The following is a 57671-nucleotide window of genomic DNA, read 5'->3' on the forward strand; positions in this document are numbered from 1 at the left end:
AATGATTAAAAAACAACACGAAAAAGCAATCGTGATTGAGGAGGTAAACAAAGTGTTACAAAACTCATTAAATAACTATTTAGCACAACAAAAATTAGACCTTTTAGGAAATCCGTTGCCTAAAATGAAGGACGAATTAAATTGGGATGCTGAAGAATTTTCTTTCGAATTTGAAATAGGATTAGCACCTAAATTTGAGGTAGATTTAGCTCCTGCTAAAAAAGTTGTTCAATATAATATTATTGCTACCGATGAATTATTAGATAAAGAAGTAGAAAATATTCAAGCTCGTTTTGGAAATCAATTGCCAGTAGAAACTGCTGATGATGATGCTAACATCACAGGAACTTTTGTAAATGAAGAAAAAGAAATCAACAAAAAAGCAACTATTTCTGTAAAAGAAATTTCAGGTGAAGAAAACTTGAAAAAATTTGTAGGCGCTAAAGTTGGTGATGTTTTATCTTTAGAAACAAAAGGATTATTTGCTGATGAACATAAATTACAAGAAGCTTTAGGCGTACCTCATGAAGCTGTTCATGGTTTAGCTGTACCTGTATCTTTTACCATTGATGCCGTTACAAAAACAGAACCAGCTCCTTTAGAAAAAGAATTATTCGATAAATTATTTGCTGATGGAAGTGTAACTTCAGTAGATGAATTAAAAGGTAAAATTAAAGAAGATGCTGAAAAACAATTCGAACAACAAGCAGATCAGCAATTGTTAAACGCAATTACTGAAAACTTAGTCGAAAATACAACGTTTGATTTACCAAAAGAATTTTTACAAAAATGGTTACAAACTGCTGGTCAAAAACAATTAACAATTGAAGAAGCAGCCGCAGAATATGAAAAATCAGAAAAAGGATTACGTTACCAATTAATCGAAGGAAAGATTATGAGAGATAACGATATCAAATTAGAATATGCCGAATTAGTTGATTACGCAAAAGGATTTATCCGTTCGCAAATGGCACAATTTGGAAACATGAATCCTGAAGAAAAAGAATTAAACGATATCGCTGCGAGAGTTCTTCAAAATCAAGAAGAAGCTCAAAAGTTACAAGCTCAATTAATTAGTCATAAATTATTAGCTTTCTATAAAGAAAAAATAACGTTTGATAGCAAAGAACTTTCTTATGAAGATTTCGTAAAAGAAGTATATAAATAACAGTTTTTTAATTGTTATCAACAAAAAACCTGAATGTAAATTCGGGTTTTTTTAGCCACAAAAACGACTAAAATACTAGTCAAATACTAAAAAAATAGTTCTTATATTTACAACATTATAACCCAAAAAACATTTTCAAAATGGATTACGGAAAAGAATTCGAAAAATACGCAACAAAAGAGCACGGAATAAATAGTACATATTTAGGGAAAATAACCAGTAGTTTAACGCCATATATTATGGAAGAACGTCAAATGAATATTACCCAAATGGATGTTTTTTCTCGTTTAATGATGGACAGAATTATCTTTTTAGGTACGGGTGTTAACGACCAAGTTGCCAATGTAATTCAGGCTCAATTATTATTCTTAGAAAGCGTAGATGCCAATAAAGATATTTCAATTTATATTAATTCTCCAGGTGGAGGTGTGTACGCAGGTTTAGGAATTTACGATACCATGCAATTTATCAAGCCAGATGTTGCTACAATTTGTACAGGAATGGCAGCCTCGATGGGAGCTGTATTAATGTGTGCAGGTGCAAAAGGAAAACGTTCTGCATTGCCACACTCTCGTATTATGATTCATCAACCAATGGGAGGCGCACAAGGACAAGCTTCTGATATGGAAATTACCGTAAAAGAAATCGGGAAATTAAAAACAGAATTATACGATATTATTGCCAATCATTCAGGGCAAACTTTTGAAAAAGTACAAGAAGATTCTGATAGAGATTATTGGATGAAAGCAGACGAAGCAAAAGCATACGGAATGGTAGATGAAATTTTAATAAGAAAATAATTTTTCTTGATTACAAAAAGAATCTTTAACAATCTCTAAGAATATTTTTGTAAAAAACTAAGAATAACAAGTTAGTAGCATGTCGAAAGAAGAAAACTTACAATGTTCCTTTTGTGGGCGTAAAAAACCAGAAACCGATTTATTAATCGCTGGGATGGACGCACATATTTGCGATAAATGTATAGAACAAGCGCACGGAATTGTAGCTGAAGAAGTATCCGAAGCAATAGCATCAAGTTTACCCAAAGATTTAACCCTTAAAAAACCCAAAGAAATTAAAGCATTCTTAGATGAATATATCATCGGACAAGATGCTACTAAAAGAGGGATGTCGGTAGCGGTTTATAATCATTATAAACGATTATTGCAAACCAAAGATGATGAAGATGAGGTAGAAATTGAGAAATCAAACATCATTTTAGTAGGAGAAACAGGAACAGGAAAAACCTTAATGGCACGTACTATTGCTAGAATGTTAAATGTCCCTTTTTCTATTGTTGATGCCACGGTTTTAACCCAAGCAGGATATGTTGGAGAAGATGTTGAAAGTATTTTAAGTCGTCTGTTGCAAGCAGCAGATTATGATGTAGAAAAAGCAGAACGAGGAATTGTTTTTATTGATGAAATTGATAAAATTGCTCGTAAAGGTGATAATCCATCAATTACACGTGATGTATCAGGAGAAGGAGTGCAACAAGCATTGCTAAAATTATTAGAAGGTTCGGTGGTAAATGTTGCTCCGAAAGGTGGAAGAAAACATCCCGATCAAAAATTTATTGAAGTAAATACCAAAGAAATTTTATTTATCGCAGGAGGTGCTTTTTCAGGAATTGAAAGAATTATCAGCAAGCGTTTAAATATGCAAGCGGTTGGATATAGTGCATCTATTGATGAAGATAAAGTTGATGAAACTAATTTATTACAATATATTATTCCTTCGGATTTAAAATCTTTTGGATTAATTCCTGAAATTATTGGACGTTTACCTGTATTAAGTTACATGAATCCGCTAGATGCAAAAACATTGCGTGCTATTTTAACAGAACCTAAAAATTCTATTATAAAGCAATACACGAAGTTATTTGCGATGGATGATGTAGCTTTTTCTTTAACCGAAGATGCAATGCAATACATTGTAGATAAGGCAATTGAATACAAACTAGGCGCTCGTGGATTACGTTCTTTATGTGAAGCAATTTTAACAGATGCGATGTTTGATATGCCAAGTTCTGATGAAAAAGAATTAAAGGTTACCAGAAAATATGCCGAATCGAAGGTTACAAAATCAGCATTAAAGAAATTAAGAGCAGGGTCTTAATTTTTTGATTATAAAGTAAGAATAACAAAAAAAACCAGCGATTATCGTTGGTTTTTTTTTGTGAATTATTCCCGTAAATCATATAATTTATTTAGAATAGTCAATTCGTTTGTTATATTTTTTTAGCCATTCTGATAATTCTTCAGATGTTATTGAATATTTTTTAAGTACTTTATTTTTGATTTTATTTAGATGTAGTTCATTTAAAACTTCGGCTTCAAATTCTGCAACAATTTGTTGTTTCATTTCGATTGTTTTTTCAGTATTATTTTTGATAATTGGAGCTGTTTTTTTATCCGCTTTAGCGATAATAACAGTTGAATTTGTCAATTTTGTAACTGGTTCTGTAACCGATTTTATAGTTGGTTTTGTAGCTGTTTTTGTCGTACTATAAATTGTTTTTTCATCTTTATACCATCCTTGAGGCGGTGTATTTAATTGAGTATTATTTACCCGAATCATATTTATACCATTGCCAGAAGTGTCCAAACTCTCTAACTTTGAACAGCCAGAAACATCTAAATAAGTCAATGTATTAAAGCTTGAATATAGGCTTTCAAGATTCGGATTATCTCCAAGAAGTAACGTATTTAATTGATTATTATCACAACTTATGTAGGCTAATTTGGTATTTTTACTAAGATCAAGTTTTGTTATTTTATTATCATTACAATTCAAAAAAGTAATAGACGTACTTTTTGATAAATCTAATTTTGTAAGATTATTATTAAAACAATCCAATCGTTTTAAATTTGGAAAACTTTCAAGTCCTGTTAAATCTTTAATTTTAGAATGTACGTTGGGTAATAATTTATTAGTTATCGGATTATTGATGTTTAAATTAATTACATATTTTGCATCACTAACTAAAATATTTCCATTTAAACCATTCGAATCAATATCTAAATCAATTAAACATTCTTCGAGTCCGATATCAGGAATTAGAATGGTTTCTTGAGCATTTATAGCGACATTAAAAAATACTATAAATAGTAAAAAAGAAGAAAATCGGATGTTCATAATTGGGGGATTTAGGATTTCTGCAAAAGTAAATATTTAAAAATATTGAGCAACTAAAAATCGTTTTTATAAGTATCTTTTGATACGCAAATTTAAAAGCTTGTATCTTTGCCATTGTATTTTAAAAATATGATAACCAAAGAAACCATAGAAAAAGTTTTTGAAGCCGCTCAAGTTGCCGAGGTAATTGGTGAATTTGTACAATTAAAAAAATCTGGAAGCAGTTTTAAAGGATTAAGTCCGTTTACTGATGAACGAACACCATCATTTATGGTATCGCCAGTAAAACAAATTTGGAAAGATTTTAGTACAGGAAAAGGCGGAAATGCCGTATCATTTTTAATGGAACATGAGCATTATTCCTATCCAGAGGCGATAAAATGGTTGGCAAAAAAGTACAATATCGAAGTTGAAGAAACCGAGCAATCAGATGCGCAAAAAGAGCAAATGAATGAACGCGAAAGTATGTTTTTGGTCTCTAAATTTGCCAAAGATTATTTTCATGACGTATTAATGAACAGCCAACAAGGACGTGCCATTGGATTATCCTACTTTAAAGAAAGAGGTTTTCGAGAAGATATTATCGAAAAATTCGACTTAGGATATTGTAAAGATCAATGGGATAATTTCACGAATAATGCCTTATCAAAAGGCTACGATTTAAAGTATTTAAAATCCACAGGATTAACGATTGTTAAAGAAGGCGGTTCAACCGATAGAAAATTTGACCGTTTTAAAGGACGTGTTATGTTTCCGATTCACAGTATGTCGGGGCGGATTTTAGGTTTCGGAGGACGAATACTTACCAATGATAAAAAAGCAGCAAAATACTTAAACTCACCCGAAAGTGATATTTACCATAAAAGTAAAGTTTTATACGGAATTTATCAAGCAAAAAAAGAAATTGCCAAGCAAGATAATTGCTATTTAGTTGAAGGATATACCGATGTTATTTCATTTTATCAATCAGGAATTGAAAATGTGGTGGCATCTTCAGGAACGGCACTTACGCCCGAACAAATTCGTTTGGTGAATCGTTTAACTAAAAATATTACCGTTTTATTTGATGGCGATGCCGCAGGAATTAGAGCGTCTATTCGAGGAATCGATTTGATTTTAGCACAAGGAATGAATGTAAAAGTAGTTTCTTTTCCAGAAGGAGAAGATCCTGATAGTTTTGCAAAATCGCATTCAACAGCCGAATTAAAACAGTTTTTAGAAGAAAAATCACAAGATTTTATTGAATTTAAAGTGTCTTTGTTGATGGAAGACGCAAAGAATGATCCTGTTAAAAAAGCAGGATTAATTCGAGATATTGTAACGAGTATTTCTAAAATTCCAGATGGAATTCAACGAGAAGTATATGTGCAAGAATGTGCGCGTATCATGGATATTTCCGAACAAGTTTTATTTAACGAATTAGCACAATTAATCAATAAAGATTTGATTAATACAACTAAAAAAAGTGCAAATCAAAGTAGAAATCAGCCATCGTTAGCAGGAGCAGAACAAGCATCGATGGGACTTGTTAAAACAAATCGGACGGGGATTCAGAAAATAAATCAATTAGAAATTCTTGAAAAAGAAATTATCAGAATTTTATTATTATACGGAAACGAAATTGTCGATTTTGTCAATTGGGTAGCGGGAGTTGATGATAAAGGACGTCCTATTTTAGAGAAAGAAGAATATCAAAATACAGTTTCAAATGAGTTGTATTTAAATCTGCAAGAAGATGAAATTGAGTTTGCAAATGAACTCTTTAAACAAACTTATTATCAGTTAGTACATCAATTAAATCAAGATGAAAAAATTTCGATAGACCAATTAATAATGCACGAAAATCAAGAAATTGCAAGCTTGGTTACTAATATTTTAATGGATGAAGAAAAATATTCGTTAAGCGATTGGGAACGCAAAGAAATTTTTGTAACACAAACCATCAAAATATTGCCTAAATTGGTATCAGATGCGATTTTAAATTTACGAAGAATTTTAATCGAACAAAAAATAAAAGAAATTATACACGAAGTACAAGCCCAAAAAGCGGTGCTTGATTTAGAAGAAATATCAAACTACACCGACTTAAAAAAACGCCTTTTTGACAAATTAAATCGGGTAGTTTAAGGATTTTTTTATTTTTCTGATAAGAATTTGGCTAGGATAAGAATTGGCTAGTGCGAGTATCTTGCTCGTACCGTTTATAAAATAAATAATATGTTTTTGTTTGACAGCACAAGCAAGATGCTTGCGCTAGCGTTTGAATTTGCTATTGCGAGTGTCACGCTCGTACCGTTTATAAAATAAATAATATGTTTTTGTTTGACGGCACAAGTAAGATGCTTGCGCTAGCATTTGCTGAATTTAATCGCAATTTATTTTAAATCGGCAGGAATTTCACAAACAGGAATCGGTATCATTTTATGTTGATTAATGCGATTCAATCTTGTATAAATTTTAAAAACTTCAAGTTCTCTGTTTGAAAAATCAGTTTCGGTTTTTCCTAAATCTAGCATTTTCATTGCCCATTCTAATTCGTCATAAGAAGCACCAATTTGATCTTCATCAGTTCTACTATCGCCAAAAAGTCCGTCGGTAGGTTGGGCATTTTGTATCGAACTTGGAACTTTTAAATGTGATGCTAACGCATATACTTCCGATTTTACTAAATCAGCAATAGGGCTCAAATCTACACCACCATCACCATATTTTGTGTAAAAACCAACGCCAAAATCTTCTACTTTATTTCCCGTTCCTGCCACTAATAACCCGTGTAAACCTGCAAAATAATACAGCGTAGTCATGCGTAAACGAGCGCGTGTATTTGCCAACGCTAAACGAGTTTTATCCGAAGGTTTAATTTTAGGAACAACAGCTTTAAAATCTTCAAAAGTACTGGTTAAATCAACTTCGACTTCACTAACATTTTTAAAGCGTTCTTTTAATTGTTTGATGTGTTCATTGGCTCTGTTTACTTGGCTTTCTGCTTGATGAATCGGCAATTCAACACATAAAACTTTTAAGCCAGTTTGGGCGCATAAAGTGGAAGTTACTGCACTGTCAATTCCGCCAGAAATACCCACGACAAAACCATTTACACCCGCTTTGGTTGCGTAATTTTTTAACCATTGTACAATATGTTCCGAAACTTTTGGCGTATTCATAATTAGAGATGTTTTTAGGAGTTTATATAAAATGATAGAAACTATTTTAGTAATTTTGAGGTTCTAATATTTAATTATACTTTGACTATTTTAAATGTAAATATACTATAAGTTCATGAGAAAATTTTTAGCACTTTTTATTTTAGTTTTTATTTTGATTTCGGTTTTAAGTTCATGTGATACACAAACCGATACTCGTTTGAAAATTAACGCATCTGATTTAGATAAAATAGCGGTAAAACCTGTTGTTATTGCGCGTTTTGATGTCGATTTTTATAAAACAACGCCAACGACTTTAATTAATACGAAAAATAAGTATCCTTTTTTATTTCCAAAACAACCTGATAGCGTTTGGATTAATAAAATCAACAATAAAGATGAACGAGAATTATATGCTGAAACGCAAAAAATATTCCCGAATCTTGACACGTTGAGTTCCGATTTAACATCCTTATTTAAGCACGTAAAATATTATCATCCGAAGTTTAAAACGCCTAAGGTAATTACGATGCTTACCAATATTGACTATGATAATCGCATCGTATATGCCGATAGTTTATTGCTGATTTCTTTAGATGCTTATCTTGGGAAAACACATCCTTTTTATAATGATTATCCCGCGTATATAAAGCAACATAATCAAAAAGAAAATATTAGTGTTGATGTTGCAAAAACGATTATAAATACGCAAAAATTTTCAGTAAAGCAACGTAATTTTATTGATAAAATGATTTATAAAGGTAAAAAAATGTATTTGTTAGATGCTTATTTACCAACAACTTCAGAGGCTCTTAAAATAGGATATTTACCTGAAAAAATGGCGTGGGCAAAAAATAATGAACAACAAATTTGGCGTTATTTTATTGAAAAAGAATTGTTGTATAGTACCAGTAAAGACCTCGATAAACGGTTTTTAGATATCGCACCTTTTTCAAAATTTTATATGGATAAAGATGCCGAATCACCAGGGAGAATAGGGGAGTTTATTGGTTGGCAAATCGTGCGTTCGTATATGCAAAAGAATGATGTATCTTTGCTAGAATTAGTACAAAAAAGTGAAGCAGAAATCTTCCAGAAATCAAAATATAAACCGAAAAAATCAAATTAATTAAAAAGAAATAAAAGAATATAATGGCGATAAAACACACTTCTAAAATCGAATTTACAGTAGGATTAGACGAAAATAAAATTCCTGAAGAAATTTCATGGAATGCAGAAGATGGAGGCATTGAAAATGAGTCTTCAAAAGCAATTATGTTATCTGTTTGGGATCCTAAGAAAAAAGATACTTTACGTATGGATTTATGGACCAAAGATATGCCTGTTGATGAAATGAAACAATTCTATCATCAAACATTAGTATCAATGGCAGGTTCGTTTGAAAGAGCTACGGATGATCAAAAAATGGGTGCTACCATGCGTGATTTTTGTGATTATTTTGCAGAAAAATTAGAATTGAAAAAATAGCATTTAAAATGCTTTGACAATAGCTTTCTGAAATATAAAAAAAGCCTAAAAAAAGTAATTCTTAAATCACTTTTTTAGGCTTTTATTTATTTATAATTTTTTTTAACGAATATGATTGTTTATTTGTTGAATAATAGCTTGATAATCTTCCGTATTATTTACAAAATCTAGATTAGAAACATCAATCATTAAAACATTTAAATTAAGCTCTTTTTCTATAAAATTACGATAACCATCATGTATTTTTTGTAGATACTCGGCTTCAATATTTTGCTCGTATATTCTTCCTCGATTTTTTATATTTTCTAATAATCGTTCGGTATTTTGATATAAATAGACATATAAATCAGGTTTTGTAACTTCTTTATAAAGTAAATAGAACATTTTTTGATATACTTCATATTCGTCTTTCGGCAGGGTAATTTCTGCAAAAATCAACGATTTAAATAAATAATAATCAGAAATAATACAATTTTCAAGCAATTCAAATTGTGCTAAATCATCGGTTAATTGCTGATGTCTATCGGCTAAAAAACTCATTTCTAAAGCAAAAGCATAGCGTTCTTTATCTTGATAAAATTTAGTTAAAAAAGGATTTTCAGTAAAGTTTTCTAGTACAACTTTAGTGTTAAATTGATTGGCTATTTTATAAGCTAACGATGTTTTTCCTGCACCAATATTTCCTTCAATAGCAATGTATTTATATTTTTCGGTAATAGAAATCGGGTTCATTAATTGCACTTTAATTTTCGAAATTTCAGAAGTATCCGTACAGTTTTTTAAACAATCACTTAACGGTTTTTTTACTGTTGGATGAAGTATATTTTCCGTAATTTCAACCAATGGAACTAACACAAATTTTCGTTGTAACATTCTAGGATGTGGTACAATTATATTTTCTGAAAAAATAATTTCATCATTATATAATAAAATATCTAAATCGATAATTCTATCGGTGTAGCCACTTTTATTTTTTCGAGTTCTACCTAATTCATCTTCTAAAGAAAGTAATTTTTTGATTAATTTTTCAGGAGATAAATAGGTTGTAATTTTAATACACGTATTGTAAAAGTCAGCTCCTTCAAAACCCAAAGAGGGCGTTTCGTATACCGAAGCAATTTGTTGAATAGCACCAATATTTGCAGCAATTAAATTAATTGCATTTTGAAGGTTTTCCAACCGACTTCCTTGATTTGTTCCTATTGATAAATAGGCAATTTGTTGTGTTTTCATGTAGTTTTCAAAGAGAAATAAAACGAAGTTTTTGTTTAAACCTGTAAATATAAATTTTATAATATCAAAAGAGTATGCCAAGGGGTTAAAACCCCTTGTTTTTAAAAAATAAAAACGTATCAAACCACATCTAAGGGATTTTATTTTCATTTTTCATCTTCATTTGCGAAAGTTTTTAGTTTTCTTATGATTTTTAGTTCCTTTTAAGAAGGAGGTTTCAACCCCTTGACTTGCTATTTTGCCGTTACATTTTTTTAGATGAAGTTTTAAGCCAAAAAAACCGCTAAAATAAATTAGCGGTTTCAAGATTATAAAAAAAATAAAGATTAATCTTCTTTTCTAGGTTCTCTTGGAGCTCTAGGTTTTCTGTCATCACGACTTCTGTTATCTCTAGGCTTGTTTTCTCTTGGTGGTCTTGCTACATAACCTTCTGGTTTTGGTAACAATGCTTTACGAGAAACTTTTTCTTTACGAGTTCTAGGGTCAAGTCCGAAATATTTTACATCAAATACATCACCCATTTTAACTACGTCAGAAACATTTTCTGTACGTTCCCAAGCTAATTCACTAACGTGTAATAAAACTTCGTTTCCTGGAGCTTCTGCATATTCTACAACAGCACCAAAATCTAACATTTTAATTACTTTTACTTCGTAAGAATTACCAACGGTAGGTTTAAATAACATAGACTCAATACGAGTAGTTACTTTTTCAATTCCTTCAGGATCAGTTCCTAAAATTTCAATAATTCCTTCTTCAGTTACAGCATCTTCAGTAATTACGATTGTAGTTCCTGTTTCTTTCTGTAATTCTTGAATATGTTTACCACCTGGTCCGATAAATGCACCAATCATATCATTAGGGATACGACGGTTAATCATTTTTGGAGCATGTTCCTTAACTTCTTCGTTAGATTGAGAAATAGTATCCGTTAATTTCCCTAAGATATGTAAACGACCTGCACGAGCTTGTTTTAGTGCATTCACTAAAATTTCGTATCCTAATCCTTTCACTTTAATATCCATCTGACAAGCAGTAATTCCTTCAGAAGTACCCGTTACTTTAAAGTCCATATCACCTAAATGATCTTCATCCCCTAAAATATCAGATAAAACTGCGTAACGATCTCCGTCAGAAATTAATCCCATAGCAATACCAGAAACTGGTCTTGTCATTTTAACACCTGCATCCATTAAAGCCATTGTACCAGCACAAACTGTAGCCATTGAAGAAGAACCATTAGATTCTAATACTTCAGATACAACTCTTACTGTATAAGGGCAATCAGCAGGAATCATTCCTTTTAAACCACGTTGAGCCAAGTTACCATGACCAACCTCTCTACGAGAAGTTCCTCTTAATGGTCTTGCTTCACCTGTACAAAAAGGAGGGAAGTTATAATGTAAATAGAAATTCTCTTCACCTTCGTAAGATGGCATATCTATTTTGTTAGCATCTCTAGATGTTCCTAAAGTAACGGTCGCTAATGCTTGCGTTTCTCCACGAGTAAAAATTGATGAACCATGTGTTGATGGTAAATAATCTACTTCACACCAAATTGGTCTAATTTCGTCAGTCTTACGACCGTCTAAACGTAAACCTTCCGCTAAAGTTAATTCTCTAACAGCACTTTTTTGAGATTTGTTGAAATATTTTCCAACTAAATCACCATAATCAGCTAATTCTTCTTCAGTAAATGAAGCTTTAACTTCTTCTTTTACTTCAGCAAAAGCTGTTGTACGTTCTACTTTTGATGTACCTTTTTTAGCGATAGCATAACACTTATCGTAAGCAAGTTCATTTATTTTTTTAGCTAATGCTTCGTCTTCTCTTTCTCCTTCGTAAACTCTTGTTTCTTTCTTTCCGAAAGCTTCCGCTAAACGAACTTGAGCAGCACATTGTATTTTAATAGATTCATGAGCAAATTTAATTGCTTCAGCCATTTCTTCTTCAGAAATTTCATCCATTTCACCTTCAACCATCATTACTGAATCAGCTGAAGCTCCAATCATCATATCGATGTCAGATTCTGCTAATTGAGCTCTGTTTGGGTTGATTACAAATTCACCATTTACTCTAGCAACACGTGCTTCAGAAATAGGACATTCGAAAGGGAAATCAGATAATTGAATCGCTGCAGAAGCTGCTAAACCTGCTAATGCATCTGGCATAACGTCTTCATCATGAGACATTAATTGAATCATTACCTGTACTTCCGAATGATAATCCTTTGGAAATAAAGGACGTAAAACACGATCTACTAAACGCATGGTTAATATTTCACCATCACTAGGTCTAGCTTCTCTTTTAAAGAAACCACCTGGATAACGACCTGCGGCAGCAAATTTTTCTCTATAATCTACCGTTAAAGGTAAAAAATCAACAGTTCCTGCTTTGTAGCTTGATACTACGGTACATAACAACATTGCTTTTCCCATTTGCACAACAACCGAACCATGGGCTTGTTTTGCTAATTTACCCGTTTCTAAAGAGATGGTTCTTCCATCTCCAAGGTCAATGACCTCTCTAAATACTTTTGGAATCATAAATTTTAATTCTAAATTTTTAAATTGTTTGTTGTTGTGTTGTTGTTTTGTTGCAATGGAAATTCAAAATTGTTGTTAAAAATTTTGAGTTTTTTATATAAATTTCTATTAGTTAGATAGAAATGAATTTTTAGGTATAAAAAAAAGAGGCACGTTTATAGCGCCTCTTTTTGGGAGAATTATTTTCTAATTCCTAATTCTACGATAATCGCACGATATCTGTTGATTTCAGTTTTCTTTAAGTAATCAAGTAAGCTTCTACGTTTTCCTACCATTTTCACTAATGAACGTTCTGTATTAAAATCTTTACGATTTTGCTTTAAGTGCTCCGTTAAGTGGTTAATTCTAAAAGTGAACAATGCAATTTGTCCTTCCGAAGTTCCAGTATCAGCTTTACTTTTACCGTGTTTTTCGAATAATCCTTCTTTTACTTCTTTCGTTAAATACATTCCAATATTATTTAAATGATTTTTATGTACATCAATGAGCTATTCATTGAAGCTACAAAGATACAAATAAAATTTTAGTTGAATTGTATGCTAAAAGTGTTTTTTATGTTGATAAAAACAAAAAAGCCAGCAGTTGCTGACTTTTAATTTTATGCTCTAATAGGTTGATTCTGTATCAAATCAATATATAAATTCACTTGTTTTTTTAATTGTTTACGTTCGTAAATGGCGTCCAAGAAACCGTGTTCTAGTACAAATTCTGAACGCTGAAAACCTTCAGGTAAATCTTTTCCTGTGGTATCTTTTACAATTCTAGGACCTGCAAAAGCAATTAAAGCGTTTGGTTCAGCGATATTAATATCGCCAAGCATTGCAAAAGAAGCGGTAATTCCTCCAGTTGTTGGATCGGTACATAATGAAATATATGGCAGTTTAGCTTCTGCTAATTGTGCTAATTTCACGGATGTTTTTACCATTTGCATTAATGATAAGGATGCTTCCATCATACGTGCGCCTCCTGATTTTGATACCATTAAGAAAGGGAGTTCATTTTTGATAGCATAATCAATTGCTCTTGCTATTTTCTCACCAACGACAGATCCCATTGAACCGCCAATAAATGCAAAATCCATAGAAGCGATTACAATATTTTTTCCGTTAGATTTTCCGACAGCTGTACGAACGGCATCTTTTAAGCCTGTTTTACTTTGTGCAGCTTTTAAGCGATCGGGATATTTTTTAGTATCTTCAAATTTCAAAGGATCTTTTGATGTTAATGTTGCATCTAATTCAACAAAGGTATTTTCATCAAAAAAAAGTTCAAAATATTCATGACTTCCAATACGAACATGATAGCCATCTTCGGGGCTTACATATAAGTTTTTCTTTAATTCGTCTGTATCAATAACCTTACCGCTTGGTGTTTTATACCACAAGCCTTTAGGAGTGTCTTTTTTTTCTTCGGTCGGGGTTTGAATCCCCTTGTCTTTACGTTTAAACCAAGCCATAGTTTAGTTTATATTTTGTTGTTTGTTTTTTGGGTTAACTCGTTTATTTTAAGAAATGAGCTGACGACAAATGTAAATTATTTTTTATGAACTTTACTTTTTATCGCTAAAAAAAGCATTTAGAGGGTTCTAAATGCTTTTTGATTTACTGTAATCAATATCTGTTTGAGTGATTTTTTTTTCAAAAAAGATATTGATTGATGTATTATAAGGTATTTACATTATTTAAATCTTCGAAAGCTTTTTTCAAACGAGTTTTAAATGTTAATTCTCCTTCACGTAGCCATTTACGAGGGTCGTAGTATTTTTTATTAGGTTTATCATCGCCATCAGGATTTCCAATCTGACTAGCTAAATATGCTTGATTTTTCAAAATATAATCACGAGTACCTTCGGTGAAAGCGTATTGTAAATCGGTATCAATATTCATTTTGATAGTACCGTAATCAATTGCTTCTCTAATTTCTTCTAAAGAAGATCCAGAACCTCCGTGAAAAACAAAATCGATAGTATTATGTGGCACGTTGTATTTTTTAGAAATATATTCTTGAGAATTTTTCAAGATTTTCGGTGTTAATTTCACGTTTCCGGGTCTGTAAACTCCGTGTACATTTCCAAAAGCGGCAGCAATGGTAAATTGGTCGCTTATTTTCATTAATTCTTCGTAAGCGTAGGCAACTTCTTCGGGTTGCGTGTAAAGTTTAGAAACATCTACATCAGAATTATCAACACCATCTTCTTCACCACCAGTGATTCCTAATTCAATTTCTAGTGTCATTCCTATTTTGCTCATACGAGCAAGATATTTTTTACAGATTTCGATATTTTCTTCTAATGGTTCTTCGGATAAATCAATCATATGAGAGCTGTATAAAGATTTTCCTGTTTCTTTATAAAATTGCTCACTAGCGTCTAATAATCCATCAATCCAAGGTAATAATTTTTTAGCGGCATGATCGGTATGTAAAATTACTGGAATACCGTAAGCTTCGGCTAATAAATGCACGTGTTTTGCACCTGCAACAGCACCTGCAATGGCTGCTTTTTCATGTTCGTTTGATAATCCTTTACCAGCATTAAATTGCGCACCACCATTAGAAAACTGAATAATTACGGGTGAATTTAATTCTTTTGCGGTTTCTAGAACAGTATTTACGGTACTAGAACCTACAACATTTACTGCAGGTAATGCAAATTTTTTATCTTTTGCTAATTGAAATATTGCTTGTACTTCTTTTCCTGTAGCAACTCCAGCTTTAATAGTATGCGCCATTTTATATGTTTTTTATGTGATTTTAGTTGTATTTAGCGTGTCAAAAATAAGAAATTTTAATGCATTGCTCGAAAATAACGGCTTTTGAATTTATAATTTTTAAAAAGGGTAATTAATTCCGATATTTAGTACAGATCTGGAGATATTAAAATTTCGAAACCATCGGTTATTATTTAAGTAAGGTTCGTGTACTTTGAAGCCTACATCTAGTCTTGCGATTAAAAAATTAAAATCATATCGAAGTCCAAATCCTGCGCCAACAGCGATATCTGTGAATGATTTAATGTTGTCAAATTTAGCGGCATCATCAATAAAATCAGAATTTGTGATGTCCCAAATATTTCCTGCATCTGTAAATAAAGCACCTTTTAACGCTCCTAGCATATTAAATCGATATTCAAAACTCGATAAAAATTTTAAACTTCCGATATTATATTCTAAGCCAGGTTTTCGGGTTCCTGCTCCTAAATCGTATGTTTTCCAAGCTCTTACGTCATTTGAACCTCCCGCAAAATAGCTACGAGAAAAAGGAATGCTCGATTGATTATAATTAATAATACTTCCTAAAAAAGTTCGATGTGCTAGCACGGTATTATTTCCTAAATTCCAATATTTTTTATATTCTAAATCCAATTTAAAATACTGTGCAATCGGGATTTTAAAAAATGTTTTTTGATTTTTTGTATTTTCTTTTTCTGATAAAATCCCCATTAAATTTCCTGCATTAGCGACTCTAAATTTTACAAAAGAAAAACTAGCATCTTTACTATTTTCTTGATTATTATAGGTGTAACTAAAAGCAATTTCTGGGATTAAAAAATCCGAAGTAATAATATTGTAGCGATTAAAAATATTCAAATTATTTTGAAAAGCGACTGCATTAGCAGTTTGAAAATTTTCATCTTGTGCAACATTTTTCATAAATGTTACAATACTTCCTGCGTTATTTGTTTGATTATCGGGTAATTTATATTTCGGAATTTCGTCTGCTACTTTTTTTAATTTCGAATATTCTGAGCCGTATATGGTAAAATAATTATTGATATTTAAGTTTCGAATATATTGGGTATTAAACAATTCTAATTGTAATGATTTTCGAGTATTATATTTCCATTTATAATCTAAAGCAACGGTAATATTTTGATTATCGAGTCCAATATTTTTTTGAATACCGCCTCCGATTAAAAATTTTGATTTAGGAAACATTCTTTTCGGAATCATTTTTTGCCATCCAAAGGGTGCGATAAAACGAGGAATTTCTAGAGAAATATCGGCTCCCATTTCCCAACCGAGTCCATTATTGGAGCTAAAATACGAGCCAAAAGTGGAGAATTTAAAGGTTTCTGCTCCTTTAAAGGTATTTCTATTGATAAGCGAAAAAGTTAGGGAAACATCAAAATTTCGAATATTAGAGCGTGATAATTCGGTATCAAAACCTACGGTATATTTTTCGATAGGTGTTAAAAAAACAGTCGCTTCTAAGTCATTTTCAGTGAGTTCGTTATAGCGAATCGAGGTAGATTTAAAATTCTTTAAACTTCTTAAATGCGTGCGTGTTAGGTTTTTAGATTCATCGCTATACACCATATTTGGTTTCATAAATAATGATTGCGATAATATTTTAGGATTGTATTTTATTTTTTCATGCGCATAAAAATGAATACCATTATAGATTGCCGAATCTTTATGAATTGAATCTTTTTTATTGTAGGAATAATCGGTAAAAACGCTTATTTTTTTTATTTTTTGAATTTTAAAGGGAATAATTCTATCTGAAATACTAATTTCTACGTTTGTTTTTTGATAATTTTTTAGGGTATCATTATCGAATGAAATATAGTTTTCATTAAAATGATAGATACCATTATTTCGAAATAATTCGACCAAACGATTTGCTTCTTTAATAAAATTGCCGTCTTTGTATTGACTTCCTTTGGAAAGAAAGCTTTTTTCTTTGGATATTTTATATAAAGAATCAAGAATAGGGGAGGCGATTTTAGTTTGAATCGTATCTAAAAACGAAGGATTTCCTTTGGTAATATGATATGAAATTTCTCCTTTTTTAGGAGTAATAGTATCTTTTTTTGATGTTATTTTGGCTCTAAAATAGCCTTGTGTTTGAAAGTATGCTTTTAAGTTTCCAATTGTTTTTTGAGTTTTTATCGGATTAATAATAACGGGTGCTTCGCCACTATTTAAAAACCAATGATTAAATCCGATAAATGTATTGGCAACAGAAATACTTTGTTTTTCAGAGAAACCTTTTTTAAAAAATCGATATATTTTAGGATTTTTATTTCCCCATTGCGATGGTGTTTTAGCTCCCTGAGGATTTCCTAAATTATAAAAATACAACGACAACGGAACTCCCAAGGCTTTGGCATTTGGGCGTTGCATCAGTAATTCTGCAATATTTTCGGTGGTATTTTTAGTGCTGTCAACGTAAACACTATTTTTAGCGAGTAACAATTCATTTTCTTTAACAAATTTTATCGTATTACAAGAATTGAATAAGAGTACTAATAAAAAGAAGAAAGAAAGTTTTTTCATTAACTTTACGGCACGTATTTTTAAGTATCAAAAATACTATTTTTTAGTGATTATAAAGTGTTAAAAAAATAATAATGAGTTTATCAAAAAACAACCTAAAATTAATTACAAGTTTACGACAAAAAAAGTATCGACAAAAAGAACAATTATTTGTTGCTGAAGGCGTAAAAGTGGTGCAAGAATTGATAGCTTCTTCCTTAGAAGTCGCTCATATTTTTACAACGGATAGTCATTTTGAAATTCCTGAAAATATAGTGTGTACACTTATTTCTGATACTGAATTAAAAAAAATTAGTACGTTAAAGAATCCGAATAAAGTTTTAGGATTGTTTAAAATCCCTGAACATAAAAGTTCTGAAACGACAACAATTCCTGATGCTACTTGTAATTTAATTGTTGCTTTGGATGCCATAAATGATCCAGGAAATTTAGGAACAATTATTCGTTTGTGTGATTGGTTTGGTGTTTCGGAATTGATTTGTTCAAAAAACACGGTAGATTGTTACAATCAAAAAGTGGTACAATCCACCATGGGTTCTTTGGCTCGGGTACGCATTTCTTATACCGATTTGCCTATTTTTTTATCAAACACGAGTTTGCCTGTTTTTACTGCTGATATGCACGGAACAAATGTTTATAAAACAACGCTTCCTCAAAAAGCGGTTTTGGTGATGGGCAATGAAGCTAACGGAATTTCTGCTGAAATAGCAGCGATTGTAAAGCATACAATAACGATTCCTCGTTTTGGCGATACTCAACAAACCGAAAGTTTAAATGTCGCTACTGCAACTGCTATTTTATTAAGTGAATTTAAAAGATGAATTTAAAGGCTTTTTATTTTTCTCTTTTATTTTGTCTTTATTTTTGCATCTATTTTATCAATAATATACGTTAAATCAGCTTTATTTTTGATAAAATCTAAGTTATCAACATCGATAATTAACAATTTTCCTTTGTTGTATTTACTTGCCCAAGCTTCGTAGCGTTCGTTTAATCGGCTTAAATAATCGATACTAATTGAGTTTTCATATTCTCGTCCACGCTTGTGAATTTGTCCAACTAAGGTAGAAATATCGGCACGTAAATAAATCAATAAATCTGGAGGTGTTACTAATTTTTCCATCAATTCAAATAAAGAGGAATAATTGCCAAAATCACGATTGGTCATTAATCCCATTGCGTGCAGATTTGGTGCAAAAATATGAGCGTCTTCATAAATAGTTCGGTCTTGAATTATTTTTTTTCCAGATTCTCTTAATTCTAAAACTTGACGAAACCGACTATTTAAAAAGAAAACTTGTAAATTAAACGACCAGCGTTCCATTTCAGCATAAAAATCATCTAAATATGGATTATCATCTACGGATTCGTAATGAGCGTCCCAATTATAATGTTCGGCTAATATTTTGGTTAATGTGGTTTTTCCTGCTCCGATATTTCCGGCAATTGCTACATGCATAATTTTTTTGAATTTTTGAATTTCAATAAGGTAAAATTACATAAAATTTTGCTATCAATTCGCTAAAAAAAAGCGTGCTTTATAGCACGCTTTTTTCTTGATTATTTTTTTAAATTTTTCTTGATATCTTAAATAAACTAAAAAAAATATTATTGAATAATTATTTTTCTAGTTTTTAATTTTCCATCATTTTCAATTTGAAGAAAGTAATTTCCGCTACTTATTTTTTTGAATTGTACTTCTTGTTCAAAACGGGTCGATATTGTTGAAAATGTTTGAGTTTCTAATAATTGTCCAAGAGCGTTAAACAATCGAATAACGGTTACTTCTTTAATTTTTACTTTAAATTTCACGGTTAATTTTCCATCAGAAGGTACAGGAAACACTTGTAAATCAGTAAATAAATTTTTATACGTAGCAAAACTTTCTTGTATATTGATGGTATAATCTTCCACTTCGCCATCAAAACCAAATTCACAAGAATTTGCAGTCTGTTCGATTGCTTTTTTCACCGCAATTCGTAAAACTGTAGCACCAATTTCGGCATCTTCAGGAATCGTAATAGAAGTATTGTTTGCTTCTAAATCAATGATTTCATTGTCTTCGAACACTAAATTTTGATTCCAGTCTATCCAGCCGTATGTTTTTATATTTTCGTTATTTTGATTGTTTATTTTAATAGTTAGTTCATAATTTTCGCCTCTAATTACGGGCGTATTGATGGTTTTAAAATCAGAATATCCTGTAGTTTTTGTTGATGAATTATCAATTTCAGCAAACATCACTTTGGTAATACTTGTTTGTGATGTTGCATTTCCGATTGCTTTACAATAGCTATCATTTACATTAAGTTTTAAATCCACCGATTTTTGAATTTCACCTGCTGTTGCGATAATTTTAATGGTATAATCTCCAACGGGAGCCTCATTTAAATTATTGATATTTACGGTAAATGTTCCATCTTTTTTAATAATAGGATTAAAGCTAATATTCGTATTTTCTGGGGTATTTTTGGGATTATCTTCTGTGGATAAAGTTACATTTTGGTTAAAACCATTGATTGTTTCATAGTCGATTTCGAATTGAACTTCGTTTACGGCTTTGTTATAAATTGCGATTGGTTTCGTTTGATTTGTGAGTGTAAAACTCGGTGTAATGGCAATGGTATAATCTTCAACTTCGCCATTAAATCCTGATACACATTTGTTATCAATCGTATTTTTTGTTGTATTTGTAGTATTGTTTGTCGTATTTTCAAATACTTTTTCAGTGATAATTCTTAGTATCGTTTTGCCATTTAGAGCATTATTTGGAATGATAATTTCCATGCCGCTTTTGCTTGTTGAAGCGTTGGCATTCGTGGCGGTTCCTAAGTCATATTTTTCATTGGCATCAAACAAACAATTTTGATTCCAATCAATCCAAGCCGTTGTTTTTACAGTTTGTTTTCCATCAGAATTAGCCTTTACAATTAAAGGATATTTTGTTCCTCTTATAAGTTCGGCAATTGTATTGGTGTAATTCGAATATCCTGCAGATTTTTCAGAAATACTATTGATATCGGCAAAATTTACAAGCGTTGTGCTAATCTTACTGTCCATATTTCCTGCGGATTTACAAATAGTATCATTTATATTAAAAGGAATACTTATTTGTTTTGTCATCGAATTTGCTTTGGCTATAATTTTAAAATTATAATCTCCAACAGGAGCATTTTTCAAGTTTGATAGCGTTACTTTCACAAGTCCATTGGTATCGATAGTTGAAAAATTAGCGGTAGTATTTGCAGGAATTTCTATTGCAGAAAAAACGATATTTTCATTAAAACCTTGTAAGGCTTCATATTTTAGCGTGAAAATTTGTGTATCAACAGCGGTATTACATATCGATAGATTTCCAGAAGTATTGTTTATGGTAAAACTTGGTCTTGGTTTTTCTATAATTTTAAGGGTATAATCTTCGGTTTCTCCCCAATTTACCAAATGTTCGGAAGTACAGGCTCCTTCGCCGTAATTTTTTGTAGGATCGTCATATTCGAGTAGCACACGCATTCGAGTAAATCCTAAAACAGCATTTTCAGGAATTGTAATCTTCTGACCAAGTGTTTGCTGACTTCCTGAACCAATATCATATCTTTCGGTGATTTTATCAAAAATTAAATCTTGATTCCAATCAATAAAAACAAAACAATGGTCTTGATAACCATCGCTATCGAAAGTAACATTCATTTGATATGAAACCGTTTTTTCAACTTCGGTAATGATGTTTGTAAAATCTTCATAACCATCTATAGTATCATTTCCTGAGGTATTATTTATCGAATTGAAGCTAACATTCGTAATGTGATTTTTACCTCCAGCATCATCAATAAAAGTAGAACTACAATACGATGGCGCTTGTGTTGTAAATTGATTATCGCTTGAAAAAGTTCCTTCTTTACAGTTATTTTTAGGTTTTACACGCCAAAAATAAGTTGTTGTTCCCAGTAGTGGTGTCGTGGGTGTGTAAGAATTTGTATTAACAGTTTCATCGATAATAATTGTTGAAAAATCACTATTTGAGGCAACGATTAATTGATACGCACTTGCATTTTCAACTTTTGACCAATTAAAATCGGGCGTTAAACTGGTTTCTGTAATTAAATTTACAGGAGATTTTAAGATGGTTTTGGTTAAATTATCATCAATTATATTTAAAAAAGCGGTGTTTGTTTGTGTAATTGTTGCTGATTTTCCTTGAACTACAATGGTATATTCTTTTTGATTACTTTGTTTAAAATTGTTGATAGTTAAAGTAACATCGCCACTAGAGTTGATGCTATTTGGCGTAAAAACGGCTGAAGTTCCGTTAGGTAATCCTGTTGCGGATAAATTTATTGTTTCTGTAAATCCATTGATGAAATTAGCATTGAACGTATAAGAAATAGTGGTATCGCTATTTTTACAGGTATTTTGTTTTGGGGTTTTATTTGATAATAAAAAAGTTGGTTTTGTGGCATTAATCGTAAAATTACTATCATTTACATTATAGAAAACATTATCAGAAGCTTCTATAAGGATTCGTGCTTGTGTTGTTGGTGTATCAGGAATTGTAATTTCTTCTGTTCCATCATTTAAGGTATTTTCTTTTAAGAGAATTGGGAAGGTTTTTCCTCCATCAGTAGAAAGTTTTATAGTAACTTTTTTACAATTAATCGGAGCGATATCGCTTGTTCCTTTTTGCCAAGTGATTGTTTTTGTAGCGCCAGTATCCCAAATAATATTGGTATTTGGTGCGGTAACGGTAAATGGTAGGGCATCGGTAAGGGTAATTTTGATATTATCTCTATCGGAGCTACCACCGTTCGGATTGTTGTCTCTTACAGTAAATGCGAAATTTAATTCTCTCTCCACCGTTGGTAATACAATCCATTGATTAGTGGTTTTATTGATAACATTTTCAAAATCCGGAAAGTATCGATTTGCAGATTTACTTGGAGCAACAGATTTAAAAGTAGGTCCTCCTGTACTTGTTGCCACAGGTGGCATTGGTGCAATTTGGGTGTCTGTTTGTTCCCAATTATAGGTTAAACTTGCTGTTCCTTGTTTGTCGGTGGCACTTCCTTTTAAGAGAAAAGGCGTTCCTTTTGGAATACTATAATTCGTTCCTGCATTGGCGATTGGTGCATCATTATTTGTGGGGGTTAGTACGGCACAATTTCCATTTCCTTGTATGTGCGACCACATTTGGTCAATACTTACGGCATGAAAATACGGGTCGCTTTTGGTTTGTACATTGGGCGCACAAATATTGGCATATCCCATAATTGTAGAACCACTTCCAGGTTCTACAGCAGTTGAACTTGTTCTGTTACAATCATTATTTTGCGTGTGTGTTGCTCCGAATTGATGTCCTAATTCATGACAAACATAATCAATATCGTAAGGGTCATTAATGGGCTGATAACTTCCTGTAAGTCCTTGCGCTTTATAGCCTTGAACACATACGGAATTAACTTCAGCATAACCACCGCCGCCGGTACTAAATGCGTGTCCGATATCGTAATTTGCGTTTCCAATGATGGCATCACATTTTACTTGACTTTCTTCAATTAAATCATCTGCATTGTTATTGGTTAGTTGGTCGGTATTTGTATCAAAGAAAATTAATTCATCATTATTCGCAACTAAAATCATTCTAACGGCTAAATCTCTTTCATAAATTTGATTTACTCGTGTAATAGAAGTATTAATAGCCGATAAAACAGTCGCTTTTTTCACCAAATCAGTTGCTGATGTTGCAACATTTTGTCTATTTAAATGAAAAAGAGAATATTCAGCGGTACAAACAATGGCGATTCTGTAGGTTCTTAATTGTCCATCATTGGCATTTTTTTTTTGAGTTGATGCCGTTCTTTGTCGATTTTCGTGTTTATTTTTTTGTCGATTTTCGCCTTTAACTTGACAACTAAAAGAAGTATCAGCTGGTTTTAAATCACTAGTTTTATAGATGATATATTGTTTTCTATCTTTGGTGTACGGGTCGATATATACGGTTTCTTTATCCGCAGAAGAAATAATAGCGTGTACGCCGTTTGTACCCAAACTGATTTTTACAATTTTACGAGCATCGTCAATTCCGATTCCTGTATAGGATTTAATCATTGGGAATTTTTCGGCTAATTTAGGCGCTAATAAAGCCGTTTCTTTCATTGAAAAACGCTCTAGTTTTCCTTCTGAATTGGGTAATGTAATAATTTTTTCACGGCTCTTTTCTGATGAATTGGCTGTTGAATTTGGTGAGTTTCGTAAGTATTTTGTAAAACCATTTAGATTTAAAGAAGCGACTGTATATTTTTCAGGCGTACTTTTTCTTTTCAATATGTTTTTCTTTTTAATTGTTTTTTCTTTTTTGGCAGAAGTGTTCCAAAAATTTTGAGAATAACTAGTGGTTACAAAAAAAGTGAAAAATAAAACGAGTAATAGGGTATTTTTTTTTGTCATATTAAATCGTGTTAATAAGGGCATTTTAACTGCTTAAAGCTAATTTTTGCTACCTTTGAGAACTTGTTTTTAGAACACAAATTTATGAATAAAAAAATAACACTTAGTGATTTAGGTAAAAAAGATTACAAAGAAACTTGGGAATATCAAACTAAATTATTAGAGGAAACCGTTTTTATAAAGCGTCAAAATAGAGTAAATTCAACAAATATTGCTACACCGAATCATTTTTTATTTGTCGAGCATCCGCACGTTTATACGCTTGGTAAATCGGGTGATTTGAGTAATTTATTACTCAATGAAACACAATTGAAAGAAAAAGGGGCCACTTTTTACAAGATAAATAGGGGAGGAGATATCACATATCACGGGCCAGGACAAATTGTTGGATATCCGATTCTTGATTTAGAAAATTTTTTCACGGATATTCATAAATATTTACGTTTATTGGAGGAAGCAATCATTTTAACTGTTGCCGAATATGGTTTAAAAGCGGAGCGTAGCGATGGTGAAACAGGTGTTTGGTTAGGGGTAGGAACACCATTTCCTAGAAAAATTTGTGCGATGGGAATTCGTGCCAGCAGATGGGTAACGATGCACGGTTTTGCTTTAAATGTAAATGCAAATCTTGGTTATTTTGATAATATTATTCCCTGTGGAATCCGAGGAAAAGCAGTTACTTCGATGCAAGCCGAATTAGGATATGAAGTTTCAGAAACTGCTGTAAAACAAAAAATATTAATACATTTTCAAGAACTTTTTGAAGTATCAGAATTTATAAAAGCCTAAAATATTAAAACCTAAAATGTTAAAGTAAAAAAGCAATCTCAATAAAATGAGATTGCTTTTTTTGTTATTATTTTAGATAAATTTCATCTAAAATTAATTCAACATATCCCATAATTTATCTTTCAATTCTTGTAAACCAAGTTGGGCTACAGATGAGATAAATAAGGTGTCAATACCTTCCGGTAAATCTTGTTTAATTTCCTCTTTTAACTCGTCATCTAACATATCTGATTTAGAAATAGCTAATAAACGGTCTTTATCTAATAATTCAGGATTGTGTTTACGTAATTCGTTTAATAGAATTTCATATTCTTTTTTGATGTCGTCGCTATCGGCAGGAATTAAAAATAATAGGGTCGAATTACGTTCAATATGACGTAAAAAATAATGTCCTAATCCTTTTCCTTCGGCAGCTCCTTCAATAATTCCAGGAATATCAGCAACTACAAAACTCTTGTGATTACGGTGTTCTACAATTCCTAAGTTTGGTTTTAAGGTTGTAAAAGCGTAATCGGCAATTTTAGGTTTTGCTGCTGTTATTACTGATAATAAAGTAGATTTTCCAGCATTTGGAAAACCAACTAAACCAACATCGGCTAATAATTTAAGTTCAATACGGAACCAACCATCAACTCCATCAATACCAGGTTGTGCGTAACGTGGTGCTTGATTTGTAGATGATTTAAAGTGCCAGTTTCCAAGTCCTCCTTTTCCACCTTGTAACAATATTATGTCCTGATCATGTTCAGAAACTTCGTATAAAATTTCATCAGTATCGGCATCACGAATAATGGTTCCTAGTGGCACGGGTACAATAATGTCTTTTGCATCATGTCCTGTACTACGACTTGCACTTCCATCTCCACCTGGTTCAGCCCTAAAATGACGTTTAAACTTTAAGTGAAAAAGTGTCCACATACTTTTATCACCACGTAAAATGATGTGTCCTCCACGACCACCGTCACCTCCGTCAGGACCACCTTTAGTAATGTATTTTTCACGATGTAAATGCACAGAACCTCGACCTCCTTTACCAGAAGATGCATAGATTTTTATATAGTCAACAAAATTTCCTTCAGTCATTTTTTCTAAGTTCTTTACTGCTTTATTTAAACAGTAGTAATAATTATAACAATACTTTATTAGCGATTTTAATATCAAAAAAAATAGCTAAAAAAATGACTAATAAAGTGATTAATATTTACAACGTATGTTACAAAACTTTTTATAAAGTATCAAATACTTCTGATAAACGTTCTGTAATTTCGTTGATATCTCCAACGCCATTTACACCGTAATACGTGCCTTTTTCTTGATAAAAATCTTTTAAAACAGCCGTTTTCGTATTGTATTCATTAAAACGATTTCTAATTTTACTTTCATCAGTATCATCAGTTCTTCCACTTGTTTTTCCACGTTCTAAAATACGTGCTACTAACAAATCTTCAGGAACTTCTAAGGCAACCATTCCGTTAATACGCTCGTTTTTTTCTGCTAAAAAAGCATCTAAAGCTTCCGCCTGTGATTGCGTTCTTGGAAAGCCATCAAAAATAAACCCGTTGGCTTGAGTATTTTTTTCTACTTCAGCTTTTAACATATTGATAGTTACTTCATCAGGAACTAAATCTCCGTCATCCATATATGTTTTAGCAAGTACTCCTAATTCAGTTTTATTTTTGATGTTGAAGCGAAAAACATCTCCTGTTGAAATATGAACTAAGTTATATTTCTCTTTTAATAAATCTGCTTGTGTTCCTTTTCCTGCGCCTGGAGGGCCAAATAATACGATGTTTTTCATTTTCGGTGGTGTTGTTAATTGATAAATAGCGGATAAATTTCTTCCATAACTTTTGTAATCTAAGCCGTAACCAACAATAAATTTATCTTCAATACTTTTTCCGATATAATTTATGGGCAATTCTTTTCGATATACATCTGGTTTAAAAAAAAGTGTTGCTATTTTTAATTCTTTAATATTTTTTGTTTTGAAGATTTCATAAATCTCCTGTAACGTTGTGCCTGTATCAATAATATCTTCTAGAATAATAACAGTTCGGTTGGTTAAATCTTCATTAATACCGATGAGTTCTTTTACATTTTCTGTTGATGTTGTTCCTTGATACGAAGCTAATTTTACAAAACTAATTTCACAATCGCCTTTATATTCTCGTAAAAAATCAGCAGTAAAAATAATGCAACCGTTTAAAATTCCGATAAATAACGGAACTTCATTTTTAGGTAAATCCGCTTTTACTTGTTTTGCTAATCGTGTAACAATAGTGGCTATTTCATTTGAAGAAATGAATTCTTTAAAGTATAAATCGTGAAGTTTTGTAATTTTCATAATATTGCAAATAATACTGCAAAGATAGTTGCTTGATTTTAAATGAAAAAACCGTTTTGAATATAATTCAAAACGGTTTTTGTAAACTATAATATTTTAGAAATAATAGAAAAGGTATTAAACGGTTTCTTTATTTTCTTCGATATTTTGTTCATTATTTTCTTGAGCTCTTTTAGAAGCATCAAACATAATTGGTGTTGCCACAAATAATGAAGAATATGTACCTACAATTACCCCAACAATTAAGGCAAACATAAATCCTTTAATACTATCTCCTCCGAAGAAGAAAATTGCTAACATTACTAATAATGTTGTTAAAGAAGTGTTTATAGTTCTACCTAACGTACTGTTTAAGGCTTTGTTTACTAAACCTGCTGATATGGTTGTTTTCTCTTCTGTAAACTCTCTAATTCTATCAAAAATTACCACCGTATCATTTAATGAATATCCAACTACGGTTAAAATTGCCGCAATAAATGATTGTCCAATTTCCATATCAAAAGGCATGAATTTATAACAGATAGAAAATACGCCTAATACCACTAATACATCATGGAAAACGGCTGCAACTGCACCAATTGAGAAAGCGATTTTTCTAAAACGTAATAAAATATATAAGAAAACTACAATTAATGAACCGACTACTGCCCATAATGCTGATTTTTTAATATCATCAGCAATGGTTGGTTCTACTTTCATGTAGCTCATAATTCCGCTACCTGCTTTTTCGAATCCAGGTTTAAAATCTTCATAAGAAGTTGTTCCTAAGTATGATTTTAATCCTGTAAATAATGATTTTTGAACTGAATCATCTACTTCACTACCATCTTCATCAATTTTAAAAGCGGTCGTTATTTTTAATTGATGATCTGAACCATATGTTTTTACTTCTGGAGCAGTTCCAAAAGCATCTTTTAAGCTCGTAGCAACTTCGGTAGCACTCATTGGTTGATCAAAACGAACAACATACGAACGTCCTCCTTTAAAATCAACACCTTGTTTTAAACCTAACGTAAAAATTGAAATTAATCCAATTAAAATAAGAGATCCAGAAACAATATAGGCTAATTTACGTTTCTTTAAAAATTCAATATTGATATTTTGAAACCAGTTTTTAGAGATGTTCGTGTTAAAAGGTAAAGCAGTTCCTTTTTCAACAGATTTATCAATTAATAAACGCGTGATAAAAATCGCTGTAAATAATGAAGTTGCAATACCTAACATTAATGTATAGGCAAATCCTTTAATTGGTCCTGTTCCAAAGATAAATAAAATAACACCCGTTAAAAATGTCGTGATATTGGCATCAATAATTGCCGATAAAGCTCCTTTAAAACTAAATCCTTCATCAACCGCTGTTGCTAATGTTTTTCCACCGCTTAAGGCTTCTTTAATTCTTTCGAAAATAATAACATTCGCATCTACCGACATACCGATAGTTAAAATAATACCTGCAATTCCAGGTAAAGTTAATACCGCATTGTACGAGGCTAACCATCCGAAGATAAATAAAATGTTTACTAATAGTGCAATGTTTGCATAAAGACCCGCTTTACCGTAGTATAATAACATCCAAATTAAGATTAATAAAATCGCTAATCCGAATGACCAAATACTTGCATTAATAGATTCTTGTCCTAATGATGGACCTACAACTTCTGCTTGAATAATTCTTGCAGGAGCAGGTAATTTACCAGCTTTTAATACCGTAGAAATATCTTGTGCTTCTTCCACAGTCATGGTTCCTCCAGATATTTGAGTACTTCCTCCTGTAATTGCTCCGTTTACTACAGGTGCAGTGTATACGTAATTGTCTAAAACAACGGCAACGAATTTCCCAACGTTATCGCTAGTCATTTTTGCCCATTTTTTAGTTCCAGTTCCGTTCATTGTCATTGATACAACGGGCTTGCTTAATTGGTCAAAATCTTGATTTGCATCTGCAATTACATCGCCATCAATGGTTGGTTTGTCGTTTCTGTTTGATTTTATAGCGTATAAACCAATAATTTCAGCAGTACCATCGATGCTTTTTTGTGCTTTATAATCCCAAAGAAATTTAACGTATTTTAAATTTGCTGGTAATAATGCTCGTACACTTTTGTTGGCAAGTAAGCTGTTTACTCTAGCTGTATCTTGTATATTAGCTTGTGCAACTAACGAACTCATTTGTTGTTGATTTTGAGCTACATTAGGAGTTAAAAAGGTAAATAAACTTTTTTGAGTATCAGCCTTTGTTTCATCAGTTGATTCTCCTAGTAAATCATCAATATCATCTACTTTTGCAGAATCTTTAACTTGTGTGGTTGCAGTTACTACATCATCTTTTAATAATTCAGCAACTTTTGCATTTGCACTAAAGAAAAAGTTTTGAACTTCTGCATTCGTATATACTTCCCAAAATTGTAATTCGGCAGTACTTGTAATTAATTTTGTTACACGTTCGATATCTTTTGCGCCAGGTAATTCAATTTGAATTCTTCCAGAATTTCCGATACGTTGAATACTTGGTTGTGTTACACCAAACTTATCAATACGACTACGTAACACTTCAAAAGAGGTATTAATAGATGTATTAATTTCTTGTTGTAAAACTTCTTTTACTTGGTCGTTTGTTTTGTTAAAGTCAATTTTTTCTCGTAATGATTTTGTTCCAAAAATTGAAGGATCACTTAATTTAACAGTTCCGTTACTTACCGCTTCGAATTGCGTTAAAAATAAGTCTAAATAGTTTTCTTGACTATTTTTTTGAGCTTCACTTGCTTTTGCTAAAGCTTGTGTAAAAACAGTGTTTTCTGAATTGTTTGATAAAGCTATTAAAATATCTTTTACAGATACTTGTAGAATAGCGTTAATTCCCCCTTTTAAGTCTAAACCAAGGTTCATTTCACGTTCTTTAATGTCGTTGTAGGTATATTTAGCAATTCCTAAATTTACAACTTCATCATTAGCAACGCTATCAAGGTACTTCCTTTCAAATTGAGCTAAGGCTCTACCATTGTTGTCTTTAACGTTTCCTTTTGCGTATACTTTTGCGTTATCTTCTACTTTATTAGCAAAAAATGTAAACGACAATTGGTATAAGCTTACTAGTCCGAAAAGGACAGCAAATAATTTAATGAGACCTTTGTTTTGCATCTATAATAATTTAAATCGAGTTCTGTATTAAAACGAGCAAATATAGTATTTCGAAAAAGATTTGCCAATTATTTTTAGATATTTATATGTTTGGAGCAGGTTTGGTTAAAGAAGTCTAATAAGATATCTAATAGATATATCTTTTTTTTATCCCTTTTTATCCCTTTTTATCTCTTTTTACCCCTTTCTATCGAGATAATATTATGTATATTTACTTGATTTTATCTAAAAAAATAATAACTTAAAATTTATATAATTAGCTATGGCACATTTATCAGATATTGAGATTGCACAAGCAAAAGAATTACAACACATTAAGTATATTGCTACGAAACTTAATGTAAAAGAAGACGATTTAGAAATGTACGGAAAGTACAAAGCAAAGTTGCCTTTAGATTTAATTGATGAAGAAAAAATCGCAAAAAACAACTTAGTTTTAGTAACTGCTTTAACGCCAACTCCAGCAGGAGAGGGGAAAACAACCGTTTCTATCGGTTTAACGGAAGGGTTAAATAAAATAGGTAAACAAGCAACGGTAGTATTGCGTGAGCCTTCTTTAGGGCCTGTTTTTGGAATCAAAGGAGGTGCCGCTGGTGGTGGATATTCTCAAGTAGTTCCGATGGAAGATATCAACCTACATTTTACGGGTGATTTTAATGCTATTGAAAAAGCAAATAATTTATTAGCAGCTTTAATCGACAATAATATTCAAAGTAGTGTTAATAATTTAAATATTGATCCTCGTACCATTTTATGGAAACGTGTAATTGATATGAACGACCGTGCTTTGCGTCAAATTACCATTGGTTTAGGAGGTACAGGAAACGGAATTCCTCGTGAAGATGGTTTCAATATTACTCCAGCATCCGAAGTAATGGCGATACTTTGTATGGCGATGAATTTTGATGATTTAAAAAAGCGTTTAGGTGATATTTTTATTGGATTTACTTTTGATAAAAAACCTGTTTTTGCCCGTGATTTAAACGCACAAGATGCGATGGCAATTTTATTAAAAGATGCTATTAAGCCGAATTTAGTACAAACTTTAGAAGAAAATCCAGCGATTATTCATGGAGGTCCTTTTGCGAATATCGCGCAAGGAACCAATACGATTATTGCTACAAAAATGGGATTATCATTATCTAATTATGTAGTTACAGAGGCAGGTTTTGGAGCAGATTTAGGCGCAGAAAAGTTTTTAAATATCAAATCGCAATACGCAGGATTAAATCCTAAATGTGTGGTTTTAGTGGCGACTGTTAGAGCATTACGTCATCATGGAGGTGCAAAAAAAGAGGAATATAATACGCCAAATTTAGAACGTGTTGAAAACGGGTTTAAAAATTTAGAAAAGCATATTGAAAACATTCGTAAATTTAATATTGAGCCTGTAGTTGCTATCAATTCTTTTATTTCTGATTCAGAAGAAGAAGTAAATTTTGTTATTGAAGCGTGTGCCAAATTAGGTGTTGAAGCAGTCGTTTCAGAAGGATGGGCAAAAGGAGGTGAAGGAACTAAAAACTTAGCCAAAGCCGTTGTAAATGTTGTTGAAAATAAAGCAACACAATTTAAACCTTTATACGATTTTAAAAGTCCAATTAAAGATAAAATTGAAATTATAGCAAAAGAAATTTACGGTGCTGATGGGGTAACCTATGATAAAAAAGCGGAATTAAATTTACGTAGAATTGACAGATTAGGATTTAACGATTTTGCTGTTTGTATGGCAAAAACACAAAAATCTTTTTCAGATGATGACAAATTAATTGGAAGACCAACAGGTTTTACGGTAAATGTACGTGAAATAGAAATTGCAGCAGGAGCACAGTTTGTCATTCCTATTTTAGGAAAGATGATGCGTATGCCAGGTTTACCAGCCGTACCAGCATCAGAAAATATGAGTATTGATAATAATGGTGTAATTTCAGGATTGTCTTAAAAATATTTTAACAAGTATTTCTTAAAATGTTTTAGCGATTATTTAAGATCCTAAAAAAACCTCAAGTTTTGCTTGAGGTTTTTTATATATTGATTAATTAACACCACGTTGTTTGTTAATTTCGTCTTGTAATTGACGTCGTAATTTTTGTTCTTTATCAATAGAACTTCTTTTGTATTGCTCAAACTCATCTTCAACACCAACTAATAAATTTTTGGTTTCTCTGGTAATCGCATTACTACTGCTAAATTTATAAATGAAAAAAGCGAGTCCGATTAATAATCCACTAATAATACTCCAAAGAATCGTGTTATAAAGGCTTTTATCGATTAAAAACCCAAAAATAGCAATACCATTTTCTTTTTCAACAGATAATGATAAATCATTTTTCAGCGTATTAATTTCGTTTTTTAAAACGTTTTCATTTTTTAATTGCGCTTCTAGTTGAAGTTGTTTCGCAAGCACATCTTTTTTGATAGCCGTTACACTGTCGAGTATATTTTTTTGAAAACTGATAAAATGCGTACGTTTAATCAATTTGTATTCTTGCCAATTATTTGACAATCGATATGCTTTTATAAATTGATTTTCTATAGTATTTGGTAGTGAATCAATTTGGGTTTTAGATAATCGTTTTTGGGCTGTAACTTGCTGTGTTATAATGATTAGTAATATAATTCTTAGCATTTTCATTGGTTAGAATTTTATATTAAACTGAATTTGTTTATTTAAATTAGTATATTTTTTATTATTTGGATTTAAAAAAACCCAAACGTTTAAGTTTGGGTTTTTAGTATAAGCAAGTATATGAAACTTATTTTACTTTTTCTACAATGGCCTTAAAAGCTTCTGGATTGTTCATCGCTAAATCGGCTAAAACCTTACGGTTTAATTCGATACTATTAGCTTTTGCTTTACCCATAAACTGAGAGTAAGACATTCCATACTGACGAGCTCCAGCGTTAATACGCTGAATCCATAATGCACGGAAGTTTCTCTTATTGTTTTTACGGTCACGATAAGCATATGTCATCGCTTTTTCTACCGCATTTTTTGCTACTGTGTAAACGTTTTTACGTCTACCAAAGTAACCTTTTGCTGCCTTCAAGATTTTTTTTCTTCTTCTTCTTGAGGCTACTGAATTTACTGATCTTGGCATAATTCAAATGTTTTTTTGTAGTAGGCGATTATCAATAATTATATTAAATTATTTTGATGATAATACTTGGTGTGCCTAACTCCATGGTTAATTAAATTCCCTGTGCTAACAATTATCTTAAAACTAATTGTTGCTTAATGTTTGCTAAATCAGCTTTGTGAACTAATGTTGCATGTCTTAATTTAAGCTTACGTTTTTTCGACTTCTTTGTTAAGATGTGGCTTTTAAACGCGTGCTTTCTTTTTATCTTACCAGAACCTGTTACTTTGAAACGTTTCTTGGCACTAGACTTTGTTTTAATTTTAGGCATTTCTGTTTTTTAGTTTATCTTGCTTATATATTGTGAACGTTTTTTTTTAGTTTATTTTGCTTTTTTAGGCGCGATAAACATAATCATACGTTTCCCTTCTAATTTTGGCATTTGTTCTACTTTACCGTATTCTTCTAGTTCTTGTGCTAATTTTAATAATAAAATTTGCCCTTGTTCTTTAAAAACAATCGAACGTCCTTTGAAGAAAACAAATGCTTTTAATTTAGCACCGTCTTGTAAAAACTTAATAGCATGTTTCTTTTTAAATTCATAATCATGCTCATCGGTTTGAGGTCCAAAACGGATCTCTTTTACAATAACTTTTGTTGCCTTTGATTTTAAAGCTTTATCACGTTTTTTCTGTTCGTATAAAAACTTTTTATAATCAATAATTTTACAAACAGGTGGTACAGCTTTAGGTGAAATTTCAACTAAATCTAACTCTTGTTCGATTGCCATTTCTTTGGCTTTTTCTAAAGGATATACACCAACTTCGATGTTTTCGCCTACCAGACGAACTTCATCAACATATCTAATTTTATCATTAATTCTATGTTGATCTTCTTTAATTACCCTTAGCGGTCTACGTCCGCCTCTTCTTCTAATTGCTATGACTCATGATTTTAAGTTATTACTATTATTTAGTTTCCTTTAGTTTTTAAAAGGAACTAATGTTTTGTTTACTTCTTCTTGTATTAGTGTGCAGAATTCTTCAATGGTAAATGTACCAATATCTCCTTCACCGTGTTTTCTTACAGATACCGTGCCATCTTGTTCTTCTTTTTCGCCAATAATTACCATAAAAGGTATTTTACTAACTTCGGCATCACGAATTTTTCTTCCAGTTTTTTCACTTCTGCTATCTACCAGGGTGCGAATTTCGGAATTTTCTAACAAAGTTAAAACTTTTTTCGTGTATTTTTCATATTTATCACTGATAGGCAATAAGATAACCTGTTCTGGGGTTAACCAAAGCGGGAAATTTCCGCCTGTATGCTCTAATAATACGGCAATAAAACGTTCCATCGATCCAAAAGGAGCTCTGTGAATCATCACTGGTTGATGCAATTGATTATCGGCACCTTTATACGTTAATTCAAATCTTTTAGGTAAATTATAGTCCACTTGTATGGTTCCAAGTTGCCAACTTCTGCCTAAAGCATCTTTTACCATGAAGTCTAATTTCGGTCCATAAAAGGCAGCTTCCCCTTCTTCAATTACAAAATCTAGGCCTTTATCGGTAGCCGCATTAATAATGGCTTGTTCTGCAAGTTCCCAAGTTTTAACATCACCAATATATTTATCAAGATTTTGCATATCTCTAATTGAAACCTGTGCTGTAAAATCTTCAAAACCTAACGATTTAAATACATAAAGTACTAAATCAATCACGTCTTTAAATTCTTGATCTAATTGTTCTGGTGTACAGAAAATATGCGCATCATCTTGTGTAAAACCTCTTACACGCGTTAAACCGTGTAATTCTCCACTTTGTTCATATCTGTAAACTGTTCCAAATTCTGCAAAACGTTTTGGTAAGTCTTTGTAAGAGTGTGGTTTGAAATTGTAAACTTCACAATGATGTGGACAATTCATCGGTTTCAATAAAAACTCCTCATCCATTTTAGGCGTTTTTATTGGTTGAAAACTGTCTGCCCCATATTTTTCATAATGACCAGAAGTAACATATAATTCTTTTTGTCCAACATGAGGAGTCATCACCATTTCGTAACCAGCTTTCTTTTGAGCTTTCTTTAAAAAGTCTTCTAAACGACCTCTAAGTGCTGCTCCTTTTGGCAACCATAATGGCAAACCAGCCCCAACTTTTTGTGAAAATGTGAAAAGCTCTAATTCTTTTCCTAATTTTCTATGGTCACGTTTTTTAGCTTCTTCCAACAATTCTAAATACTCGGTAAGCATTTTTTGTTTTGGAAAACTAACACCATAAATACGTGTTAATTGATTATTTTTTTCATCACCTCGCCAGTAAGCACCAGCAACATTCATCACTTTAATTGCCTTAATAATTCCTGTATTTGGAACATGACCACCTCGACATAAATCTGTAAAATCACTATGATCGCAAAAAGTAATTTCTCCGTCGGTTAAATTTTCAATTAACTCAACTTTATATTGATTTCCTTCTTTTTGATAATACGCTAAAGCATCTTCCTTAGAGATTGAACGTAATTTAAATTCATGTTTTCCACGAGCCAATTCTAAAAATTTCTTCTCAATAGCAGGAAAATCTTTTTCAGAAATAACGTCTTCTCCTAAATCGATATCATAATAAAAACCGTTATCAATTGCAGGACCGATGGTTAATTTAGCATCAGGGTGAAACGTTAAAATAGCTTGTGCTAATACGTGTGCCGATGAATGCCAAAATGCTTTTTTTCCGTCATTATCATTAAAAGTGTACAATATTAAAGCACCATCTGTGGTTAGTGGGGTCGTGGTTTCAACGGTTGTGCCGTTAAAATTTGCCGAAATTACATTTCTAGCAAAACCTTCACTAATATTTTTAGCAACGTCCATTGGCGTGCTGTTTACTTCAAATTCTTTAACCGTTCCGTCGGGTAGTGTGATTTTAATCATTATCTATAAGTTATATTTAATTTCCCTACAAGTGGAAATTTTAGAATCGCAAAGATATTGTAAAACCATTTTGAATACAATATATATCGGGTATTTTAAAAAGGTTATTTTTTGCAGTTTTTATGTATTTGTAGTATAATTTACTATCTTAAATATTTTATGGCTTATTTAAGAATTAATATAATACAAAAAGCTTCTCAAATAAACGAGAAGCTTTTAAAAGATATAATAAAAACAAACAAAATTTTTAAATCTTACTTAGTTTTAGAAGATCTAAAACATTGGTGTATTTTGGGGTGAAAAAGAAGTCTTCTAAAGTATTTTTAAGATTTCTTTTTCTAGTTGAAAGGCTAGTATCTTCAAGTATCATATTCTGATATAAATTCTGATATGAATTGATAAAATTAATAAATTCGGTATCAAAATTTCGTTCTTTTAAAGTTAGTTGATTATAATTCATTGTTTAAATCTTTGGTAAATCGTTTTAATAATTTTCTGCTAAGTGCTACGTTTGCTTTTTTAGAGTCTATAGCTAGATATACAAAATATTCACCTGAGGGAGCGATATCAATTAAATGTATTTGTTTATCAAGATTTAAAGTGTATATCATTTAAACTTTCATTTAAACCTAGTGTTTTTATGGCTTTTCGTTTAGCATTTATTATTTCTACATTATATGCGGTGGCTAATGTTGTGTCAAATTCAGGAACATTTGAGTTTGAAATAAGACATTCGCCAGAAGACATTTCAGCGACACTAATAGCGATATAACCAGGGATATTTTATTTTACATTTTGTACTAAATTATCTAAGAGTTCTTGCATTTTAATTATTTTACGTTAGTGGTTAAATTCTTTTTTTAAGATTAATTCTATTAATGAAATATTTAAATTTTCATCGGATAGTAGTGCGATAATATATTGTTTGTGTTTAATTAAGATTATATTTTGAGTATTAGATTTTAATATGATTTCATTTAATTCGGCATTATAAAAAGTGTTTAAAAAGTGGCTACTCATATTAAAGATAGCGGTGTTGAAAGCGGCAGTTTTATCTTTTAATGTGTTAGATTGATTTTCTTCGGAATAAAAATCAAGTATGTTACCATCTTCATTAATAAGGTATATTGCTTTAGAATTTGTTTTCGAGATTATACTTTTTAAATCCGTTATCTTTATTTAATCTAAATAATAATACAAATATAAATGATTTTATTATTTATATATCTTTATTTTGATAAAATAATAAGATTATGGAAATAAAAAGTTTCAATATTTTTTTTGAAAAGATATTTTCTTGCTTCTTATTTTAAATTTATTTTTATAGTTCTTGAAATTGTAAATTTTTGAGTCATTATTTTTTCTTGAGCAAAGGATATTATTGTATTTAAAAGTAATATGATAATGAATATTTTTTTGGTCTCATTTTGAGAGCCTGTTTAAATTTCATCTGAAAAAAATATAGTGGCAAAAAATGACCGCAAGGGGTTAAAACCCCTTGTTAAAAGGAGCTGAAAATCACAAAAAAAGCTAAAAACTGTAGCAAATCAGGATGAGAAACTGAAATAAAATCAATTTGACGCATTCTTATTTTTAAAAACAAGGGGTTTTAACCCCTTGTCATGCCTATTTTGACGTTACAAAAATTTTTGGAATAAAATTTAAACAGGCTCTTAATCTTTTAAAAGTTTATTTTTTGAAAAATATATCAGCAATTATTTAGCATAAAATTTATAACCAAAATCAGTAAATTTATACCATGAAAAATCTTCAATTAATAGTATTATTAATGCCTTTTTTAAGCATTGCACAAATCCGTCAGGGCGAAATTTTTAAAAGTTTTCCAACAAATCCAACGGAAAATATTAATTTAATCGGCATTATTGAAGTAACAAAAACAATGTATGGCGTAACTTTTGAAGACCCAACTATTTCAGAAAAATATAAAAATGCGGTTAAAATATTCTTCAAAAAACGCTTATATAATTATACAGATTTAAAAAAATATCGTTTGAATATTAAAAAACACAACGATATTTTATATATCGAAAATACTGAAATATTCTTTTGATTGTGGCAAGGGGTTGAAAATCCTTGTTTTAAAAATAAAAATGCGTCAAACTGAATTTATTTCAGTTTCTCATCCTGATTTGCCACATTTTTTATTTTTTTTATGATTTCACTTCGACTTAACAAGGGGTTTCAACCCCTTGCCGTTATAATTAAAGTAGGGGCAGACCTATGTGTCTGCCCATTTTTATTATGGCTGTTTTTTGCCGTTTATTTTTAAAAACTTTTGTCTTTTTGTATATTTTATTTTGATAAAATTTCATTTAAATTAATTTCATCTACAAATTTATAGTAATCAACTAATTTACCATTTTTATCGATTACAATTGTGGTTGGAAATCTGGTAATTGCATATTTTTCATGAAAATTGTTACTGTTTGGAATTGGTTCAAAATTTGAATTTTTCAAATCGAATCCTTTTTCGACCTCTGATTTATTTGAAGCAAAGAAAATAACGGCTTTAATTTTATCATTTTTGTTTTCAATTTTATTGATTAGATTATCAATTTCTTGAATTTCATGTTTTTTAAATCGAAAGTTGTTGGCTTCTAATTCAAATCTTAAAATAACGACTTTTCCTTTAAGTTTATTGAGTTCAATTATTTTGTTATGGGTTGTTTTTGCGATAAAATTCGGAAACAGTTCATTTTTAAGAGGTTTATTTTTTCGAGTATGTAGGCGTGGATTGTTTTGATTTGACAAATCGACAAAATGTTTTATTATTTCTCCATTAGCTCCGATTACAGGTTCTATAAAAAGGCGTGGATTTTTCTGAATTAATTTAAAGAAATCTTGTTTTTTTATTTTTTTGCCTGTTTCTTTATTATAAATTTCTGAATAATTTATTTTTACAGCTCTTGAAATTGTAAAATTTTGAGTCATTATTTTTTCTTGAGCAAAGGATATTATTGTATTAAAAAGTAATATGATAATGAATATTTTTTTTGGTATCATTTTGAATATTAGATTTTTGTGTAAAAATAAAAATATATATTGGTTTTAATTTTTTGCTTGCGTTATTTTTATTCCGTCAAAATAATTTCCTGCTTCTAAACCGATAAACAGTATTCTTTCATAATTTGTTTTATTTTTGGTCATTTCAATATGAATTTCGGTTGTATTTTTTCTTTCAATTTTGAATTCGGTTTCTTTTATTATAAAATTGTTTGCATTGGTATCAATTTTATTTAGGTCAAAATTTGAGTTTCCGTTTAAAGAAACTTCATGAATCCACCACCATTTTCCTTTAGTATTAATGACTATTGAATTTTTTTCAGAAGAGAATTGTACTTTTTTTTGAGATAATTTAATGTTATCGTCCCAAAGTCCTATTGGTTTTTCAGAATCACAGCAAGCAAAAGCTGAAATAATGATAATTACTATTCCAATTTCTTTAATTTTTTTAAGCATTTTTTTTAGATATTAAGAGGTTTTTAAAAATTAAAGATACTATTTATAAACGTAGGGGCAGACCTATGTGTCTGCCTATTTTTTGTTTCTGCCCATTTCTATGATGGCTATTTTTAAGGAACTTATAATAAATTTGAGGATAAAAAAGAGGCTATAATTTTTGAGGATAAAAAAGTAGCATATATTTTAAAAAAGAAAAAGCCTCTCAAATAAATGAGAAGCTTTTGCGGTCTGGACGGGACTCGAACCCGCGACCCCCTGCGTGACAGGCAGGTATTCTAACCAGCTGAACTACCAGACCGTTGCTTGTAGCAATACTTTTAAATTACGTAACTAATTGCGGTCTGGACGGGACTCGAACCCGCGACCCCCTGCGTGACAGGCAGGTATTCTAACCAGCTGAACTACCAGACCGTTGCTTTTAGCTTGTACTTTTCACTTAAATAATTTGCGGTCTGGACGGGACTCGAACCCGCGACCCCCTGCGTGACAGGCAGGTATTCTAACCAGCTGAACTACCAGACCGTTGCTAATTACGTTAAGCGAGTGCAAATATAACACCTTTTTATTAATTGAAAAAAATTATTTGTATTTTTTTTGCCTACTAACAAGATATGCCGTTAATATTTTATCATAACCTTCATTAATATCCACAGGAATATAGGCTATTTTATATTGTAAACACTTGTTTTTTAAATTGTTGAAAAACGTATTGCTAAGCTTTTGATAACTTTTTTGAATGTTATCAGTATGTAAATTTATTTCTTCACCAGTTTCAATATCGACAAATTTTTTGGGGGTATTGTCAAAATTGAACGAAAATTCTGTTTTTTTATCAAAAGTATGAAACAATATTACTTCATGTTTATTAAATTTTAAATGTTTTAAGGCATCAAAAAGTTCATCGTCATTTTTTGTAGTCTGAAACATATCCGTAAATAAAAAAATTAACGAACGCCGATGAATATTCTCTGCAATTTCATGCAAATATTGATAGGTTTCCGTTGTAGCCTTACTTGTTGATGTGACTAAATTATCTAATTGATTCAATAACATTTTTCGATGTCGTTCGCTTCCTTTTTCGGGTGCATAATATTCGTAGGTATCCGAATAAATACTTAATCCGACGGCATCTCGTTGTTTTCTTAAAATTTCCATTAAACAAGCAGCAGCAACTGCTGAAAAACCAATTTTATTTAACGTATCAATAGTTTGATTTTGAACAATAGGGTAGTGCATCGAAGCTGAATTATCGATAATTATATGACATCTTAAATTAGTATCTTCTTCATATTTTTTGACATATAATTTTTCAGTTTTTGCAAATAATTTCCAATCGATATGACGGGTGCTTTCACCTTTATTATAAAGTTTATGTTCCGAAAACTCCACAGAAAAACCATGAAAAGGACTTTTATGTATTCCTGTAATAAATCCTTCTACTACTTGTTTGGCAAGTAATTCAAGGTTTTTAATATCCGAAGAAATTGTTGTTACATCAATCATTTTCCGAAAATAAAAAAAAGGTCTGACAAATAGCCAAACCTTTTAATATATTAATGATATCTTATAAAAAACACGGCTTATAAAGCAGCGTCAATTTTATCAGTATATGCTTTTTTAGGAGCTGCACCAACTTGTTTGTCTACAACTTCACCATTTTTGAATACTAATACAGTAGGAATATTTCTTACTCCATATTTAGCTGCAAATTCTTGGTTGTTGTCAACATCAACTTTACCAACAACAGCTTTTCCTTCGTATTCATTACCGATTTCATCAACAATAGGACCAACCATTCTACAAGGTCCGCACCATGCTGCCCAAAAATCAACTAATACTGGTTTGTCTGATTTTAATACTAATTCTTCAAAGTTTGCGTCTGTAATTTCTAATGCCATTTTTTTATATTTTAATTAGGTTAAAAGTCTTATTTCGCTACAACAAAAGTAATCAAAAAAATAATCAAAACAATTCTACAAAAATTACTTTTTATTATGATAACATCAATACTTTCTATTTTGATTTTTATTGGTATTTTATTTTTTGTTGATTTTTAATTCGATGTAAGTTCGTTGCACGTTTGTTTTTGTGTGTGTAAAATAATCAATAACTTTGCCCTAATAATTTTTGAGGAAAAATTTGACTGATTGCAACCTCGTTGAACATTGGTTCATAAATAAAATGCTAAAGCAGAAATAAACTACTTCTTTAGGCAACCAATATACGACTAAGTAATTTGATTTTTTCTTCTATCTAATTTAAAAACAATAGTTTATGTCATATTTATTTACTTCGGAAAGTGTTTCTGAAGGACATCCAGATAAAGTAGCGGATCAAATTTCTGATGCTTTAATAGATAATTTTTTAGCTTTTGATGCAACATCAAAAGTAGCTTGTGAAACCTTAGTAACCACGGGACAGGTCGTTTTAGCTGGTGAAGTAAAATCGAAAACATATTTAGATGTTCAAAAAATTGCAAGAGATGTAATTAACAAAATAGGATACACCAAAAGCGAATATATGTTCGATGGTAGTTCTTGTGGTGTTTTTTCGGCAATTCATGAGCAATCTCCAGATATAAATCAAGGAGTTGTAAGAGCAAATCCTGAAGAACAAGGAGCAGGAGACCAAGGAATGATGTTTGGTTATGCAACCGATGAAACGGAAAACTATATGCCGTTAGCATTGGATTTATCGCACCGTTTGTTAATCGAATTAGCCGAATTACGTAGAGAAAATTCGGATATCACGTATTTACGTCCCGATGCAAAATCGCAAGTAACTATTGAATATTCTGACGATAACGTGCCACAAAGAATCGATGCGATTGTAATTTCTACACAGCATGATGATTTTGACGCTGATGATTCGGTAATGTTAGCAAAAATTAAAAAAGACATTGTTTCGATTTTAATTCCAAGAGTAGTTGCAAAATTACCTGAAAATATTCAAAAATTATTTACTGATAATATTACCTATCATATTAATCCAACGGGAGTTTTTGTAATCGGAGGACCTCATGGAGATACTGGTTTAACAGGTCGTAAAATTATTGTTGATACTTACGGAGGAAAAGGAGCACACGGAGGTGGTGCATTTTCAGGAAAAGATCCATCGAAAGTAGATCGTTCGGGAGCGTATGCAACACGTCATATTGCGAAGAATTTAGTTGCTTCAGGATTATGTAAAGAAGTTTTAGTGCAAGTTTCTTATGCTATTGGTGTTGCAAAACCAACGAGTATTAATGTGGAAACTTACGGAACTTCAACAGTTGATAAAACAGACGGAGAAATCAGTAAAATAGTAGAACGTATTTTTGATATGCGTCCTTATTTTATCGAGCAACGTTTAAAATTAAGATCGCCAATTTATTCTGAAACTGCTGCTTATGGGCATATGGGAAGAAAATCAGAAATTAAAACCGTAACTTTTTCAAACCCGATGGGTGAAACTGTTTCGCAAGAAGTAGAAACGTTTACTTGGGAAAAATTAGATTATGTTGATGTCATTAAAGAAAATTTCGGTTTGTAAAAAACCGCTATTTTTATTTTAAAAATATTTATATAAAAAAATCCTTGACACAATTTATCGTGTCAAGGATTTTTTATGAAGTTTATAGCCTGTTTAAAAATTAAATAAACTGTCAGTTCGAGTGATTTTTTTCCTTCAAAAAAAATTGTATCGAGAACTTATTTAATAGTAAAGTCAATTAAAATTCATTAAGATAAAATAATTCAAATTCTCGATACAATTTTAATTCCTTTTCGTCATTAAAATTACTCGAATTGACAAGAATCATCAAAAAAAGCTAAAAAATACGGCAAATCAGGATGCGAACCTGAAATAAATTCAGGTTGACGAATTCGATTTCTTATTTTTCTATTATACTTTTTTAAAATAAAATTTAAACAGGCTATAAAAACTTATTTTATTTGAAGAATATACGGCATTCTCGCCTGAATTCCTTTTAATTTTTTTAGCTCATTAATAGTATTGTATAATTGATAATTTTCAGAACCTAAAGCTTCTTTCAGAATTTCATTTTTAGATGATTTTGCAAAAAGAGAAAAGTTGAAGGCTTCTTTAAAATCTATTTTATAATCAGGGTAATTGCGAACTTTATAAACATCAATATTTGCTAATTCGGAAGCAACTTTAATGGCATCATTTAAACTTCCTAATTTATCAACTAACCCATTTTCAAGTGCTTGTTTTCCTGTCCAAACTCTCCCTTGAGCAACGTTATTTACCTGTTCAAAAGTCATATTTCTACCTGCTGAAACACGGTTTACAAAAATGGTATAAATATGTTCTACGCCTTGTTTTGTTACGCTATAAAATTTATCATTTATTGGTTCAAAAAGACTATAATTAGGATTGTTATTTGTAGATACTTGTTCGGCATTAATTCCAATATTTTCTGCAAATTGATGCACATTCGGAATCGCTCCAAAAACACCGATAGAACCTGTAATTGTTGTTGGTTCAGCGATAATTTTATCGGCATTACAAGCAATATAATATCCGCCAGAAGCGGCTAAATTCCCCATAGAAACTACTAATGGTTTTTCTTTTTTTGCCAATTCCAATTCACGCCAAATAAGTTCCGAAGCCAAGGCACTTCCTCCAGGAGAATTTACACGTAATACAATGGCTTTTACATTTTTATCTTTTCTTGCTTCTCGAATTGCTTCGTTGGTAATTTCTTGTCCAATAATATTTTCATTTCCTTTGGCGTATCTAATTTCTCCTTGTGCGTAAATAACGGCAATTTTATTTTTTTCTGAAGAATAAATACGTCCTTTTCCTGTTTTTATATAGTCTTCTAAAGAAATAGTATGTGCTTTTTTATCAGAATTTAAGGTTAATTTTTGTTCGTATTGATCTTGATAAATAATTCCATCAATTAAGTTATTTTCTTTGGCGATTTCGGCATTTCTACCGTTGGCATTATCGGCAATTAGGTTTAATTTTTCGATAGAAATATTTCTGCTCTCACTAACATCGGTAGTAATTTCCGACCAAATAGATTTTAAAAGAGAGGTTGTTTGTTCTCGATTTGCATCGCTCATTTTATTGGTTAAATAGGGTTCAACGGCACTTTTATATTTTCCATGACGAATTACTTCCATTTTAATTCCGTATTTATCTTCAAAATCTTTATAATATAAAATTTCGGTTGATAATCCTTTAAAATCAATAGCGCCTACAGGATTTAAAAATAAGCTATCGGCAACAGAACTTAAGTAATAATTTTTTTGTGTGTAAACATCATTATAAGCGTATATAAATTTGCCACTTTTTTTAAAATCCTGCAATTTATTTCTGATGGCTTGTGTTTGTGCAATTCCTGCATTTACTTGTGTTGTTTTAATGCTAATTCCTGTAATATTAGGATCTGTTTTTGCATTTTCGATAGCATTTATTATTTTATTCAAGGCTAATTTTTCATCAGCTAATTCTAAAATTTCTGCTAAAGGATTTTTTTCTTTAGGAGCATAATCTTTTATAGGCGTCGATAAATCTAATTCTAAAACAGTATTTTCTTTTATAAAAATTTCTTGGTCACCGCTCATTCCCGTACCCATTACGGCAGCGATTCCGATAAAGAAGAAAAACAGTAAAAATAAGGCGATAAAAAAGCCAAGAATTGAAGCTAGTAAATTTCGTAAAAAGTTCATATAGTGCTGTTAATTTTTTTGAGTAAAGATACAGTTTTACATGAAGTTTTAAAACACTCTTTAAAATTGAAATTTGTCTTATTTTTTATCAGGATAATATAAGACAATAAAAATTATTAGAAGCTATTTCCCGCTTTCCGCACTCGCTCTTTTTTTGAAGAAAAATCAAAAAAAGGAGCTCAAACAATTGCTTCAATCGGGGCTAGGCATTGTTACTAATCATTTCGAGAACTTATTTAACATCAAAATAACTAAAAATTCATCAACAGAAAACAATCAAATTCTCGATATAATTTTAATTGCTTTTAGTTATTAAAATAATTCGAATTGACAAGAATCATCAAAAAAAAGCTAAAAACTGTGGCAAATCAGGATGTGAAACTGAACTAAATTCAGTTTGACGGATTCGATTTCTTATTTTTATGTTACAAAACTTTTTTAGATGAAATTTAAACAGGCTCTTAATCATTTTTAAAATGTTTAATAGTAAATTTCAACCTTAAATAGTTCAAAAATGAAAAAAAGATGTTTATGGGTAGGAAATAATCCGTTGTATATAAAATATCATGATACCGAATGGGGAGTTCCCGTATATGATGATGCGGTTTTATTTGAATTTTTACTACTAGAAAGCTTTCAAGCGGGTTTAAATTGGATTACTATTTTAAAGAAAAGAGAAAATTTCCGCAGTGCTTTCGATAATTTCGATTATACTAAAATTGCCAATTATGATGAATATAAGTACGATGAGTTACTTCAAAATATAGGAATTGTAAGACATAAATTAAAAATTAAATCTGCTATTTTAAACGCTAAGCTTTTTATGGAAGTTCAAAAAGAATTTGGTTCTTTTTCAGCATATATTTGGAGTTTTGTTGCAGGAAAACCAATCAAAAATAACTTTAAAAATAGCGCAGAAGTACCCGCAAGTACAGCCTTATCAGATACCATTTCAAAAGATTTGAAAAAACGAGGTTTTAAGTTTGTAGGAGCTACCATTATCTACGCATATATGCAGGCGATAGGCATGGTTAACGATCATACGACAAGCTGTTTTAAGTATTCTGAATTTTAAATTTTGTATCTTTGATCCGCATAAAAATTAATTAAAACCTGTTAAATAAAAGCATCAAAAATGAACATAAAACAACTACTTTGTGCCGTTGCAACCCTTAGTTTACTAGCTTCTTGTGGTGATGGAAAAAAAGAAACATCAACAGAAATAGCAAAAGAAACAATAGGAACTGTTGCTAAAAAAGCACCGAAATTTAATCATGAAGTCGAACAATTTGCCGATATAAAGGTATTACGATATCAAATTCCAGGATTTGAAGCACTAACGCTCAAAGAAAAAAAACTGGTATATTATCTAAGCCAAGCAGGATTAGCAGGGAGAGATATTATGTGGGATCAAAATTATCGTCATAATCTTGAAATTAGAAATGCTTTAGAACATATCAATACTAATTTTTCAGGCGATAAAAATAGTGAAGATTTTAAAAAATTTACGACCTATTTAAAACGTGTTTGGTTTTCAAACGGAATTCATCATCATTATTCGAACGACAAAATTAAACCTGATTTTTCTAAAGAATATTTAACTGATTTATTAAAGCAAACAAAAGCAAATTTATCCGAAGAAGCTTTAGAAGTTATTTTTAATGATAAAGACGCTAAAAAAGTAAATAAAAAAGCAGGTGTCGATAATGTATTAGCATCAGCAATTAACTTTTATGGTGCAGATATTACCAGTAAAGATGTTGAAAATTTTTACAAAACAGCCTACAAAGGAAGCGAAAAACAACCTATTGAAGCAGGTTTAAATTCTAAATTAGTACGTGAAAATGGAAAATTAGTAGAAAAAGTTTGGAAATCGTGTGGGATGTATGGAGAAGCTATCGATACTATCATTTTTTGGTTAGAAAAAGCAAAAGAAGTTGCTGAAAATGAAAAACAAGGAACAGCTTTAGGTTTATTAATTGAATATTATAGAACAGGAAGTTTAGATGTTTGGGATCAATATTGTATCGCCTGGGCAACTGCTACACAAGGAAATATTGATTGGATAAATGGTTTTATCGAAGTATATAATGATCCAAAAGGATATCGAGGTTCGTATGAAACAATTGTTCAAATTAAAGATTTTGAGATGTCTAAAAAAATGAAAGTTTTATCTGAAAATGCACAATGGTTTGAAGATAATGCACCTTTATCACCAACACACAAAAAACAAAATGTAGTCGGTGTTTCGTATAAAACAGTAAATGTTGCATCAGAAGCAGGAGACGCATCACCAAGTACGCCAATCGGAGTGAACCTACCAAATAATAACTGGATTCGTGAACAACATGGTTCTAAATCAGTATCCTTAGGAAATATTATTGGTGCGTATAACAATGCTGGTGGTTCAGGAAGATTGAAAGAATTTGCTTATAATCAAGAGGAAATAGCAGTAGAACTTGAATACGGAAAATTAGCCGATAAACTACACACCGCATTACATGAGGTTATTGGACACGCATCAGGACAAATAAATGACGGAATTGGACAACCTAAAGAAACCTTGAAAAATTACGCCTCTACCATGGAAGAAGGAAGAGCAGATTTGGTTGGATTGTATTATTTAATGGATGCTAAATTACAAGAATTAGGCTTGGTTTCTGATTGGGAAAAAACAGGAAAAGCCGCGTATGATGGATATATCAGAAATGGTTTGATGACACAATTAGTTCGTATTAAATTAGGAGATGATATTGAAGAAGATCACATGGTAAACCGTCAATGGGTTTCGGCTTGGGCTTTTGAACAAGGACAAAAAGAGAATGTTATTGAAAAAATATCGAAAGATGGAAAAACATATTTCGTTGTAAATGATTACCTAAAACTTCGTGAAATTTTTGGGCGTTTGTTAAAAGAAACCCAACGAATTAAATCCGAAGGAGATTTTGATGCCGCAAAAAAATTAGTAGAAGGATATGGTGTAAAAGTAAATCAGGAATTACATAAAGAAGTTTTAGAACGTAATAAACAATTTACATCTGCACCATATAATGGTTTTGTAAATCCTGTTTTAGTACCCGTAACCGATGCCGAAGGAACTATCACAGATGTAAAAGTGACACAGCCTGAAACTTTTGAAGAACAAATGAAATTTTATGCTAAAAATCATAGTTTTTTACCTATCAAAAATTAATTAGATTTAAAAATCTCTAAAATAAAAACCGATTCTTTATAAAAGAATCGGTTTTTTATCTTTATAAATCGAAGAATTAATTTTATCCTTTGATTAAATATTTTGCAAGAAATAATAATGCAATAGCCGTTAGAATCCCGATGGCAACAAATAAAGCACTATTTTTATAGTATTTTTGATTGTTTTTAGCATCTTTTTTATAACTGTAAAACATCACAATTACAAAAGCGATAATAAATAAACACGAAAAAACAATTCTACCTGTGGTAAATTCGATGGTAGCAAAAGGAATGAACATAATCTTTTATTTTTAGCAAAGTTACTTAAAACTAACAATATAAAAAATATACAAAAAATACGCAAAACACATGAAAAATAAACTAAAAGCAGTGCAAGAATTTCACGAAGCATTTAAAATAAATATTCAAAATAAACCAACAATCGCTATTTCAGAGGATAGAAAAAAATTGCGTTTCGAGTTGATGAAAGAAGAAAATGAAGAATATTTAGAAGCCTGTAAAAATAATGATTTAGTTGAGGTTGCCGATGCCTTGGGCGATATGTTGTATATTTTATGTGGAACAATTATCGAACATGGAATGCAGGATAAAATTGAAGCTGTTTTTAACGAAATTCAGCGAAGTAATATGAGTAAATTAGATGAAAACGGGGAACCAATTTATCGAGAAGACGGGAAGGTTTTAAAAGGTGAAAATTATTTTAAACCCAATATCAAAGAAATTTTAGAGACGTATTAAATTGATTTATTATTCTTGAATGTTTTCTTGAATATCTTGTTGAATTTTTTGATGATTTTCTTCTTCTAAAATGCGTTCAAGTTCGGAAGTTAACGTATCAACATTATTGACAACCTTAAGAATAACACCATCTGAATTGATAATAATATGTGTCGGATATTGCTTTACTTTTAAGTTTTTCGACATATATTTTTTCTGATTTGGTATGGTGAAATATTTAAATGGTTTTGTTTTTAAAAATTTTTTCAATTTTTCTTTTTCATTAAAGGCTAAAGAAATAAATTGAATATCTTCATTTTGATACGTATCCACTAAATCATTGAGTTTAGGAAATTCTTCCACACAAACTTTGCAATTAATAAACCACGATTTTAAGACCGTTATTTTTCCTGTGGTACGCACTTCTTTATTGTGCGATATTCCATTTAAATCCGTAAAATCATATTCAGGTAATTTTTGCCCTTCCATTTTAAAATATTCGTAAGCAACCCGAGCTTTTCTTATAATGGCTTTTTTTATTTTTTGGTTAACAGGTTGTTGCGTTGTACTTAATTTGTAGGTGGTATGCGTTTCTTTTTCCAATTTTTCAACAAGATAGATTCCTGTTTGTAATAGTGTTAAAAACATTGCTTTTGTTATTGTTATTCCTTTTTCATCAATAGCAATAAAGGTTGCTGTTAAGTCGATATTTTTTTTCATGTTTGCGTTCCAAGCATCAAAATCTTTTTTAACAGTTGTTTTTTTAGTTGTTTTTTGCGAATTTGAGTTGTTTTTTTGACTATAATTTTCATTATAATTTTTAAAATAGCTCTTTAAAATAAATACGGATAACGCAAAACCTATTAGTATAGATAGTATTATGAGGATAATATTTTTCATTATTTTAGAAGGGTTTTTTTAAAAGATAAAATTACTGATTACTCTTGTTATTTTATGATTTATTAAAGTTATTTTAACGTGTTTTTTTTAACGCCTAAAAAAAGCATCAAGTTTTACTTGATGCTTTTTAATATTTATTCTTTAATTTTTCATTAAAGTTGAACTCTCCAACCGTATGGATCTTCGGATTTATTGGTTTGTATATCGGTGATATATTTTTTTAAATTCGTAGCGTATCCGTCTGTTATTTTAGGCAAATCATATTCTTTGTTATCGAATCCAAAACCAGAAATTGGTGAAATTACTGCAGCTGTTCCTGCACCAAACATTTCTTTTAAAGAACCATTTTCAGCAGCTTCTACCACCTCGGATACCGTAATTTTACGAACTTCTACAGGAATATTTTTATCCTCAGCAATTTGAAGAATACTTTTTCGAGTAATTCCATCTAAAATTCGGTCGCTCGTTGGGCTTGTAATTAAGGTGTCATTAATTCTGATAAAAATATTCATTGCACCTGCTTCTTCAATATATTGATGCGTATTATCATCTGTCCAAATTACTTGCTGATAACCTTTATCAGTTGCTAATTTCGTTGGATAAAATTGTGCGGCATAATTTCCTCCAGCTTTTGCAAAACCAACACCACCATTAGCGGCACGAGCATATTTTTCTTCAATTAAAACCTTAACATCTCCAGAAAAATAAGCACCAGAAGGAGCGGTACAAATAATCAATTTATAAGCATTGGCAGGCGATGCGTGAAAACCTTCGCCACAGGCAAATATAAAAGGACGAATATATAATGAACTTCCTTCATTGGTTGGAATCCATTTGTTATCGATTTCTAATAATTTTTTTAAGCCATCCATAAAAATATCCTCAGGAATTTGAGGAATTACCAAACGTTCTGCCGATTTATTTAATCGTTTATGATTGTCTAAAGGACGAAATAATAAGGTCTTATTATCGGCATCTTTGTAGGCTTTCATTCCTTCAAAAATAGATTGTCCGTAGTGGAAAATTTTAGCCGAAGGATTTAATGAAATTGGTGCGTAAGGTTCAATAGAAGCGTTTTTCCATTCTCCATCAATATAATCACAAACAAACATGTGATCTGAAAAGATACCACCAAAGGTTAAATTGTTAAAATCTACGGTGTCAATCTTTGATTTTTCGACAAGCTTTACGCGTATGTTCGATTCCATAAAAAAAGTGTATATATTAGTACACAAAAATACAAAAATTGTAGGATTTTTACTACAAATAGCCACAAATAGCTACATGTTAAAACAATAAATAAGAAATAAGATTGTTAAAAATAACATATCTTTGAAGTAAGTATTTCATGAGTATTTCATGAATAGTATAAAAAATATATATTATTAAACGAGAAATAATTATAACATCCGACGGTTCTACAACCATTTATTTACCCGATTGGAATGAGCAATATCATTCAAAACACGGCGCTATTCAAGAGGCGTATCATGTTTTTATAAAAAGCGGATTAGCATTGCAAACAACCTCTGAAATTTCAATTTTAGAAATCGGTTTTGGTACAGGTTTAAATTGTTTTATCACTTTTTTAGAAAATTCAAGAGCGAATTTAATTGCATCAAAAAGGGCATCAAAAAAGATAAATTATGTTGGAGTAGAGGCATATCCTGTTGTAAAAGAGGAAGTTGAAAAATTAAATTATGTAGCCGAATTAAAAGCTGAAAAAGATCAGGTTATTTTTGATAAGATGCACAACTTTTCTTGGGATAAAAAACACGAAATTACACCAGATTTCAGTTTAACAAAACGGCAACAATTTTTTACAGCTATTGATGATAAATCAGCATTTGATTTGATATATTTTGATGCTTTTGGAGCAGAACATCAGCCTGATTTATGGACAGAAGCAATTTTTAAAAAGATGTTTGAAGCCTTAAAAGAAAACGGGATTTTAGTAACGTATTGTGCAAAAGGTAGCGTTAGACGTGCGATGCAGTCGGTTGGTTTTACTGTAGAACGATTGGCAGGTCCTCCAGGAAAAAGAGAAATGCTTCGTGCGATAAAACAAGCATAAAAACAAGATTGCATCATAAATAAGAAAAATAATTACACATAAATAATAAAAAATAATCATCATAAATAATGAAATTTCAAAGACGTTTTGGAAATAGAAAAAGTACAAATCCGAAGAAAGGAATGCTTTTAATAATTGTATTAATCGTTATTTTATACTTGTTTTTTAATGCGGATAAAATAATCGGAAAAATTTTATAAATGAAGCCATTTCAATTTAAAGAATTTGAAGTACATCAAGATAAAACAGCCATGAAAATCGGTACAGATGCCGTGTTGTTAGGAGCTTGGTGTTCGTTGGGTGCATATCCAGATTCCATTTTAGACATCGGTTCAGGTACAGGTGTTATTTCATTAATGTTGGCACAACGAAGCGATGCGATGACAGTAGATGCCGTTGAAATTGATGCCGATGCGTATGAGCAAACGGTTTCAAATTTTGAGCAATCTCCTTGGGGCGACCGATTGTTTTGTTATAATGCTTCTTTTTCAGATTTTGCTCAAGAAATGGCAGAAGAACAGGAGCAATACGATGTTATTGTTTCCAATCCACCATTTTATACCGATGCTTTTGAAACTCAAAATGAAGCTCGAAATAAAGCTCGTTTTACCTCGTCATTATCTTTTGAAAAATTACTAAAAGGTGTTGCTGAAATTTTATCAGAAAAAGGAATATTCTCAGTCATAATTCCTTCTAAAGAGCAAGAAAATTTCGTGAAATTAGCCGAAGAATCGAAGTTGTTTTTACAACGTATTTGTCATGTAAAAGGCAATGAAAACTCCGAAATTATCCGAAGTTTATTGGCTTTTTCTTTTGATAAAAATCAGGCTGAAAACCTTACAAATAATCGGGAAGAAATTTTAATTATTGAAAAAGAAAGGCATCAATATACTGATGCCTATATTAATCTTACAAAAGATTTTTACTTAAAAATGTAAGTTTTATATTTATTTATCATTGGAGTAATCAAATTTTTGAGTTAAAAAATGATGTGAAATTGTATTAAACATTTCTGAATTATTACGAGGTATTCCATGATTTGCTCCAGGTAAAATACAGAGTTGTGCTTTGGAGATATTATCAAAAATTTCAACGGCATGTTGGTTTTTAATAATATCTCTATCGCCAATAATAACTAAAACTTCGGCGGTAATTTTTTTCAATGCTTTATGAGTAATCTCAGAAGAATTTAATAATAATTTGTCTAATTGTAGTTCTTTTTCCCAATTTTTAGATGTATCGCCATTTTTTAGCATTTTAATAGTTTGCGAGTGCATTTCTTGAACTTGTTTAATTGCCCAATTGTTCACAGCAGTTGAGTCAAGTCTTAAATTTGGACCCATTGCAATTATTTTTTTTATCTTGATTTTATTGTTGATTCCCATTTTTAAACCAATAATAGCTCCATCGCTCCAACCAAGAATATTAATGGCATCTAATTTTAAATAGTTCGCAAGTGCTTCATAATCTTTTGCCATTAAATCATAGGTTAAATTAGTTGTTTTTAACTTCGATTTTCCTTGTCCTCGACTATCGACGGCAATAACATTGTACTTTTTTTTGAAAAAATCAATTTGATATTCCATTGCTTTGATATCCGTTCCACAACTGTGAATAATAAACAACGGCTCGCCTTTTCCGTATTGTTCATAATAAATTTTAGTGCCATTTACTTTGGCGTATTTTCCTACGGATTTATTATTTCCGTATGGAATTGTAAAATTATCTTGGGCATTACTGGTCGTAAATGGAAAAATTAAAAGGAATACAATAAGTTTAATAAGTATTGATTTTTTCATACAAGTGATTTATTTGCTATTTTTTTGTGCAATAATAAAGGGAAATAGGTTAATAATCAAGATATATTTATAGTTAAAAATAGCCATTATTTTTTTAGAACAAGACAATCTTTAATGATAGGTTTTTTATTCGAGAGGATATTTTTAGCAATTCGATATTCTGTTGCTTTAGGAGTTTTAATCAAGGTGAAATCTTCGGTAAAGTTATTTTTTATAATTTTTTCAAGTTCTTTTATCGAAACTTTAAAGAAATTTTTCTTAAAATTAACTGGATTTATATTTTTATCTTTGAGTTCTTGTAGTATTTTTTTTTCTAGTTCGGGAGCATTATTACTGAAAATTATAGCATTAACATCAAACTGAAAAGGTAGTGCATCGGTTTGTAATTCGTTGATTTGTTCAAGAGGTTCTAGTCTGCGAGTCATCCCGATTTTATAAATATTTTTTCCAAACGAGCCAACATTAGAAATAATATAAACATGTCCTGCTGTCGCATTTTTTTCCATAGCGAACGCTTTTTGTTTATCAGCAATTACGGTATTTAAATCGTGTGTTATTTTTTTGATTTTATCGGTCAGTTGTTTCTTATTTTTTCCTGAAGCTGTACTTATTTCTTTATTGGCTTTTTCTAATTGTTTTTGAAATACTATTTCTTGTTTTTCTATTTTTTTCTTGCTATTTTCAATATCTCGAAGTAATTTATTTTCTTCTCGGATTTGTTTTTTTACCTCAAGTTCTTTTTCTTTTTCGGCTTGTTTTTTATTTTGATAAGCGCCTACTAAGTTTAATTCTTTGATCCTTAAGTGTAAAAAGGAATTTTGAATAGCAATATGGTTTGATTTTCCTAATTTATTAGTTGTCAGAAATGCTTTTTCAATTCTTTTTTTAACAGATTCGATAGTATTCCATTTAACTTTTGAAATTAAGGTATTACATTCTTCATTAAAAGCTTTAAGCATTAATTTTGCTTGTAATTCTGCGGATTTTTTAGCTTTTTCAATATTTGTTGCTGTTTTTTTACCGAAAAGAACAGGGATTTCATAGTTTGTTGCACTGTTATTTTTAATGGCTATTTTTTGTTGATTTCTAATTTTAACAAGTTCTTCTTTGTATTGTTCGGCAGTATCAAATTTATAGATTGGTTTTTGAATACCGACAGAAATTGCATCTAAATCAGTTTGATAAAAATCAATTTCTTTTTTTAATTTTGAAAATTTTAAGGTTGCTTGTTTGTAATTATTATTAAAAATTTCTTCTCTAAAATGGAGTTTATTTTTTTTGAGTTGAATTTCTTTATCGCGAATATTTAATTTTTCTATTTGATTTTTACAATCAGCTTCAAATTTTTCTTGTAATTGTTTTATTTCATTTTCTACGTCCGTTATTTTTGAGTAACGTTCTAATTTATTTTCAAGTAATTTTATTGTTTTTATATTAAAAATATCCATAGCATGGTTTTTGTATTTTTTAATTTTACGCTAAATTTCTATCAATTTTTTTTTAAAAAAATCGACTTAAAAATACAAAATAAATAATAAGTTATCCAAGGAAATCGAAGTAATTTAAGTGAGAGCCTGTTTAAATTTTATTTTTAAAAAAAATGTAATAGAAAAGCAAGAAATCGCATTCTGATTTGCTGTAGTTATTCCTTTTTTTGATGATTCTTGTCAATTTGAGTAATTTTAATAACTAAAAGGAATTAAAATTACTCGAACTGACAGTTTATTTAATTTTTAAACAGGCTCTAAATAAAACATTTTATAATAGTTTATTTTTTAGCTGATAAATTAAAAAAACAGCAAGCGCTCCACCGAAAAAAGAAACGATGCTATTCAGGAAAAATAAGGCGTAATTAATGTATTCAACTTGAACTATAAATTTAGGGCTAAAGCCTAATCTTCCAAAAGATTTAATTAAAAAAATACTCCCAAAAACTCCAGCGATGGTATTTCCCGTAAGCCCAAAGGAGTATTTTTTAACTAATTTCCCCATACTATTTGCTCCAAATATTCCTATTAAAATACTGATTAGCGAAATTAAAGTAGCAGTCATATAATGAGTGTTTTTTTATTTTTCAGCAGATTTAATGTCCGTAATCCATGTTGTCTATTTTTCCGCCCATAATCTTTTTTTGCACAATCATATATACAAAAAGTAAGATAAAACCAACCGCACCCCAGTAAGTTGCGACTGATAATCCGTAGGCTGTTGTAGCTGTATTATAAATTGTTAAAGAGTTGTTTACGCTATTTGTTGATGGTAAAATTACAGGAAATAGTGACGCTAAAGAGGAAGTTATTCCTCCTAAAATCAGTAAGGTAGAAAAAGTAAACGCATAGATTTCTTTGTTGAATTTCTGTACAAAAAATAAGCCAACTAATCCTGAAATATAAATCAGTGGAAACACCAATAAAAAAGGATTTTCAATAAAATTATTTAAGGAGTTAGGGTTTACAATTTGCCATATAATCAATGAAAATATCGTTAAACCAATCAGTAAAATATTTAATTTAAAAACGGTTTTCTTTAATTTTTCATTAATAGATGAATTGGTTTTTAAAACAATCCAATTTGCACCGTGAATTGCCAAAGTAACCACCGCAATAATTCCGATAACAAGGGTAAACCAATCAATAACACCAGGGTTTTCAGCTAGTGGACTAAAGCTGTTATTCCAAAGAGGTAAGAAAAAATAATGAGCTTCATAGGTAGAAATTCCGTTTTCAACACCGCCTAAATTAACGCCTCTAATTACATTTCCTAAGGCAATTCCAAAAAATAAAGCAAGTAATAAACTTGAAACTCCAAAAGAAGTATCCCAAATATCTTTCCACATTTGAATGTTAAATTGCGCTCTAAATTCTAGCCCAATCGCTCTGAAAATAATCAGCCATAAAACAATAATTAAAGGCAGGTAAAAACCACTAAAAACCGATGCGTAAAATGTAGGAAACGCCATAAAAAGCATTCCGCCTGCGGCAACTAGCCAAACTTCGTTAGAATCCCAAAATAATCCTGCCGATTTAGCAATAACTTCTTTGTCTTTTTCTTTTTTCGCCATAAATAAATGAATGATTCCTGTACCAAAATC

51 protein-coding genes and 3 tRNA genes (2 of these 54 only partly in view) are annotated in these 57671 nt (G+C 30.8%); 18 read left to right on the top strand and 36 right to left on the bottom strand.

The features are described 5' to 3' along the window. From L0U72_RS01115 to clpX, 3 genes are all read left to right on the top strand, one after another. Positions 1-1168 carry the 3' portion of a trigger factor gene (locus L0U72_RS01115; protein WP_101918047.1) on the top strand. 155 nt of this gene lie to the left of the window's left edge, so only the last 1168 of its 1323 coding nucleotides appear in the window; the start codon falls outside the window, past its left edge; the stop codon is at positions 1166-1168. Positions 1169-1308: 140 nt separating this feature from the next. Continuing rightward, positions 1309-1968 carry an ATP-dependent Clp endopeptidase proteolytic subunit ClpP gene (gene clpP / locus L0U72_RS01120; protein WP_101918046.1) on the top strand — a complete coding sequence of 220 codons (660 nt, stop codon included), beginning with the start codon at positions 1309-1311 and terminating at the stop codon, positions 1966-1968. Positions 1969-2047: 79 nt separating this feature from the next. Beyond that, on the top strand, positions 2048-3286 hold the full coding sequence (gene clpX, locus L0U72_RS01125; RefSeq protein WP_101918045.1) for an ATP-dependent Clp protease ATP-binding subunit ClpX: 1239 nt from the start codon (positions 2048-2050) through the stop codon (positions 3284-3286). Between the two features lie 87 nt (positions 3287-3373). On the opposite strand, the gene L0U72_RS01130 is transcribed toward clpX, so the two are convergent. Next, a complete protein-coding gene (locus L0U72_RS01130; protein WP_233898186.1) occupies positions 3374-4306 on the bottom strand; it encodes a leucine-rich repeat domain-containing protein in 933 nt (310 codons plus the stop codon). Positions 4307-4435: 129 nt separating this feature from the next. On the opposite strand from L0U72_RS01130, the gene dnaG reads away from it, so the two are divergent. Next, positions 4436-6433, top strand: coding sequence for a DNA primase (dnaG, locus tag L0U72_RS01135; protein ID WP_233898187.1), 1998 nt, complete (start codon positions 4436-4438; stop codon positions 6431-6433). A 248-nt stretch (positions 6434-6681) separates the two neighbouring features. On the opposite strand, the gene nadE is transcribed toward dnaG, so the two are convergent. Continuing rightward, positions 6682-7470, bottom strand: coding sequence for an NAD(+) synthase (gene nadE / locus L0U72_RS01140; RefSeq protein ID WP_193706281.1), 789 nt, complete (start codon positions 7468-7470; stop codon positions 6682-6684). A 115-nt stretch (positions 7471-7585) separates the two neighbouring features. Here nadE and gldB point away from each other — a divergent pair, with 115 nt between their 5' ends. After that, positions 7586-8578 (top strand): gliding motility lipoprotein GldB, encoded by a 993-nt coding sequence (gldB, locus tag L0U72_RS01145; RefSeq protein WP_233896882.1) that lies wholly within the window; start codon positions 7586-7588, stop codon positions 8576-8578. A gap of 23 nt (positions 8579-8601) precedes the next feature. Further along, the gene (gene gldC, locus L0U72_RS01150; protein ID WP_101918040.1) at positions 8602-8937 is read left to right on the top strand and encodes a gliding motility protein GldC; all 336 of its coding nucleotides are present in this window, start codon (positions 8602-8604) and stop codon (positions 8935-8937) included. A 102-nt stretch (positions 8938-9039) separates the two neighbouring features. Here gldC and folK read toward each other — a convergent pair whose 3' ends face one another. The 6 genes from folK to tamL form a co-directional block, all read right to left on the bottom strand. Continuing rightward, positions 9040-10170 (bottom strand): 2-amino-4-hydroxy-6-hydroxymethyldihydropteridine diphosphokinase, encoded by a 1131-nt coding sequence (gene folK, locus L0U72_RS01155; protein ID WP_233898188.1) that lies wholly within the window; start codon positions 10168-10170, stop codon positions 9040-9042. Between the two features lie 326 nt (positions 10171-10496). Continuing rightward, complete coding sequence (locus L0U72_RS01160) at positions 10497-12716, bottom strand: polyribonucleotide nucleotidyltransferase (RefSeq protein ID WP_233898189.1); 2220 nt, start codon at positions 12714-12716, stop codon at positions 10497-10499. A 179-nt stretch (positions 12717-12895) separates the two neighbouring features. Further along, positions 12896-13165: a 30S ribosomal protein S15 gene (gene rpsO, locus L0U72_RS01165; RefSeq protein ID WP_233896888.1), complete on the bottom strand. Its 270-nt coding sequence runs from the start codon at positions 13163-13165 to the stop codon at positions 12896-12898. A gap of 149 nt (positions 13166-13314) precedes the next feature. After that, positions 13315-14172 carry an acetyl-CoA carboxylase, carboxyltransferase subunit beta gene (gene accD / locus L0U72_RS01170; RefSeq protein ID WP_101918036.1) on the bottom strand — a complete coding sequence of 286 codons (858 nt, stop codon included), beginning with the start codon at positions 14170-14172 and terminating at the stop codon, positions 13315-13317. Between the two features lie 205 nt (positions 14173-14377). Further along, the gene (gene fbaA / locus L0U72_RS01175) at positions 14378-15445 is read right to left on the bottom strand and encodes a class II fructose-bisphosphate aldolase (RefSeq protein WP_101918035.1); all 1068 of its coding nucleotides are present in this window, start codon (positions 15443-15445) and stop codon (positions 14378-14380) included. A 99-nt stretch (positions 15446-15544) separates the two neighbouring features. After that, positions 15545-17995, bottom strand: coding sequence for a translocation and assembly module lipoprotein TamL (gene tamL, locus L0U72_RS01180; protein ID WP_233898190.1), 2451 nt, complete (start codon positions 17993-17995; stop codon positions 15545-15547). A 74-nt stretch (positions 17996-18069) separates the two neighbouring features. Between tamL and L0U72_RS01185 the strand changes: the two genes are divergently transcribed. Next, positions 18070-18816, top strand: coding sequence for a TrmH family RNA methyltransferase (locus L0U72_RS01185; protein WP_233898191.1), 747 nt, complete (start codon positions 18070-18072; stop codon positions 18814-18816). Between the two features lie 26 nt (positions 18817-18842). On the opposite strand, the gene L0U72_RS01190 is transcribed toward L0U72_RS01185, so the two are convergent. Together L0U72_RS01190 and L0U72_RS01195 are read right to left on the bottom strand one after the other, a co-directional pair. Beyond that, positions 18843-19454 (bottom strand): deoxynucleoside kinase, encoded by a 612-nt coding sequence (locus tag L0U72_RS01190; RefSeq protein WP_101918032.1) that lies wholly within the window; start codon positions 19452-19454, stop codon positions 18843-18845. A gap of 149 nt (positions 19455-19603) precedes the next feature. Beyond that, the gene (locus L0U72_RS01195; RefSeq protein WP_233898192.1) at positions 19604-24436 is read right to left on the bottom strand and encodes a GEVED domain-containing protein; all 4833 of its coding nucleotides are present in this window, start codon (positions 24434-24436) and stop codon (positions 19604-19606) included. A gap of 84 nt (positions 24437-24520) precedes the next feature. Between L0U72_RS01195 and lipB the strand changes: the two genes are divergently transcribed. Beyond that, a complete protein-coding gene (gene lipB, locus L0U72_RS01200; RefSeq protein ID WP_233898193.1) occupies positions 24521-25225 on the top strand; it encodes a lipoyl(octanoyl) transferase LipB in 705 nt (234 codons plus the stop codon). A gap of 93 nt (positions 25226-25318) precedes the next feature. Here lipB and obgE read toward each other — a convergent pair whose 3' ends face one another. The 3 genes from obgE to secDF all read right to left on the bottom strand — a co-directional run bounded on the left by obgE (position 25319) and on the right by secDF (position 30707). Beyond that, on the bottom strand, positions 25319-26308 hold the full coding sequence (obgE, locus tag L0U72_RS01205; protein ID WP_233898194.1) for a GTPase ObgE: 990 nt from the start codon (positions 26306-26308) through the stop codon (positions 25319-25321). A 142-nt stretch (positions 26309-26450) separates the two neighbouring features. Next, positions 26451-27569 carry an adenylate kinase gene (locus tag L0U72_RS01210; protein WP_233898195.1) on the bottom strand — a complete coding sequence of 373 codons (1119 nt, stop codon included), beginning with the start codon at positions 27567-27569 and terminating at the stop codon, positions 26451-26453. Positions 27570-27686: 117 nt separating this feature from the next. Then, positions 27687-30707, bottom strand: a complete 3021-nt coding sequence (secDF, locus tag L0U72_RS01215) for a protein translocase subunit SecDF (protein ID WP_233898196.1) — start codon at positions 30705-30707, stop codon at positions 27687-27689. Between the two features lie 262 nt (positions 30708-30969). Between secDF and L0U72_RS01220 the strand changes: the two genes are divergently transcribed. Further along, a complete protein-coding gene (locus L0U72_RS01220) occupies positions 30970-32646 on the top strand; it encodes a formate--tetrahydrofolate ligase (RefSeq protein ID WP_233898197.1) in 1677 nt (558 codons plus the stop codon). Positions 32647-32739: 93 nt separating this feature from the next. Here the strand turns inward: L0U72_RS01220 and L0U72_RS01225 are convergent, their stop codons facing one another. From L0U72_RS01225 to L0U72_RS01255, 7 genes are all read right to left on the bottom strand, one after another. Then, the gene (locus L0U72_RS01225; protein ID WP_233898198.1) at positions 32740-33339 is read right to left on the bottom strand and encodes a hypothetical protein; all 600 of its coding nucleotides are present in this window, start codon (positions 33337-33339) and stop codon (positions 32740-32742) included. A 121-nt stretch (positions 33340-33460) separates the two neighbouring features. Beyond that, positions 33461-33805 carry a 50S ribosomal protein L20 gene (gene rplT, locus L0U72_RS01230; RefSeq protein WP_233896894.1) on the bottom strand — a complete coding sequence of 115 codons (345 nt, stop codon included), beginning with the start codon at positions 33803-33805 and terminating at the stop codon, positions 33461-33463. A 112-nt stretch (positions 33806-33917) separates the two neighbouring features. After that, a complete protein-coding gene (gene rpmI, locus L0U72_RS01235; protein WP_058885811.1) occupies positions 33918-34115 on the bottom strand; it encodes a 50S ribosomal protein L35 in 198 nt (65 codons plus the stop codon). Between the two features lie 51 nt (positions 34116-34166). After that, on the bottom strand, positions 34167-34685 hold the full coding sequence (gene infC / locus L0U72_RS01240) for a translation initiation factor IF-3 (RefSeq protein WP_101918024.1): 519 nt from the start codon (positions 34683-34685) through the stop codon (positions 34167-34169). A gap of 81 nt (positions 34686-34766) precedes the next feature. Then, the gene (thrS, locus tag L0U72_RS01245) at positions 34767-36713 is read right to left on the bottom strand and encodes a threonine--tRNA ligase (RefSeq protein WP_233898199.1); all 1947 of its coding nucleotides are present in this window, start codon (positions 36711-36713) and stop codon (positions 34767-34769) included. A 247-nt stretch (positions 36714-36960) separates the two neighbouring features. Further along, positions 36961-37173, bottom strand: coding sequence for a hypothetical protein (locus L0U72_RS01250; protein WP_101918022.1), 213 nt, complete (start codon positions 37171-37173; stop codon positions 36961-36963). Beyond that, positions 37163-37324, bottom strand: coding sequence for a hypothetical protein (locus L0U72_RS01255; protein WP_233898200.1), 162 nt, complete (start codon positions 37322-37324; stop codon positions 37163-37165). The genes L0U72_RS01250 and L0U72_RS01255 overlap by 11 nt, the downstream gene beginning before the upstream one ends. A 29-nt stretch (positions 37325-37353) precedes the next feature. Between L0U72_RS01255 and L0U72_RS11740 the strand changes: the two genes are divergently transcribed. Continuing rightward, positions 37354-37485, top strand: coding sequence for a hypothetical protein (locus L0U72_RS11740; protein WP_262909824.1), 132 nt, complete (start codon positions 37354-37356; stop codon positions 37483-37485). 68 nt (positions 37486-37553) lie between these two features. On the opposite strand, the gene L0U72_RS01260 is transcribed toward L0U72_RS11740, so the two are convergent. After that, positions 37554-37733 (bottom strand): hypothetical protein, encoded by a 180-nt coding sequence (locus tag L0U72_RS01260; RefSeq protein WP_233898201.1) that lies wholly within the window; start codon positions 37731-37733, stop codon positions 37554-37556. Between the two features lie 739 nt (positions 37734-38472). Here L0U72_RS01260 and L0U72_RS01265 point away from each other — a divergent pair. Further along, a complete protein-coding gene (locus L0U72_RS01265) occupies positions 38473-38784 on the top strand; it encodes a hypothetical protein (protein ID WP_233898202.1) in 312 nt (103 codons plus the stop codon). 242 nt (positions 38785-39026) lie between these two features. On the opposite strand, the gene L0U72_RS01270 is transcribed toward L0U72_RS01265, so the two are convergent. The 7 genes from L0U72_RS01270 to trxA form a co-directional block, all read right to left on the bottom strand. Beyond that, positions 39027-39737 carry a peroxiredoxin family protein gene (locus tag L0U72_RS01270; RefSeq protein ID WP_233898203.1) on the bottom strand — a complete coding sequence of 237 codons (711 nt, stop codon included), beginning with the start codon at positions 39735-39737 and terminating at the stop codon, positions 39027-39029. Positions 39738-39782: 45 nt separating this feature from the next. Next, entirely contained in the window at positions 39783-40193 is a 411-nt protein-coding gene (locus L0U72_RS01275; protein WP_101918019.1) for a hypothetical protein, read from the bottom strand. A 227-nt stretch (positions 40194-40420) separates the two neighbouring features. After that, positions 40421-40494: transfer RNA gene (locus L0U72_RS01280), tRNA-Asp, on the bottom strand. A 39-nt stretch (positions 40495-40533) separates the two neighbouring features. Next, positions 40534-40607: transfer RNA gene (locus L0U72_RS01285), tRNA-Asp, on the bottom strand. A 37-nt stretch (positions 40608-40644) separates the two neighbouring features. Further along, a tRNA-Asp gene (locus tag L0U72_RS01290) sits at positions 40645-40718 on the bottom strand. 57 nt (positions 40719-40775) lie between these two features. Continuing rightward, on the bottom strand, positions 40776-41699 hold the full coding sequence (locus L0U72_RS01295) for a DUF58 domain-containing protein (RefSeq protein ID WP_193699622.1): 924 nt from the start codon (positions 41697-41699) through the stop codon (positions 40776-40778). 77 nt (positions 41700-41776) lie between these two features. Next, on the bottom strand, positions 41777-42094 hold the full coding sequence (gene trxA, locus L0U72_RS01300; protein ID WP_058885805.1) for a thioredoxin: 318 nt from the start codon (positions 42092-42094) through the stop codon (positions 41777-41779). 376 nt (positions 42095-42470) lie between these two features. Between trxA and metK the strand changes: the two genes are divergently transcribed. Further along, a complete protein-coding gene (gene metK / locus L0U72_RS01305) occupies positions 42471-43727 on the top strand; it encodes a methionine adenosyltransferase (RefSeq protein WP_233898204.1) in 1257 nt (418 codons plus the stop codon). A gap of 392 nt (positions 43728-44119) precedes the next feature. Here metK and sppA read toward each other — a convergent pair whose 3' ends face one another. Then, positions 44120-45877, bottom strand: coding sequence for a signal peptide peptidase SppA (gene sppA / locus L0U72_RS01310; RefSeq protein ID WP_233883844.1), 1758 nt, complete (start codon positions 45875-45877; stop codon positions 44120-44122). 514 nt (positions 45878-46391) lie between these two features. Between sppA and L0U72_RS01315 the strand changes: the two genes are divergently transcribed. Together L0U72_RS01315 and L0U72_RS01320 are read left to right on the top strand one after the other, a co-directional pair. Beyond that, positions 46392-46952: a DNA-3-methyladenine glycosylase I gene (locus L0U72_RS01315; protein ID WP_233898205.1), complete on the top strand. Its 561-nt coding sequence runs from the start codon at positions 46392-46394 to the stop codon at positions 46950-46952. 60 nt (positions 46953-47012) lie between these two features. After that, positions 47013-49070: a dipeptidyl peptidase 3 gene (locus L0U72_RS01320; RefSeq protein WP_233898206.1), complete on the top strand. Its 2058-nt coding sequence runs from the start codon at positions 47013-47015 to the stop codon at positions 49068-49070. A gap of 82 nt (positions 49071-49152) precedes the next feature. Here the strand turns inward: L0U72_RS01320 and L0U72_RS01325 are convergent, their stop codons facing one another. Next, complete coding sequence (locus tag L0U72_RS01325) at positions 49153-49368, bottom strand: hypothetical protein (RefSeq protein WP_101918014.1); 216 nt, start codon at positions 49366-49368, stop codon at positions 49153-49155. 70 nt (positions 49369-49438) lie between these two features. Between L0U72_RS01325 and L0U72_RS01330 the strand changes: the two genes are divergently transcribed. Next, positions 49439-49828 carry a nucleoside triphosphate pyrophosphohydrolase family protein gene (locus L0U72_RS01330; protein ID WP_233896903.1) on the top strand — a complete coding sequence of 130 codons (390 nt, stop codon included), beginning with the start codon at positions 49439-49441 and terminating at the stop codon, positions 49826-49828. A 9-nt stretch (positions 49829-49837) separates the two neighbouring features. On the opposite strand, the gene L0U72_RS01335 is transcribed toward L0U72_RS01330, so the two are convergent. Then, on the bottom strand, positions 49838-50707 hold the full coding sequence (locus L0U72_RS01335; RefSeq protein ID WP_233896904.1) for a TlpA family protein disulfide reductase: 870 nt from the start codon (positions 50705-50707) through the stop codon (positions 49838-49840). Between the two features lie 152 nt (positions 50708-50859). After that, positions 50860-51915, bottom strand: coding sequence for a branched-chain amino acid aminotransferase (locus L0U72_RS01340; RefSeq protein WP_233898207.1), 1056 nt, complete (start codon positions 51913-51915; stop codon positions 50860-50862). Positions 51916-52091: 176 nt separating this feature from the next. On the opposite strand from L0U72_RS01340, the gene mnmD reads away from it, so the two are divergent. The 3 genes from mnmD (at position 52092) to L0U72_RS01350 (ending at position 53719) form a co-directional block, all read left to right on the top strand. After that, on the top strand, positions 52092-52781 hold the full coding sequence (mnmD, locus tag L0U72_RS01345) for a tRNA (5-methylaminomethyl-2-thiouridine)(34)-methyltransferase MnmD (protein WP_193699690.1): 690 nt from the start codon (positions 52092-52094) through the stop codon (positions 52779-52781). 68 nt (positions 52782-52849) lie between these two features. Then, a complete protein-coding gene (locus L0U72_RS11745; RefSeq protein WP_256444157.1) occupies positions 52850-52981 on the top strand; it encodes a hypothetical protein in 132 nt (43 codons plus the stop codon). Continuing rightward, positions 52982-53719, top strand: coding sequence for a tRNA1(Val) (adenine(37)-N6)-methyltransferase (locus L0U72_RS01350; RefSeq protein WP_233898208.1), 738 nt, complete (start codon positions 52982-52984; stop codon positions 53717-53719). 9 nt (positions 53720-53728) lie between these two features. Here L0U72_RS01350 and L0U72_RS01355 read toward each other — a convergent pair whose 3' ends face one another. From L0U72_RS01355 to cydB, 4 genes are all read right to left on the bottom strand, one after another. Then, complete coding sequence (locus L0U72_RS01355) at positions 53729-54580, bottom strand: alpha/beta fold hydrolase (RefSeq protein WP_233898209.1); 852 nt, start codon at positions 54578-54580, stop codon at positions 53729-53731. 86 nt (positions 54581-54666) lie between these two features. Then, entirely contained in the window at positions 54667-56028 is a 1362-nt protein-coding gene (locus L0U72_RS01360) for a DUF4041 domain-containing protein (RefSeq protein ID WP_233898210.1), read from the bottom strand. Positions 56029-56338: 310 nt separating this feature from the next. Then, positions 56339-56632 carry a hypothetical protein gene (locus L0U72_RS01365; protein WP_101918006.1) on the bottom strand — a complete coding sequence of 98 codons (294 nt, stop codon included), beginning with the start codon at positions 56630-56632 and terminating at the stop codon, positions 56339-56341. Positions 56633-56663: 31 nt separating this feature from the next. Beyond that, positions 56664-57671, bottom strand: the 3' portion of a protein-coding gene (gene cydB, locus L0U72_RS01370; protein WP_233898211.1) for a cytochrome d ubiquinol oxidase subunit II. It continues 66 nt past the right edge of the window; the window shows 1008 of its 1074 coding nt (coding positions 67-1074); the start codon falls outside the window, past its right edge; it ends in the stop codon at positions 56664-56666.

Source organism: Tenacibaculum piscium (assembly GCF_021390755.1).
Lineage (GTDB): Bacteria > Bacteroidota > Bacteroidia > Flavobacteriales > Flavobacteriaceae > Polaribacter > Polaribacter piscius.

Coding starts and splice junctions, on each gene's coding strand:
- clpP (WP_101918046.1), top strand. CDS start 1,309: ATGGATTACGGAAAAGAATTCGAAAAATACGCAACAAAAGAGCACGGA.
- clpX (WP_101918045.1), top strand. CDS start 2,048: ATGTCGAAAGAAGAAAACTTACAATGTTCCTTTTGTGGGCGTAAAAAA.
- L0U72_RS01130 (WP_233898186.1), bottom strand. CDS start 4,306: ATGAACATCCGATTTTCTTCTTTTTTACTATTTATAGTATTTTTTAAT.
- dnaG (WP_233898187.1), top strand. CDS start 4,436: ATGATAACCAAAGAAACCATAGAAAAAGTTTTTGAAGCCGCTCAAGTT.
- nadE (WP_193706281.1), bottom strand. CDS start 7,470: ATGAATACGCCAAAAGTTTCGGAACATATTGTACAATGGTTAAAAAAT.
- gldB (WP_233896882.1), top strand. CDS start 7,586: ATGAGAAAATTTTTAGCACTTTTTATTTTAGTTTTTATTTTGATTTCG.
- gldC (WP_101918040.1), top strand. CDS start 8,602: ATGGCGATAAAACACACTTCTAAAATCGAATTTACAGTAGGATTAGAC.
- folK (WP_233898188.1), bottom strand. CDS start 10,170: ATGAAAACACAACAAATTGCCTATTTATCAATAGGAACAAATCAAGGA.
- L0U72_RS01160 (WP_233898189.1), bottom strand. CDS start 12,716: ATGATTCCAAAAGTATTTAGAGAGGTCATTGACCTTGGAGATGGAAGA.
- rpsO (WP_233896888.1), bottom strand. CDS start 13,165: ATGTATTTAACGAAAGAAGTAAAAGAAGGATTATTCGAAAAACACGGT.
- accD (WP_101918036.1), bottom strand. CDS start 14,172: ATGGCTTGGTTTAAACGTAAAGACAAGGGGATTCAAACCCCGACCGAA.
- fbaA (WP_101918035.1), bottom strand. CDS start 15,445: ATGGCGCATACTATTAAAGCTGGAGTTGCTACAGGAAAAGAAGTACAA.
- tamL (WP_233898190.1), bottom strand. CDS start 17,995: ATGAAAAAACTTTCTTTCTTCTTTTTATTAGTACTCTTATTCAATTCT.
- L0U72_RS01185 (WP_233898191.1), top strand. CDS start 18,070: ATGAGTTTATCAAAAAACAACCTAAAATTAATTACAAGTTTACGACAA.
- L0U72_RS01190 (WP_101918032.1), bottom strand. CDS start 19,454: ATGCATGTAGCAATTGCCGGAAATATCGGAGCAGGAAAAACCACATTA.
- L0U72_RS01195 (WP_233898192.1), bottom strand. CDS start 24,436: ATGACAAAAAAAAATACCCTATTACTCGTTTTATTTTTCACTTTTTTT.
- lipB (WP_233898193.1), top strand. CDS start 24,521: ATGAATAAAAAAATAACACTTAGTGATTTAGGTAAAAAAGATTACAAA.
- obgE (WP_233898194.1), bottom strand. CDS start 26,308: ATGACTGAAGGAAATTTTGTTGACTATATAAAAATCTATGCATCTTCT.
- L0U72_RS01210 (WP_233898195.1), bottom strand. CDS start 27,569: ATGAAAATTACAAAACTTCACGATTTATACTTTAAAGAATTCATTTCT.
- secDF (WP_233898196.1), bottom strand. CDS start 30,707: ATGCAAAACAAAGGTCTCATTAAATTATTTGCTGTCCTTTTCGGACTA.
- L0U72_RS01220 (WP_233898197.1), top strand. CDS start 30,970: ATGGCACATTTATCAGATATTGAGATTGCACAAGCAAAAGAATTACAA.
- L0U72_RS01225 (WP_233898198.1), bottom strand. CDS start 33,339: ATGAAAATGCTAAGAATTATATTACTAATCATTATAACACAGCAAGTT.
- rplT (WP_233896894.1), bottom strand. CDS start 33,805: ATGCCAAGATCAGTAAATTCAGTAGCCTCAAGAAGAAGAAGAAAAAAA.
- rpmI (WP_058885811.1), bottom strand. CDS start 34,115: ATGCCTAAAATTAAAACAAAGTCTAGTGCCAAGAAACGTTTCAAAGTA.
- thrS (WP_233898199.1), bottom strand. CDS start 36,713: ATGATTAAAATCACACTACCCGACGGAACGGTTAAAGAATTTGAAGTA.
- L0U72_RS01250 (WP_101918022.1), bottom strand. CDS start 37,173: ATGAATTATAATCAACTAACTTTAAAAGAACGAAATTTTGATACCGAA.
- L0U72_RS01255 (WP_233898200.1), bottom strand. CDS start 37,324: ATGATATACACTTTAAATCTTGATAAACAAATACATTTAATTGATATC.
- L0U72_RS11740 (WP_262909824.1), top strand. CDS start 37,354: ATGGCTTTTCGTTTAGCATTTATTATTTCTACATTATATGCGGTGGCT.
- L0U72_RS01260 (WP_233898201.1), bottom strand. CDS start 37,733: ATGAGTAGCCACTTTTTAAACACTTTTTATAATGCCGAATTAAATGAA.
- L0U72_RS01265 (WP_233898202.1), top strand. CDS start 38,473: ATGAAAAATCTTCAATTAATAGTATTATTAATGCCTTTTTTAAGCATT.
- L0U72_RS01270 (WP_233898203.1), bottom strand. CDS start 39,737: ATGATACCAAAAAAAATATTCATTATCATATTACTTTTTAATACAATA.
- L0U72_RS01275 (WP_101918019.1), bottom strand. CDS start 40,193: ATGCTTAAAAAAATTAAAGAAATTGGAATAGTAATTATCATTATTTCA.
- L0U72_RS01295 (WP_193699622.1), bottom strand. CDS start 41,699: ATGATTGATGTAACAACAATTTCTTCGGATATTAAAAACCTTGAATTA.
- trxA (WP_058885805.1), bottom strand. CDS start 42,094: ATGGCATTAGAAATTACAGACGCAAACTTTGAAGAATTAGTATTAAAA.
- metK (WP_233898204.1), top strand. CDS start 42,471: ATGTCATATTTATTTACTTCGGAAAGTGTTTCTGAAGGACATCCAGAT.
- sppA (WP_233883844.1), bottom strand. CDS start 45,877: ATGAACTTTTTACGAAATTTACTAGCTTCAATTCTTGGCTTTTTTATC.
- L0U72_RS01315 (WP_233898205.1), top strand. CDS start 46,392: ATGAAAAAAAGATGTTTATGGGTAGGAAATAATCCGTTGTATATAAAA.
- L0U72_RS01320 (WP_233898206.1), top strand. CDS start 47,013: ATGAACATAAAACAACTACTTTGTGCCGTTGCAACCCTTAGTTTACTA.
- L0U72_RS01325 (WP_101918014.1), bottom strand. CDS start 49,368: ATGTTCATTCCTTTTGCTACCATCGAATTTACCACAGGTAGAATTGTT.
- L0U72_RS01330 (WP_233896903.1), top strand. CDS start 49,439: ATGAAAAATAAACTAAAAGCAGTGCAAGAATTTCACGAAGCATTTAAA.
- L0U72_RS01335 (WP_233896904.1), bottom strand. CDS start 50,707: ATGAAAAATATTATCCTCATAATACTATCTATACTAATAGGTTTTGCG.
- L0U72_RS01340 (WP_233898207.1), bottom strand. CDS start 51,915: ATGGAATCGAACATACGCGTAAAGCTTGTCGAAAAATCAAAGATTGAC.
- L0U72_RS11745 (WP_256444157.1), top strand. CDS start 52,850: ATGAAATTTCAAAGACGTTTTGGAAATAGAAAAAGTACAAATCCGAAG.
- L0U72_RS01350 (WP_233898208.1), top strand. CDS start 52,982: ATGAAGCCATTTCAATTTAAAGAATTTGAAGTACATCAAGATAAAACA.
- L0U72_RS01355 (WP_233898209.1), bottom strand. CDS start 54,580: ATGAAAAAATCAATACTTATTAAACTTATTGTATTCCTTTTAATTTTT.
- L0U72_RS01360 (WP_233898210.1), bottom strand. CDS start 56,028: ATGGATATTTTTAATATAAAAACAATAAAATTACTTGAAAATAAATTA.
- L0U72_RS01365 (WP_101918006.1), bottom strand. CDS start 56,632: ATGACTGCTACTTTAATTTCGCTAATCAGTATTTTAATAGGAATATTT.